The sequence below is a fragment of the Paenibacillus sp. NRS-1781 genome, from assembly GCF_050467745.1.
Taxonomy (GTDB): Bacteria; Bacillota; Bacilli; order Paenibacillales; family Paenibacillaceae; genus Paenibacillus; species Paenibacillus terrae_A.
The window spans coordinates 1-57,671 of the sequence record NZ_JBITPI010000058.1; the positions used below are offsets into that span (position 1 = coordinate 1).

Here is a 57,671-nt window from a genome sequence, read left to right on the forward strand (position 1 = left end):
CACTTCATATTACAATCCGTCTTTTTTAAAATTCACTTACGTAATTCTAATGTTTTCAAGTCAATTATAAAATTTTGTTGTTTCAGAATATCCAATCCAAGGAGTCCTTTATGATCTTTAGGCAATATGCCTACATCTATTTCTATATTTTGAATGCTGTTTGTACCTATTTCAATCCTGTCCGTCATAGTTAATTTTCATTCGTATTACGTCTCACTCTCATTAAGGGATCTCTGCGGAGGTGGATCACAAAGTCTTGATTTGATGTATGGTATACTATGTTCCCAGGCTTTACTTGAAAAAACTCTTTATTCGCATCTTGCTCTGATATTGTGCGAATCGGTGCAACTTCATCTACTATTTTTTTGTTATCTTCCTCATGATAATTAAGTATAGAAACCAGAACAAATTGGTCAGGGAACAGTTCTTTAACTTCTTGCCATTTCATGTGTTTACCTCCTACAAATTTGTCCTAATTCTTCTTTTTATCATTTTAACATATGCCGCCGATTTCCTATAACGTTCCCGTATTCACGACGTCCGACGAAGTCGGATGAGTCTGGCTGCTCTCGCTTCCCTGAAATTCCTCGGCCAAACCAAGGGCATAGCCCGATGCGTGAATATTATGTTAGATGATGTATCGGCCTTCTTTGAGTTGCCTACAAATATCCTCTATTAAACAAAGAACATCAAGCACTTTCTATACTCGATGTTCTTCTATCCATTGTTCAATATTCTCTTCTTTAATTGTTCCTTCTGCCGTTTTTAATCCTAATTCAATTAGTTCTTTCTGTTCATATTTTATTGACAATCCATTTAAACGTAATAAAAATAAAATTGTCGCTACACCTATACGTTTATTCCCGTCAATAAATCCATGATTCTTTATTAACGCGTATCCTATTACAGATATTTTCCTTATCGTACCTTCGTAAAGCTCCTGTCCATCGAAGGTTGCTTCTGCTTTTCGTAATGCACTTTCAATCATTCCATGATCCCTAACCCCGACCGAACCACCTGTTGCCTTTACAATCTTAGTATGGAATTGAATAATTTGTTCTAAACTGATATTCTTCATTTGGCTAATTCCCTAAGTGCTTCAGCGTTTTCATTTATAATATCGTCCATTAGTGACTCCATTTGCTGATTACTTCGGTTCTTTAGAAATTCGATAAAATCAATCACTTCAAGCTTCTTATCTTCTGGTAATGTTAAAAAGTCTTCAATTAGTTTTTCTTCAATTCTCATTACACATACCTCCTGCACTTCTTTGTTTTCATTATACACCAAAGCATGATGGGACTTAACATTCGCCTTTAATGTTTTTATGGGGTTGCCGATATTTCACCTAACATCTTATTTACGAACTTCCGAAAGAATGCTCTCTTCGTCATATTCACGAACTTCGTGAATCCTGCACTTTGCTCCTTATTCCCGCACTCTCTGCGTTTCAATCCTCCAACCCGCCCATCCGATCCAACGGACTTTGAATCCGCCCAATGTCCCGCCTGCTCACATGTGTATAGCGCTCCGTTGTTCGCACACTCTGATGCCCCAGCAGTTCCTGAATATAGCTAAGATCAATCCCATTCTCCAGCAAGTGGGTCGCAAAGGAATGCCTTAGGGAATGGATACTTACCTGTTTGCGAATGTCCGCTTCAGCCAGCGCTTTTTCAAACACTTTCTGCGCTGAACGTTCCGTCAGGTGGCCGCCTTCCCTCTGCCCTGGAAACAGCCAGTCTTCTGGCCGCTCCCCCCTATGTACTCCTCGACCACCGCAAAAGCCGCTTCGGAGAGCAGCGTTTGCCGATCCTTCCTGCCCTTTCCCTGACGGACTTTCAGCACTTTCCGTTCATGGTCGCAGTCTTCAGGACGCAACCTCACCACTTCGCTTACCCGCAGCCCGGATGTATACGTCAGGTACAGAATAGCCTTATGCTTTGGATTTTTCACTACTTTCAACAGACGCATGACCTCATTCAGGGACAGCACATCCGGTAGTTTACTCTCCTTTTTCGGACGAACATAGGCGGAGGATTTGGGCTGCTTTAGCACATGGCGAAAATAAAATTTCAACGCACTGATCGCTTGGTTAACATAAGCGTGCGAAAGACCTTTTTCGAGCAGCACCAGCGCATATTTTTGCACCACCGCATCATTTATGCTTGCTTCGGCCCCTTGCAATCCGGCAAAAAAGCGTTCCGTTTGCGATATGTATGCTTTTATCGTCTTGCTGCTGTACCCCCTTGCTACCAATGCATCGCGCAATTCTTGCCGCTGATCCGGATTCCATTCACCTCGTTCCGAAGAAGAGGGAACCGCATTAGCCTGCGTGTCCCGTCTATCCAGCCATTCCCGGATGTACGGTAGTTCTTTATTCAAGCGCTCGTCGTACTCGAACTTACAACTCCGATACGCTTCCAACAGGCTTTCTACAGCCGAGATACTGTACGGAATCGCCCAGATTTTTTCGTCTGGAACCCATTTCCTGCCTGGTATGGATCGAATCCCTTCCCGCTCCTTGACTCCGTATCGCTCCAAGCGTACGCTGATCGTTTTTTCATCCCGATAAAGTAGGTTTATCTTCATCTCACTTGCCTCCTTAGTATATCAGCCGTTCAAAAAATTGGAAATCTAATTTTGCACAAAAAAAGGGACTTAAGATGGATATTCATCTTAAGTCCCTGATTCTTTCAGAGTAAATTATTGATCCATTAAGTCCAATTTACATTATCATAAAATGTCTTACCTTTATTTGTCCAGTTCCTCCGTCACATCATCCCATAGCACTGCCGCCACCTTCTCCAACAGATACTCCAGCTTCAGGTTCAGTAGCTATCCAATTGGAACTCGCTCTACTCCCCACATAAACAAAAGATGAGCCTGATTATTTGTTTCTCATTTGTTAATACAATAAGGATAAGCCGTTAAAAAGCGCATTTTGTCGCCATTTTTTTCAGATAAACCGCTTGTATTACAATCATATATAAAGAACAACGAATTATATTTGCCATCTATTTTACTCAAATCATGTAATAGTGGAGATAAAAAAGAATCAACATAGGAAACATCTTTTATACCATCATCTGCCCCATCCATCAGAAAGACTCCTTCAGCAAAATCTTCGTCAAAATCATCTATTTCATGATCATTCAAAAAACCGCTAAAAACATCTTCGTTCTCATCTTCCGGGTATTTGATCTCAACATATTCAAACAACTCATCTTCAGAGGCAAAGTGACCGTACCAAACGGACACGACATTTTTTTCAAAGCAATTCATATCTTCACCCCGCTAAAATTTCAGTTAACACGTATGGTCTATCTGTATCCCGCACCAGCTACCATGCCCTCTACCCCACAACAGCTGTTGAAGCTAAAAAGCCCGCACTGATCGCGGGCTTTGCTGTATATTTAGTCAAAATCATGCCTAGTAGCCTTGTTACTCGACCTTAAACTGGCTTAATTCGTCTCGTAGCTTATTGGACAATTGGCTTAACTGTTTGGATAGTTCAGCAACCTGCTCGATGCTATCCAATTGTTCCTGCGTGCTGGCGCTAACCTCTTCGGTTGAAGCGGAATTCTCCTCCGTGGTGGAAGAGATGATCTCCAGCGCCTGCAAAATCTCATCTTTGTGCTTGTGGACTTTGGAGGTGTTGTTGCTAATTTGGATCATTCGCAATTTCAAATCTTCCAAATCCTTGTTAATGCTAAAGAATACTTGCTTGGTGTTCTCCACCGATCTGGCATTTTCTTCAGCAATTTTCAGGCCGTGAACCGTATGCTCAACCGATACACTGGTTTTTTCTTCAATCACACGTACCTTCTTGTAGATTTCCTGTGTCGCCAGTGCAGTCTGCTCAGCCAGCTTGCGAACCTCCCCGGCAACAACAGCAAACCCTTTGCCCTGTTCTCCTGCACGTGCAGCTTCAATGGAAGCATTGAGCGCCAGCAGGTTGGTCTGCGTTGCAATTTGATTGACCGTGTCCACGAAGCTCGAAATCTCGTGACGGCTTAGATCAATCTCCTGAATAATAGACGACATCGCTTGTGTGGAATTGTGGTTCTCTTCCGCCCATTTGGATAACTGATCCACTACAGCAAGCCCCATTCCGCTTTGCTCGACAGAGACTTGCACCATCGTTTCGATGGCTTTGGCATCATTGGCAATTTCGTCAATTTGGCCGGACAATGCTCCGGTTTTTTGTAAAATATTCTCCGTTTCAACGGACTGGTAGTTCGTCGCATTGGCAATCTCATTAATTGCTGTCGCAGTATCGTTCATTGTTATTGCGGTTCTGGAAGAAATGGATTGCAGACCGTCAGAGGACTGATTCAAGACCTGAGCCGAGCTGCCCACCATTTGGAGCATCCCTTGAATTTTTTGAACCATGGTGTAAACGCCTTGAGAAATTTGCCCGATTTCGTTGTTGGAATGCGTATCAAACTGAACGGTTAAATCTCCATTTTCAATCAGCTTGATTTTTGCGAGCAGCTTCGGTATGGATCTCAACAGATAACGGAGCGTTATATAACAAATCACAACCAGCAGGATTGTGGCTGCGGCAAAACCGCCAATGGTAAGCCAGGTAAAGGCTTCTAATTCTGAGAGCGCCTCTCGTTGAGAAATAGTTAAGCCCACGGACCATCCGGTATCTTTACTGGTTGCATACCCGATATAACGACGTTCTCCATTGTCATTAATCAGCTGTACTCCGGACTCGCCGGCAATCATTTTCTTTCCGATCTCCCCAAGATCACCTGTGCTTTCGTTAATCTTTTCTTTCAACACTTTAGTCTGATCGGGGTGATACAAAATATCACCTGTTTTGGATGCAAGAATCGAATAACCTGTGCTTCCGAGCGAATAGCTTTGCATAAGGGCAGGGATGTCTTTGAAAGCAATATCAGCTGCTGCAAATCCAATTAATTGGTTACTGTTATCTTTGATCGGATAGAAAATACCCATGAGCACACTACCCGTAGCGACGTCAATATAGGGATCCGAGTAGTATAAACCGTTTGCTTCAACAGCTGGCTTGAAGAACGGGCGTTTTTGGATATCGTAATCCGGTTTGGAAGCAGCACCATCATTCTGAAAAAAGAAGCCTTTGCCAGATATTCCTGCAATCCAGGCGTCGGCAAAAGAGGGCTCTGCCTTTACAATGGCTGCCAGAGTCGCTTCTGTTTCCGCAGCATATGGAGAAGTTTTCACCATATCTCCCGATGTGGTTGTTTCTATGTACTGCTGAAAAAGGTTGTTCGTTGCCATTTGTTTGACAAGCGATCCCTTTTCCTTAAACAACGCATCGAATTGACTGACAACGGCCTGCGTCTTGGTCTGGAGCATGGCCTCTTGCTGCTTGATAAGTATGCTTTGCGTGCTTGCAAACATGAACGTCCCCAAGGTTGCAAAGACGACAACGATAATGACTAACAACACAATGGCTAATGTGTTCGCAATGCTGGATGATCTGAATACGCGCTTTTTAATATTTTGTGACATGCTGCCATCTCCCCGAGGAATATTGAGCGAAAAGCTCTTAGATAATATGTCGGAAGTTTGCAGTTGTTTGAATAGGTTTTTAGTATACACAATTTAAAGTTTTGAAAGCTGATCACCTTCGGCAATGTCCCTGCCCCAGACTCCAACGCGAATTAGACAGCACCAAACATTTGATTGCATACTCTTATTCTCAATTCTCTGTATGCGCCTTACCCTGCTAATCTCTGCACTCGCCATAACAACAGCGCAGAGAGCCTGCGTCGGACGCAGACTCTCTTATTAATGAATTATAAGAACACACGTTTTCACGTACTTAGAGCGATCCAGCGATCAATACGTAAACTTCCATCCTCAGACATTAACCCAACTGCATCGTTGTGATACAAGTATCATTGTTCTCATATGTAGAGAATTCAGTTTCTGCCCTTTTTCCTTCATGATTCACGCTAATCCGGTATGTTTTATCCCTAGGCAGCCATAGATCAATAAAACCATTGGATTGCGACTGCATGGCCGCATTCTCCATGATGACATTCCCCTCGGAGTCGTGGACCGTTACACTGAACTCTTCATCCTTCATTTCGCCTTGACAACCAGTCAGGCTATGGGTTGCACAAGGGTGGGTCTGTTCCATATATGGCGCTATCGAAACAAAAAACTCGTTATCAGGCAGATCGTAGGTCTTGATTATGGTACCATCCTCCGATACGCTCAACTGACTGGAAGTGATGGAAGCGGACTGAGCCGTTGCCTTTCTTGTACTAAAATCATGCACCAATTGCTTGATATTTTACACTCCTTGGGTGTCGGCTTCTTCTCGCTGGGCATTTCCTGCAATCAGATATGTCCCTATGGCAACCGCAACTAACCCCGTAGCTATCAAGGTTATTTTTTTCATCTTGAGTTCATCTCCTTGTCCCTTTTTTACTATTATAAAGGAGTGCACATCAGGATGGCAGGATGAAACCATTATGTCACCATATGCTCACATTCATCTCTGGTACAGGTCAAAAATTGAGCAATGCGCGGTTTTCTATCCCGAGCCGATGATGCCCAGCGGCTCATTTTTACTCAGTTATTGGTGATCTTCATTTAGGTTCTTTTCGGCCTTCTTCCATAAAGCCTCAGTAAGTTCATCAATCGTTTCCTTCATTGACAGCTTCTCACGCCAATGGCCTGGAATTCCACTGTGCCCGTAAAAAGCCCCGGCAATCTGCCCGTATACCGCTCCCGTTGTATCGGCATCATCCCCAAGGTTTACTGCCAGCAGTGCCCCATTTTCAAAGGAAGTTGAATGATGAAATGCCCACAACGCAGCCTCAAGGGAACGAATGACATAACCGGTTCCCTGTATTTCGGGCGGCTCCTTATGGCGGTAAGATCCCTGAATGTATCTCCGCATTTGGTCTGCCGATCAAATTCATCTTTCGCACCAGACTCTCTGCCAAACAGAGCGCCATGGATGTATCGTCCGTCCATTGTCCCGGCTTTAGTCCGAACACACCGCAGCCAGCCCGACTAGACATCCAAAAAAACGATCCTTAATAACTGATTGCTGGGACAGTCGGATTCCTGTATCCCCTGAGCTTGAGTATTTGTACAGCCATTTTGAAATGATCGATGCCAACCTATCCCTGTGTTAATAAAATCCTTTTGTACAAGAGAGGTGAGCCTTATATGATTTATATTGCATTGCTGCGGGGCATTAATGTGGGTGGCAACAACAAGATTAATATGAAAAAACTCAAGGAAACGTTTGAGAAGGCAGGCATGAGCCATGTGACGACTTACATCAACTCCGGAAACATCATTTTTTCCAGTGACGTTCAATCCAACGAGGAGCTGTCGCTCCAAGTGGAGCATGCGATTCTGGAGGATTTTAGCTTACCTATCCGGGTTATCGTTCGCAATATGGCGGAAATCCAGGCGATTATGAAGGCATTGCCGGAGGAATGGTCTAATGATACACAGATGAAAAGTGATGTATTGTTTCTTTGGAATGAAATTAACGATATTTCCGTTCTGGAGAAGCTTCCTTTGAAGCCGGGAATCGGCCATGTAATGTATACGTCTGGGGCCGTTCTGTTTTCTGTCAGCAGAGAACATATCACAACAAGCGGGATGACGAAACTGGCCGGCTCCAGTCTATATCAGCATATGACGGTGCGGAATGTGAACACGACCCGGCAGATTTATAAGCTGATGCAAACAGCTGAACAGGAAGAGCTACGTGCTTTAGACTCCTGATTGGAAGCCTCCTTCCTAAGCATTTTGTTTTCGTTTTTAGTAGACAAATCCGAGAACAACCGTAGAGGATAAAATCAAAAAGGGAGCCTTTTTGCGGCTCCCCAACTGCATTTTTTGGATGTATTGTTCCCACTAGACTCTGCCTATCGAGCTGATGAAGTCAACCCTTCATATGGAATACCACTCACCAGACTAGCTTCGTCAATTAGTAAAACCGTCGACCAGTTCATTCAATCGGGTGGCGCTTTCCTTCACCTGATCAGACTGTTGTGCCACTTCAAGAGACTTTTCCGTCGATGAAACCATGTTCTCAGCAATGTGCTGAGTAGATACGGCAGACTGTTCGCTGGCTGTTGCAATCTCGTGGATAGCTCTCACCATGGTTTGGATCGTTGCATTTACCTGCTTAGAGGTGGCGTTCAAATCATTAACTGTATTCGTATGCTCAACTACATCATTGTAATATTGTTCTGCCGTATCCTCAAGCAGCTGATAATCCTTGCCCACCTTGGCATGCAGGAAATCCAGTAATTCCTCGGCATTGGTCGTCAGATTGGCTACAGATTGTACAACCTCTTGAGTAACACTCTGAATTTGATCTACCGCCTGCTTGGACCCATCTGCCAACTTGCGAATCTCGTTAGCCACAACTGCAAACCCCCGACCTGACTCACCGGCTCGAGCCGCTTCAATAGATGCATTTAAAGCCAGCAAATTGGTTTGGGCCGTAATTTCCAGAATGGACTGGGAGAGTATACGAATTTGGTCTACCGCCTTGGCTTGTTCCAGCGCTTCCGTCATCTTTTCACTGGCCTTCCGGTAAATCTCTTTGGACGCTTTATTGGACTCACTCGCTTCATACTTCAACGCTTCGGCCTTTAGGCTTGTATCATAGGCAGACTGCGCTTTTTCTTGAGTTTTGAGCGAAATGTACTCTGCCGCCCGCTGCATTTCATCCGCAGAATGATTCATGTTTTCTGTATATGCCGAAGTCTCCTCCATCGCTGCTGATAGCTGTTCGACTGTAGCCGATACGTCTCTAATCCGCTCATTGAGATCGGTCATATTATGATTCGTCTGATCACTTAGCTGATTAATTTGGCGGGATTCATTGATAACCCCCGTAATAACCATTGAGGTTGAATCTGTCATTTGTTGAATGGCACGTGCAATGACAGCGATTTCGTTATTTCCCTTGAGCAGGGTTGGATCAAGTGCTGCCGTTAAATTGCCTTGGGTAATCTCTTCACAGTATTTCGTAATGGTGCTCATCCGAGAACGGATATTCCGAATGGCCGAAAAGGAGATCATACTAAGGACAGCAAGTACTAGGACCAGAATCGCAATCAGAATAATTGTGCGCATTTTAATCTCATTTTGCGTATTTTGATATAAGTTGGCCGATTGTTCATTGTTGTAATCAGAAATATCGGTCAGTATCTTAACAATTGCCGTACTGGATGTATTAATCCGGCCTCTCTCTTCCTTTTCATACGTTCCGGTATTTTTTTTGACTGCCATGATCTGCCCAATATTCTGATAATATGTGTCTATGCTGCTTCTTAGTTCCTCGTACAATTTCTGTTCCTTCGGGTCCAGATTCTTTTGCGAGAATTTACTTAAGCCTGATGTAACGCTGTCTTTTCCCTTCTGTACCTGCTTATATTGTTTATCTGTGTACTCTTCATTATCGAGTACTTTGGTGTAGTTGGCCCGCATGTTATAAAAATCACTTTTCACTTCCAGAATATTCGTTTGGTGTTGAAAGCGATCCATATACAAAATACCTTGGCCCTCTTTAGCTTGATACATGCCGAGAACCCCTACCAACGATACAATGAGCAAACCCACCAAGCTGATCATGATCATGGAGACCATCGTTGTCGTTACCTTTAAATCTCTAAATCCTTTTACTTTTTTAGTGCTGTCTGATAGTTTTGTTCTCATCAAAACTCCTCCAGTCGTCTATGTATAATAGATCACGTTGCTCCCATGGATACCCTCCCCCAAACCATACGAATGAAGAGATTACACCGTGATGATATATATATCGGCAGAAAGCGCTTATTTTCATAAGGGAAATACAGTACTGCTAAAATAAAGAATATTTTTCAAGGAAAGTGAGCTTGAGATTGATCCATCAGGATTTTGCAAAATCCTCAAATGTGACTATTCATTTTAGTTACTCATGTGCTTGGAGAATTTGCTAAACTAGAGGAGTGGTCTTCATACCAAAGTGGGACATATATCATCAACTAATCAAGAACTACTCAGGATAATAGGAGAGACGTAAAGTGACAAACCTACAAAATCAAAAACAAGTGTATATCATCCATGGGTATACGGCTTCGCCAGCCGATCATTGGTTTTCTTGGCTACAAGACAAGCTACAGGAAGATGGCGTTTCTGTAGATATATTGGATATGCCCAACTCACAAGCTCCCCAGCTTCATGAGTGGACCCAACATTTATTATCAAGTATTGAGGTTCAACATAAGGATACCTATTTTGTTGGCCATAGCTTGGGATGTGTTTCCATATTAAGATATTTGCAGCAAGTAAGTATTCCAGAGCAACTCGGTGGTCTTGTCTTCGTCTCCGGTTTTACCGATCCCGTGCCAACCCTGCCGTCATTAGATGAATTTACAAATGATAAGCTGGATTATAAGCAACTCATGGATTCAGTAAAGATGCGTGCAGTTATTGCTTCAAAGGATGACACGATTGTCCCCTTTGCATTCAGCAAGAAACTAGCGAATGACATCCAGGCGGATTTCCACGAAGTAGAACACGGAGGACACTTTTTAGAGCGTGACGGCTTTACTTCCTTACCCATTGCATATCAAGCTTTAATGGATATGATGAAGAGCTGAACCGCTACTTTACCCTAACGCAAAATACCCATCGCTTCTATTAAGCAATGGGATACAAACCTTTTTAACGGTCCCGGTTAACCATATAATTCATTAAATGCTTCAGAAAAGCGATGTTGCGGGGTACCTCTTTCAACGCTTCCATAGCAAGGCAGTAGTGCTCCCACATCTCTTTACTGGCACCTTCCTGACCCAGGATGGATACGAAATTCGAATTGTTGCTCTCAGAATCCTGGCCAACAGATGTTCCGAGTAAGAGCAGTTCTCCTTCCACATCAAGCAAATCATCTTTAATCTGAAAGGCAATCCCCGCGTGTGAAGGTCACTCATCAGGGACCTGAATCCCAAATAGATGGAACCTATGACTCAATCCGTGATAGGGGGATCAGTGCTTCACACTCTTTTGATTTCGAGTATTGGACTGATATTCATTCTCTGGAACAAAAGGGCAGCACGATAGATATTTATATGCCCTGGGAAGCTTAAGGCGATGTAACAAGGGCCGAATGCACCGCTATGCATGTGTTAACTTATATTATTTCGAGGTGTTTTTATGGAGTGGCTGGAAACGATCAGATTATGGAGCCAAACGCCGGTTAAGGTGCTGGACATTCGTCATTTTACGATGAAGCCTGGAGAGAGATTGAGTTCCTATTCCCTGCCTTCAAGCGGATTTCTATTCGCCAATCAAGGAGAAGCCAGATTGATGCTTGATGAAATCGAAACCTCAGCAGCCAAGTTTCAGGTTCTCCACGGCGGAAAAGGAGCAAGTCTGAATATCTGGTGCTTAAACCAGCCGTTTGAATACTACCTCATTTTATACAAACCCGTTCAAGAGCGAGCGGGCCAAAGCTCATTCGAACGAGAAGATCGGATGGCTCTATTTAGACAAAACTATGCGTTTCAGGCCCTCTATCCGCTCCCCCTGATATCGCTCGTCGAACAAATGAATCAGCAGTGGTCTAATAGAAATGAACTGGACAAATTGCAAGTGAATGGATTGTTCTATCAATTCGTGCATGAACACTTTCGTCAACTACAGATGAAGGAAATCAAAATATCCGAGCCGGATCTGGCTACACAAATAGCCCAATATATTCAAGAGCATTTTCAAAAACCAATCGCTATGGAGACGATGGCTAAACGGTTTCATTACAGTACCCACTACCTCGTAAAGGTGTTTAAGCGAAAATATGGATGCAGCCCTATCGAGTATGTCGTTCAGACCCGCATCAACAGGGCCAAATCCCTGTTAGCTGATACAGATGCTTCCATTCGGGAAGTTGCCGAAGACGTTGGATATACCAATTTTTATTACTTTAGTCGACTTTTCAAAAAGCAAACCGGCGAAACCCCAACACAATTTAAATTGCATAGCCTTGTTTCAAAAAGTTCAACAAATACAAATTTTACACTCAAATCCTTCATTGCTCCCCGATCAGGACAACGTTATATTGATAACAATGATAATCATTATCAACATGACGCTTGGAGAGTGAACGATATGAATGTTAGTTTTAAGCCTGCTTTTGCTGTTACCCTTTTGTTCAGCTTAACATTGCTTCTGGCAGCTTGCGGCGGTGCGAGTGACGTTGCGAAACCAATTGAAACAAGATCGTATACCGATGCACTTGGACGGCAAATGAAAATTCCTGTTCAACCCAAAAGGGCTGTTGTTATTACATACGGTGGTTATTTGCTTCCATTAGGCTTAAAACCGGTAGGTGTCAATCAGGAGATACTCGACCTTTATCCTGACAAGATGGCTGATGTCGCTAGCATAGGCAAAGGAACAGGTAATATCGAGGCCATTTCCGCATTGGAGCCGGATTTGATTATACTGTCGGATTTTCACGACAAAGCAACCTTTGAGCAGTACCAAAAAATTGCCCCAACTATTGCAGTAGCATGGGGTGGTGATCCAGACGTGGTGAATACACTACGGACGTTTGGCGACATTATGAACCGGAAAACAGAAGCAGAATCCTGGATTGCTAAGTTCGAGAAAAAATTACAGGGCATTCGGGAACAAACTCGCATCCCCATTAAAGCAGATACTACCGCAATCTCTTTCATTATTCACAAGGGAGAGGTACTGCTTGGAGGTGAGGGCGGTACGCTCGGAAAATTGATTTATCAGGATTTCGGTTTCCAGATGCCTGAGCAATTCAAACCCTACGCCGATGGTGGTACTGCTCTTTCCATGGAAGCTCTGGTCCATCGTCCGGCTGACTATTTCTTTACTCAAATGACAGATCAAGAGCTGAAACACATGAGGGAGCTGTTCAGCGAACCTGTGTATCAGACGATTCCTGCTGTAAAAAATAATCACATTATTAATGTTTCCCGTGATAAATGGAACTATGGTCCCTACCTAGTGGATGAGGCGGTCGATTCGTTGATTGAACAAATATCTCAAATTCAGCCATAGGGACATACGGCACCTTCATTGAGGTTTTTCAGGGGTAAAATGATTAAAATAGCGAGAAGCCCAAAAAAATCGGCATCTCGCTATTTGCTAATCATATAGTTCCCATGTTTCTGTAGATAGCTCAATGAAAGAATTTGCAGCACGCCCCGCCGTTAGAGTATTTCAAAAAATGGATATAGCTGTCCGGAAATTCACCCTGGGGAAAATTCCAGATGATTTATATAGGAGACCTGTATTTGATCCAAAATCACCCACTGATTCGGCTCGTCGTCTGCCAATCTCCTCCTCATCATGTGATAAAGTTCATTCATACGCCATTCCTGCGAGGATCAACTCCTCCTGAATCCAGCTACTTCGGGTAGACAGTTGCAGCAAGTCGGCAGCGATCTGCTTGATTTGCTCTTGTAACACATGTGGCTGATCCGTTCCTTCCAGAAAGCGGCTCAAAAAATGAAGAAATACATCTACCTTCCTGAGCTGCATCAATACAGGTAAAGCATCAATCTCGGTTTGGGACAGATGAACTCGGCGGCTGAAGCCCTGGCAAAAATCCCGAACTGCTCTCGTCTCCTCCGGTTGACCCAACAATCCTGATAAAATAACTGCTGGTTCCATGACCCGAACATCCAGCGTACAAAATTCAAAATCAAGCAGTGCAGCCACTTGGCTATGATCGGTATCCTTTACCAACAAATTGGAAGTATTCAAGTCCCCATGTACAAGCTGATGCGGCAATTCTTCCAATGCATGAAGCGAATCTGTAATCTCATCATATACTTTTCCTATCCAGCCCAGCTCGTCATGCAAAGCTTTTAGAGGCTCTGGCGGATGTAGGCCAATCTCTCGAACTATTTCCTGGTTGCACAATGGATAGGATTGCTGCAAGGCATAATAAGGTCGGTAGACTGGAGCCAGTTCAAGATTGAATGTCGCAAGTACAGCAGATAATTCACCTGTGACCTCGCCAAAAGAATAGGCAAAGCTTGATTCCTGCTCCAGTGGTGATTCGCCTTCTATGTAATCGAACAGACAGACATATTTGCCGCTTTCCTTCTCAAGCTGAGCGAGTGTCTCTCCCGTCACTGTTCGAATTGGCATCGGTACCCTGAATGATAGAGAATGCTTACTCAGTGCCTGCAAAACCGCATGCTCAAATTCAATTTTGTCCCTATCTCTGTGTGTATCGTAGACGCGCAGCACTCCGCTTCGCCTACCACCCTTAACAAAATACGTCGTATTATTCCAACCCCCGGTTCGTTTCTGCAACGTTCCGTTCCACTCCGGCCAGTGCCGTCTTAGTATCGCTTCCAAGGATGTATCCTCCTAGCCTTGCGCTTATGAATTTGCAGCTATTATAACAAATATAGACGCCCATTAGAATTGGACGTCTATTACATCATAAAACAGTCATAGCGGTTATATGATCCTTCTGCATCCTTCAATTTCTCAACTGCTTGTTTCGGATATTTTGCGGGGTAGCGCCATAAGCCATTTTAAATTTTTTATAGAAAAAACTCATGCTGTTATATCCAACTTGCTTAAATATCATTTCGAACGGCAGGTTGGTGTTCACTACCAGAGAATAGGCTGCATTGAGTTTAATGTTGGCAATAAGCTGAGTGTAAGTAAGACCAGTTACTTTTTTTAACTTATTACTTAAATACGTACGATTGTAATTAAAATGATTAGATAGCTGTTGCAGACTTAAATGCTGATAATGCTCTTCCATGTAATTCAGAATAGATGCAATATTATTTTCCTGCTGGTTTAAATGAATATTATGCTCGCTTTCCAATACACGGACCAATTCTCCAAAAATAATTTGCAAATAAGCCTTGACCAATTCCATCGAATCCTCTTGTCTGGAAAAATATTCAATCAAGATTCTACGTAGTATATATTGAAGATTTTCATTATATTGCGACTCGAAAATAATAAAGTGATTATGGTGCTGATGCTGGAGGACAGAGTTGGCGAGAAATTCGCCAATCAGACTTTTTTTCTTGGATAACCGTTGCAGGAACAGGGAAGAAATCGTTTCTCTTTGCAGCAAGATATTAATAAGGATATCGTCTTCTCCCAAAGGAGCGATACTGTGCGGCACATCCTTATCCAGAACACATACTTGGCCTTCACAAAGCTGAATTTCTTTGCCTGCTATGATTTGATTGCACTTACCTGAATAGACATAGTTTAATTCAATAAATTCATGCATATGCTCCAGCATCGGAGCAAATCTATTGTGCTTGCTAATATAAATATCATGTTCTCCAAAGAAAAACAAAGCGGGCATACGATACATGTTCTGATTGATATCATAGTATCGTTCGTCCTCCGATTCTTCGGAGAGATCATTAATAACCTGATGGTTTTGTTGTTGTAAAAGTTCAATTTCCGTTTTGGTTCTTAGCAACTGGTCCAACTCATGAAGGTTCATGATCACCGGCTCCTCCTTCACTATATGATGGAAAAACGGGCGGTTCTCCGCCCGTTGAAAAAACTGCCTGTACCTGATGACTCTCATTAACTGTGAACTGTCGCCTGAGCCTTACTGCCTTTTCCTCTAATAGCGATTCCCAGACAGATGAGTGCAGCAATCGTAAACACAATTGCAGAAACGAGGAAGGAAAATGAGGCGGTTTCATTTCCAAACAGCATGCCAACTAACTTGATGACATAAGGTGAAGCAAACGCTCCCAAATTGGAGCCTACCATTGCAATTGAAATGGAAATCGTCTCACTGCCTTTAGGCACAATTTTAGTTAGTATGGTAAAGATATAAGGAATAAATAGCGCAAAGCTAAAGCCAATGATAAGCATGGCAACGGTAACCATGGTAACATTCTGAGCAAACCACAGCATTACAAAACCTGTTGCTGTTAATAGACTGGAGATAAAGGGTGCGTAATTTCTAAACCATTTATATATTTTACCAAACAAGAAACCTGCAATCATAGTTGCCAAGGAAAACAGCGTTAACGCGGTTCCTAAAAAACCAGGATTAGGCATATTCTTTTCAGCAATCATAATACCTGTCTTGGTATACACAATCATGATAAAGGTCATAAACAGGAAGAGTACAGCTCCTAATCCAAGTACAGGTATGGATACTCCGCCGCTCTTGTGGCCCGTTCCTGTTGAACGCTCCGCTGTAGGCTCCACACGCTCTGGTTCGGGAATGATAAAAAAGAATAACAGCGCAACAGGAATGGTGATCGCATAGCATAAAAAGGCAAACTTCCAATCAATTAAGGCAAGCTGTCCTGCCACAAATGTAGCTAGGCTGCTTCCGAGCCCTTGAACGGCGCTTTGAAAGCCTACTAATTGGGCACGTTCGTCCCCTTCAAAAAAATCACTAATTAAGCTAACGGCCAGCGAATTGAACATCCCGAGACCTGCACCTAATACCAGCCGCAACGCGAGAATCCATGTAATGTTAGTCGTGAGCATAGGAAGGATTCCGCCGATGACCACGAGCAAAAGTCCTAGCATGACTGTATTTTTTTTGCCCAATCGGGAAGAGATCGGACCACTCAACAGCACAAACAGCATCATCGTGAAGGATGGAATCGTAACTACGCTTTCAATCAAGGAACTGGAAACCCCTGATAATTGATTCAGCATCATCGGTATGATAGCCGAAATGGCACTCGCTGATGTCAGGACTAACGAAATGGACAGCAACGCCGTTTTAAACAATACTTTGTTTTTGATATTCATCAAGTTACTCACCTCTAGTCTATGTTATTTAGCCTCTGGTTGCATGTGCAGGAACTTGGGTAGTCTGGCAGTATCTGTACTGGAAAACGTACTTCCCTGAACCGACCGTAAACGTAATTTCATGATCTCCGTTCCTTTGGAAAATCTCCTGTTCACCTGCAATCCCCATTCTCCCAGCCAGCTCCTGTGGTATATAAACAGGCGGATTCTGAATCGACGGATATTGCGTTGCTATGGTCTGTTGTAATGCATCCGGCTCCATAACTCCCGGAAGTGTAATCTCAGCCGTCGTATTATGCGGAACGCGAACCGTCATCTGCATTTCTTCATCCACGATTTCCCAATGAACTTCCAGCGCACCATATGGCGTTTCCAGTTTCCCGTGGGCCGAAGTAAGATTAGCAGGCGGTTTAGGAGCTATCCGTGATTTCTTATAACCCGCTTCAACCACATCTATTCCGGCAATATTTTGGTACATAAAATCTCCAACTGAGCCGTATGAATAGTGATTGAACGAGTTCATATCTGTACTCCAGAACGAGCCATCCACTTTGATGCTGTCCCAATGCTCCCACATGGTCGTTGCGCCCCGTTCAACCTGATAGAGCCATGAAGGATAATCATTTTGGAATAAAATCTTATAAGCTACATCCGTATAGCCATTGTCGGACAAAACCAGGCATAGATAAGGTGTACCCACAAAGCCGGTATCCAGATGCATATCGTTTTTCTCAATAAGCCGTACGAGCTCCTGGATCACTTGCTTTTTATACTTGTCCGGCACCAATCCAAAGTGCAGAGCAACAATCTGTGCAGTCTGAGTATTGGAGGTCAGTTGGCCAGCGTCATCGAAGTAGCGGTTTGCAAAAGCAGTTTGAATCCCCTCATGTAAGCTTTTATATGTGTTGTAATCGGTATAACGATTAAGCAGTTTGGCCGTCTGCGCCAAAATATGAGTCGAATAGGCAAAGTAAGCCGTTGCCACCAGCGTTCCGTCGGTCGCCCCAAAATAACTTCCTTCTTCACTATCCAGCGCCAGCCAGTCTCCAAGCTGCAAGCCGGTATCCCAAAGATATTCTTCGTTCCCCTGGGCGCGGATGTAATCCACCCATGCTTTCATACTGTCATACTGCTGAGCTAAAATTTGCTTATCCCCGTAGCATTGATACATGGTCCACGGACATATAACCGCCGCGTCTCCCCATGCTGCCGTCGTTTTGTCCATATTATCGGCAAAGGTTCCTTTGAGGACATCCGGCACTACAAAAGGCACTGCCCCATTCTCCAACTGGTTATAAGCCAAATCCTTCATCCACTTTCGGAAAAAGGAAACCGCATTCATATTGAAGCTGGCCGTTCTGGCAAAAATCTGTGCATCCCCGGTCCAGCCTAATCGCTCATCGCGCTGCGGACAATCGGTTGGCACATCCAGGAAGTTCCCCTTTTGCCCCCACACAATATTGTGCTGTAATTGATTGAGCTTCGGATCGGATGTCTCAAACACCCCGATATTCTCCATATCCGAATGCAGAACAACACCCGTAAAATCTTCAATTGTAACGTCATCCGGAAAGCCTTCAAGCTTCACATATTGAAAGCCTTGAAAAGTGAAATGTGGCCGAAATATCTCCTTCCCCTTCCCACTGCAAATGTACGTAATCTGCTGCGCTGCATCACGGATGTTATCCCTGTAAAAGTTCCCTTGCTGATCCAGCACTTCACCATGAACCAGCTTCAAAACCGTACCTTCAGGCGCTTCAACTTTAAATTCCAGCCAGCCTACCATATTTTGACCCAAGTTAAGCACAAGCTCACCTTTGGGGGTTCGAATAAGCTCAACTGGCTTCAATCGGTTCATCACACGGACGGGCTCATTCTCCTGAGCAACCAGATGGCTTAATGGGAACGGGACAACCTGCATCATTTTCCGTTCGGTTAAAGAGCTATGTTCGGGTGTCCGCTGCTCAAGTCTGGCATCATAGATTTCACCGTTATAAATATCCGACATTAAAATGGCACAGCTCGTTTCCTCCCAGGAAGAATCAGAGCAAATGACTTCGGAACGGCCATCTTCATAACTAATCTTCATTTGAAATAACAATGCATTCGTGTTCCCGTAGGTGTCCTTGCGCTTCTGCCAGCCCAAATAACCGCTATACCAGCCTTCTCCTACCGTTGCTGTGATTCGGTTATTTTGTTCTTGAATGGCCGAAGTCACGTCATACGCTTGCACCTGGACACGATCGTTATAATCCGTCCAGCCCGGGGTAAAGTAGGCATCTCCCACTCTTTGTCCATTTAACTCCAGTTCATACAGACCCAGACTTGTAGCATAAATGACTGCTTTTTTCACTTTTCCCTCAACTGAAAAACACTTGGAAGTGGCAAAAGGAGCGCGTGTCTGAAACTCTTCATTTATGCTCCGCTCCTTCACCGTGATCCATTGTGCTTTCCAGTCCTGCTCATGGAGCAACCCCATCTCCCAAAAGCCGAACTCACTCCATTCCGATTCTTCTGCTTCTGTGTCCCCTGCTCCCTGAGCCCATACTTTTACCCGATAATAATATCTTTGTCCTGATTCCAGTGGAGGGCCTTCATATGGAAACAGAATGGATTGATCCGAATAAGCAAAATGATTCCAGAGCAGCAGTTCAAAATTGGGATTTATGGATACCTGCAACTGGAACCTTTTTTGGGAAATATATATTTTGTCAGATTCGATCTGCCAGCTTAAGCGCGGCTTTAGACAGCCCAGCCCAACCGGATTATTTAAATGTTCGCATCTAAGCGCTTTCACTCTTAGCATTGTTATTTCCTCCCTGATGTCTTCTTTTGTAGTTCTATACTCAAATTAAAACGCTTCCATAGACTTTGCGCAATGTTGTATCCCTGCATGTTGTATGCTTGATTTACAGGTGTTGAAATTCAACCTCATATATTAAATCTTAAAATGGATCTATTAGAAAAATATGTACGTTTCAAAGCAGCACTCATGAAAAAAGCCTGAATCCGTTGGGTACGGAATTCAGGCTTTTTTTACTATAAAGTATATTTATTCTTTTTTAGCTAGATTACGCCTGTTCGACTATCGCTTGTTCCGGCGTGGAAGTCGGGTACAAGTGGCAGGCTACCTGCCGACCCGGTGCAACTTCAGCAAAGATTGGCTGTACTTTGCTGCAAATGTCCATGGCTGCCGGGCAGCGGTTGTGAAACGCGCAGCCGCTGGGCGGATTTTCCGGGCTCGGCACATCACCTTTGAGTACGATCCGGTCCCGCTCCGCTTCCGGATCAGCTACAGGTACCGCAGACATCAATGCCTTCGTATACGGATGCAGCGGCTCCTTGAACATTTCTTGGGTGGGAGCGAGTTCGACCAGCTTGCCCAGGTACATCACACCAACACGGTCGCTAATAAATTTGACGACCGACAGATCATGGGAAATGAACATATACGTCAGGTCGTACTGCTTTTGCAGGTCCTTCATCAGGTTGAGCACCTGCGCCTGAATGGACACATCGAGCGCTGAGACAGGCTCGTCACACACGATAAATTTAGGATTGAGCGCCAGTGCCCTTGCGATGCCGATCCGCTGACGTTGACCGCCCGAAAACTCATGCGGGTAACGATGAGCGTGATAAGGGGACAACCCGACCACCTCGAGCAGGTTTTCTACACGCTCTTTGAGCTGTGTTTTACTCAACTTTTCATGGGTGATGAGCGGTTCTTCCAGCACCTGCTGCACCGTCCATCTGGGATCAAGTGAAGCAAAGGGGTCCTGAAACACCATCTGCATATCCGTTCTGAATTTGCGTAGTTGCTCGTTATTTAGCTTCCGTATATCCGTACCGTTAAACAGAATCTCTCCATCGGTTGGTTCAATCAATCTGAGGATTGCTCGACCGGTTGTAGATTTTCCACAGCCGGATTCCCCCACGATTGCTAGGGTTTCACCCTGCTGTACAGTCAGGTTAATACCATCCACCGCTTTGACTGCTCCCACTTGTTTGGAAAAAAGTCCTTTTTTGATCGGATAGTGTTTTTTTAGATTACGTATTTCAAGCAGTGTACTCATGATATCCCTCCTGCTGTAGCAAGCAGCGGCTTTTGTGCCCGGGCTCCACTTCCATAAGCTCCGGGTCCTCTGCAAGGCAAATTTCCTTGGCAAACTGACAGCGTGGTGCAAAGCGGCAGCCTGCTGGCATATCGAGCGGATTGGGAACCTGGCCCGGAATGGAAGCCAAACGCTCCTGATCACTGTTTAATTGCGGCAATGAGGCTAACAGACTTTGTGTATATGGATGCTTGGGAGCTTTAAAAAGCGTTTTGACATCCGTTTCTTCCACCACCTGCCCGGCGTACATAATAACCACCCGATCACACATTTCAGCTACAACGCCAAGGTCATGGGTAATCATCAGAATGGAAGTTCCTTCGGACTTTTGCAGGTCACGCATCAAATCCAGAATTTGCGCCTGAATGGTCACGTCGAGTGCCGTGGTCGGCTCATCCGCGATCAGCAGCTTCGGATTGCAGACCATGGCCATTGCAATCATAACCCGCTGGCGCATCCCCCCCGAGAGCTCATGCGGATAAGAAACGGCTACTTTTTCCGGGCGTGGAATACCGACTTTTGTCAGCATCTCCACGGCCATGGCTTTGGCTTTATGTTTACTTACACCATGATGGTATCTGGCAGATTCAGCAATTTGTTTACCGATTTTGAACACGGGATTCAGCGAGGTCATAGGCTCCTGGAAAATCATAGCCATCTCATTGCCTCGAATGGAACGCATTTTCCGTTCTGAGTAATCCAGTATGTTTTCGCCATTAAACCGTACTTCACCAGCAGCTACTTTCCCAAGCCCTTTGGGGAGAAGCTGCATAATGGAAAGGGAAGTGATGCTTTTGCCACACCCGGATTCCCCAACAATCCCGAGTGTTTCCCCTTTGCCAACCGACAGATCAACGCCGTCCACTGCCCGGATCGTACCCGCCGCAGTCTTGAACTCTGTGCGGAGATTGGTTACTTCAAGCAACTGTGCCATGTCCTCTTCCCCCTCCTTGTCCATCATGAATCTTCACGTTTTTATCTAAAAGGAATGAGCTTATTCGGACTTGCCCATCGTTTGCAAATGCTTCATGTTACCGTACAGCTTTGTGATATGTTGAAATTCTTTTTCCGAATGAAAAGAGCATTGTCCGCGTCCATAGGCCTTGGCTGTTTCGACAGCCACTTTGGCAGCCAGCGCAATATCGCCTTCATGGCTTGCACCCGTTGCACTGCCTGGTACGGGGGCGGCTGCGGTAATCGCTACACCCACAACCGGAGCCGAGGTTGCCACCGCTGGCTGCAAAATGCTGTTGATATGATACAGATCGTTGCCATAAGGTGTGATATCCTGTGTGGTCACGGCAAAAGTAACACACGGCTCGCCGGTTACGGTCTGCACAATATCGACAAGGTCTTCGCTGATCCGCAGCACGTAGCCCTCGCGTACGGTTGGGGAAATAGCAATCCCTTTATGGTTGATGACACGATTCCCTTTTGTGGTATCAATCGACAGAATGGCTTCCATCTCGGGCGTCACTTCATACTGGTTCATCGTCAAAATATCTACCGGCGAATCCATAAATGGAACCGGATCATGCGGCTGGGTAGGTGCATCCGGGCAAATGTGCGTACAGATAATCACGTCGCCGTCCAGCACATCACCTTTGGACTGCATAGACAAAAGCTTGGCTGCTGTTGAAATCGCTGCTGCCGCGCCATCGCCATCCGATACAAATCCGATCATTTCCGGACGTGCTCCAAGTCCGCCAAGACGACCAATTACACCCAGAGTTGGGCAATTGCCACCGCGAATACGGCCGTTTTTCCCGGCAATAACCACTTTGATAAAATCCGTAGAGCCTTTTTCACCCTGAACAGTTGTGACGCTGATATCCGCTTGACCCAGTTGCTCCAAATAAGCTTTTACTTCCGTCCCGCTGGCGGACGGGCTGTCCAAAAGATCATATACCTCGTAAACTTGTTTCATCATACGTCCAGTTCCCCTTAAGCTTCAGTTTTTGTAGTGTTCAGATATTTAAGCGCCGTCAAGGCGTACACTTTCGCGGATTGAAGGATCTGCCATACCGGAGCTCTTTCGTTGAAGTTGTGGATGGTTCCCAGGTCGGCAGGTCCATATTGCAATACCGGAATATTATATTTGCGGAATGCACGTGCATCACTGGTTGCCCACTGCAATACGCCATAGGCTTCTTTACCGCTCACCTCAGCGATGGAATCCACAAGATCATGCACAATCGGTTCGGTTGGTGGGGTCCAGTTGGCGTTACCAAAAAACCCAAACTGCTTAGGTTCAGCATCAATGCCTACACTAGCAAGCAATTCTTTCGCTCTAGCCAGTACATCCCGATGGTCTACACCAAAAGGAACGCGGGAATCCACTTGTACCGTACAACGGTCAGCAACCACATTGACCTTGGTGCCCCCCTGGATCGTACCGATGTTCACTGTTACATGGTCAAAGGCTTGCCCATAAGCCGGGTTTTCCCGTTCGCTGACATAACGCTTGGAAATTTCAATAATCTCTTTGACTTCCTCCGGAATGTTAGGTTTGATATCCCACAGTTGCTGCAATGCTTCAATTCCTCTGGCTGCTTTCAAAATAGCACTTTCACCTGCGATCGGTTGCAGACTGCCGTGACCTGGCGTGCCTTCTACGGTAAACTCAAACCAGCAGCTTCCCTTTTGACCGATCGTCGGGTTTTGCGGGCCTGAAGGCTCTGCGATCACAGCAGCCGTTCCTTCAATCAGTTTTCTTTCCAGCACCCAAGGTACCCCAAGATGTCCCCCGGTTTCTTCGTCTGGAACAACCAGCAGCGACAATGCACCTTCCAGCGGTACACCGAGTTTGGATAACAGTGCCACTGTAAAAATCAATCCACCCAAGCCCGCCTTCATGTCCGAAGCGCCACGACCCAGCAAATATCCGTCACGGATTTCGCCACAAAACGGGTCAAAATCCCAGCGAGTGCGATCCCCGGCCGGAACAACATCCGTATGTCCGCAGAAGATCAGTTTTTTTCCATCTACGGATTCAGTTCCATAGTTGGAAATAAGATTCCACATATTGGGCCCGGATTCATGTACAGTTGTTTCAATCCCCGCTTCTTTAAGGTAGTCCATTATAAACTGGCTAATTTCACGCGAATCACCTGGAGGATTTTCCGAGGGAAACTGAATTAACCGCGAGCAAAGCTCAAGCAGTTCATCCTGCCGTTTTTCTATTTCATCAAGAACTAACGCTTTCCAATCTGTCATTTCCATACAACCCCTTCACGTTTTCCATATCGCTAACTGAACCCTGACTTTCCATACAGATCAGCTTCATACTTCAGGTGTAAAATGATAGCCTTCGGCTGTAAGAAACCGAAGGCATCAGGGTAAGATGAGCAACTTACTCTTTATTCAATGAGTAGAATCGGATCACTTCATCCGGGTAGTAAACATATCCAGTGACGTCTTTGCCCATGCCAACAACCCGATTGTATTCATACAGGTACGACCAAGGCGAATCTTGATTGATAAGTTCTTGTGCTTTGCCATACAGTTCTTTTCGTTTATTTCCATCCTGCTCTTTGCCTGCTTGCTCCCACAGCTTATCCACTTCTGGATTAGCGTAATGGATATAGTTCGAGGAACCACCGCTGTACATCAGGAATCCAAGATGGTAACCCGGGTCATTGACAAAGGAGGTCCATTTGGAGATGTATGATGTCAGGTTGCCTTCTCGTTGTTGTTCAAGGAACTGTGCACGAGCAACGTTGACAACATTCATTTTTACGCCAATTTTGGCAAGCTCAGCTTGAATCAATACGGCGTCATCCGCCCAGTCCTGAAAGCCCGAGCCTAGGGTCATATCAAAGCTAAAGCCATTAGGATAACCGGCTTCGGTAAGCAGTTGTTTCGCTTTGTTCAGATCATACTTATAGTTGTAGCCTGCATCGGTGTAGCCCGGTGTGTTGCTCGCTACGGCACTCTTCATTTGCTTCGCTTGACCGTACATGACATCGTCGATTAATTGGTCGTAAGGAATGGCATAAGAGATCGCTTGACGTACTTTTGGATTATTAAAAGGCTTTACTTTGTTGTTCATGGCGAAATACAAAATCCGGTTACTTGCATTGGATTGAACCTTCAGCTCGGTGTTGCTTTCCAGCTTCGCGACGTCCTTGGCAGGAATCTCAACCGCCATGTCGACGTCACCTTTATCCAGCAGCAATACACGGTTAGAAGCTTCTTTGGTAAACTTCATCGTTACTTTGCTCAGGCTTGGCGCACCTTGCCAGTAGCTGGCATTGGCATTAAAGACGGCTTCTGTCGCAGGGTCCCATTTTTCAAGCTTGAACGGACCGGAGCCTGCCGCATGAGTTTTCAAATACTCGCCATCGCCCTTTTCTTTGACAAGCACGTCATCCACGATAGAGAAGTTATACAAGGACAGAATTTGCAGGAACATATGATTAGGCTGGGACAATGTAATGACAACGGTGTGCTCATCCGGCGCTGTAGCGGTTTTGATAGAGCTCATACCATAAAGGAAGCTACCGGAATCGGAATTTTTAAGCCGCTCCAGGGAATACAGCACAGAATTGGCGGTCAGCGGGTTACCGCTTTGGAATTTAACGTCTTTACGCAGATGCATTGTATAGGTCATGTTATCAGCGGAAACATCCCATTTCTCAGCCAGCATGGGCTTGATTGTCTCCGTATCTGCGACTTCACCACTATCCGTAGATTTTTGACCGTAGGTCACAAGCTGATCATAGAGCGCAAGCACAAGGGTGTCCGATGTAAGGTCACTTGCTTCCGCAGGGTCCATGGTTGACCCGCCCTCCGAGTAAGCAAGTGTAATTGCTTTTGGCGGGGCTGAAGCTTCTGCGCCCTTCTCTCCGGATGAAGCGGACGGGCTGTTGGCATTGCTTGCGCAGCCTGCCGTCCAAAGCAACGTAGACAAGACGACAATTAGAGAAAGACCTTTTTTCAACATAGCTTACGTTCTCCCCTTTAGATGATCTATTTATTTTTATTTGCTAGAGCGCAGTCTAGGATCAAGCACATCCCGCAAACCGTCTCCAAGCAAATTGAAGCCCAAAATAGCTGTCGCAATTCCAAGACCTGGGAAGGTCACAATCCACCACTCACCGGAAATGATATACGCTCGCCCTTCTGAAATCATGGCCCCCCATTCGGCAATCGGGGGCTTGACACCGAGTCCCAGAAAGCTGAGACTGGCAGAGGTCAGGATGGCGAAGCCCATTCCAAGGGTTGCATTCACAAGCAGTGGAGCAAGTGCATTCGGCAAAATGTGGCGAAACAGGATCGTTCCGTTCGTTACACCGATGGCCCGGCTGGCCTCAACAAACTCCTTTTCCCGCAGAGAGATGGTTTGTCCGTGAATCAGTCTGGCGAATTCGGGTATGCCTACAATCCCCACGGCGATAAGTGCGCTCATCAGTCCTGGCCCCATGGCTGCGGCAATCGCCATAGCCAGTACCAGCGATGGGAAAGCAAGCAGGATATCCATACACCGCATAATAATGCTGCCCATTCGACCGCCGTAGAAGCCCGCGATGGCTCCAAGCGGTACGCCGATGATAAATGAGATCGACACGGCGATCATCCCGGTCCATATGCTGATTCGCGCTCCATAAATCACACGGCTGAGAATGTCACGTCCGTAATTATCGGTCCCAAACCAGTGTTCTGCACTTGGCGGCAGCAGCTTGTTCGCCGGGTCGGTTACATAAGGATCATGTGGTACGATCCATGATGAGAGGATCGCGATCAGCGTCCATCCCACAATAAAGATGAATCCGATTAAAGCGAGCTTGTTGCCAAACAACAATCGCCAAAAGGTCTTTCTTTTCGGTATAGCGGCTGCATTGGGCTGAGGTACAGCCGCTTTTGCTACCAAATCACTTGCAGTGCTCATCCGAGTACCTCCCCTTACTTTTTTGCTTCGTGTCATTATTCGTACCGGATACGCGGATCAATCAATCCGTAAACCAGGTCGACTCCAAGGTTGATAAAGCTGTAAATCAGCGCACTCACCAAGGTAAAAGCTTGAATGGGCGCGTAATCAGCGGCCAAAATGGAATCCGTCACATAACTGCCGACTCCCGGCCAGGTAAAAATGGTTTCCGTAATAACCGCCCCGCCAATCAGATAGCCAACCTGCAAGCCGAGTACAGTAAGTGTCGGAATAAAAGCGTTAATCAGCGCGTGCTTGTAAATGACTACTCCCTCACGCAGACCTTTGGCTCTGGCCGTACGGACAAAATCCTGCCCAATGACCTCCAACATGCTGGAACGCATCATTCGTGCCACAATCGCCATCGTACCTGTGCTGAGGCATACAGCAGGCAGGACTAAATGGGATAAACTACTTTTTAATGCTACAAAATCGCCGGTCATCAAACTATCGAGTACATAAAGTCCCGTAATGTTTGTTGGTGGATTGATGTCACCGCTGATTCGGCCCATTGGCGCCGGAGCAATCCCCCATTTGGCATAAAAAATATAAATGAACAACAGTCCGATCCAGAAGATGGGCATGCAAGCCCCAATTAGGGAAAACACACGCGAAATGTGGTCAACAATGGATTCTTTTCGGGTTGCGGCCAAAATCCCAATCGGGATTGCCACCAGGATCGCGATAACCAAGCTTGCTAGTGCCAGCTCAATGGTTGCCGGAAAGCGGGTAGCAAAATCACTCGCCACCGATTGCCCAGTGTGGTAAGCCTGTCCTAAATCACCCTGGAACAACCCGCCTACATAATGAAAGAATTGAATGTACTTCGGTTGATCCAGTCCCATGCTGCTGCGAATATTTTCAATCGTCTCAGGTGTAGCCTGTTCCCCCGCAAGCATCACGGCAGGATCACCTGGAAGCACTCTCGAGATAATGAATGTAATGACGATAATACCAAGCAGTGCCGGAATCATTTGAATCAATCGACGTAGTGTGTAAACGGCCACAGCCTGTCCCCCCTTATCCGTAATCCCTCACTTATCTGTTACTTTTCTTTTCATCACTTGTTATTTTGATTAATTGTACTAAGGAACAGGATAAGGTACTACGTCCTGAATAACTAAAAAAAATGACGAATTTTGTCGTTCACGCACTAAAATGACTCATCACGTCATTTAAATGTTATATATTAATGAAAAAAATTAAAAACATGACAATATTACAGTAAAGCAGTATCGCAGTATAGCATTGCCATATTGTTGTATATAAAAGCACAAAGGCCCTTCATCCAACAGGACAAAGGACCTTTATCAAATGACTGGTTACATCTCTGCGGCTCTACTGATCTACGGGCTCTCTAGTACCTTTTCCTTTGCTTACCCCCAACATAATGATAGCCATAACAGCTACCAAAACCGCTATAAGCATAAAGGGAATATACTTGTCTACCCGGTACAAGGTGGTCGTCAAAATAGGAGCAATGATCGCAGAAATGCCCTGAACAGCAGCCACTAAGCCAGCGGCTCCCCCCTGCTGTTCTTTACTGACAGCAAGAGAAGCGCCGGCCATAAATCCAGGCATCAGTAAGCCCGTACCTATACCAAACATAAAGAATGCTACATAGTAGACTACCAAGCTGATTGACATGAGAAATAACAGCAGACCAGCAATAAGGAACAGAGAACCAAGCAAAATCATCGGCTTGGGTTGCCATTTAAGCCATTTCATCTGAACGATCTGTACGATCAACATGGCTGCCCCGGAAAACATGAGCCCAAAGGAAACGACTCTTGCTGTCTCTTCGGATGAAAGACCTAATTGATCTTGAAAATAAAACCCGCCTATAACCTGGATGGTCACAATACTAATCATCGTAACCAAACCTGTAAACAAATACATCCGTAGTCCAGACTGAAACGGGTTAATCCGAGCCGGCTTTTGCTGAATAACGGGTTTTGCACCGGGAATCGCCAGCAGGGCCACTACAAATGCAACTGCGGCAATCACGATCCCAAAATATAAGGGCCATAACAGCCCTATTAAAGTAAAGGCGCCTGCAATAGCGGGTCCAAATACCAGTCCAAGCCCATTGGCTGCGCTAATGATAGCCATCCCAGTACCTCGATCCTCTCCCTCCGTCACATCTCCCATATAGGCTTGGGAAGATGACAATACCGCCGGGATAAACCCGCCTATCAAACCGCGTGTAACAATCAGCAGGACTAATAACAGCCACCCGCTGAGCCATCCATTTAACCCGCCAAAAAGAGTAAGCGTAAACAGCAAGCAACTTACACACATCCCTATGAACCCAATCAGGATTACAGGTTTTCGTCCTTTGGCATCACTCAGATTTCCCCATACTGGAGCCATTAAGGCCATGGTAATGGAGCCCAGCGAAATGATTAACCCGGAATGACTTTCCCTTAATCCTAATTCACGAATGAGGGGCGGCATAATTGGAGCAATGAGCATGAGCCCTAGCATAGCCACAAATACACTAAAAAAGATGCTCCCTTTTATTCTATTCATCCTCGTACACTCCTCTGTTATCGATTCTCTCTATGCAGAAGTATACGAGTCATCGCACAACCCTACTGCCTATATACGGATTATTCTACGGTTAAACGGATTTTTATTTTAAAATACTTTCTTTATGGATGATGGCTTCACTCCGTATTCGCGAAAAAATTGCTCTGAAAATGCACTCACATTACTGTATCCTACAGCCATCGCGGCTTCTGTCACATTACTTTCTTGATTGCGCAGCAGCTTCATTGCATAGTCGAGACGAATTTGTCGCAAATAATCATATACAGTAGTTCCAAAGCAGGCTTTAAACCCCTTTTTTAATTTAAAATCGTTAAGTCCCACTTTTTGGGATAATGTGATCAGTGAGGGAGGATCAACCATGCTGGATTCAAGTACCTGTCGCGCCATATGCAGCTTTCTAACATCTTCTCTGGACAAACCTTCGGGCATAGGTGTTAAATCAAATAGTTGAATCATCAGCCTGTTCAAAATTTCTAATGCGGCTGCTTCCATTAGCAGAGGGGATCTATGCTCATTTTTCAGGTCTTTTATCAAATGCTCAATCATCGCTATAATTCTATGATCCAGATCGAAACCAAAATGATTAAATACGCCCCCTTTAAGAATTTGATTAAAATCAATAGTCAGCTTCCGATGAGCGACCAACTGTGAAGCCGCATAATTAAACAACGAAACAGGAATGCCGAGTGCAAATGATGTATATTGCTCATTAAATGGAGGATGAAACCAGGCTTTGAAATCCTGCAAAAAAATAAGTGCCCCTTGCCCCTTCGGAAGTGTATAGTCCAGACCAGCCACATCCACATGACGTTGACCGGAAAGCGCAAACTGTAGTTCAATCATTTGCCCGTTGAAAGCAAAGCTGGTAGGGTACGGTTCGTGATATTGAATATGCGAATACACAATTTCAATTCCGCTGTAAGTTGTAACGCGGTTAATCTGTCCATGCCCTGCTTCCGGTAAAATTAAATAGGTATGTTCGTTCTGCTGTCTAAATGGATTTTTTTCTAAATAGTGCTGATATATTAATGATAACGAATTTGAATTCACAACTATTCACCTCAAATATATTCCTTCATCCAGATATCTCGATTGAGAACGGTTATCAATAATATTAGCCCAATATGAGAATAAAGGCAAAAAGCCCGCACATAAATGCGAACTCAGCTAGTACCCCATTAGATTCGCTGCATGGGTAACCCGGTTTCTCCCGCCACTCTTCGAAACATAAAGAGTCGTATCTGCTTTACGAATTCTTCCGGCCTTATCATGAATAGCGCGTACCAATAGAGCATCGGCACGCGCTGGCTGTATATATTTTTTTAGACCCGTTTTTGGGTTCTCTCCACTCGCAAATCAGACACTAAGATTTAATCCAGCTGCTCTCCATTCGTTTCAATTACGTTCTTATACCAATAGAAGCTCTTCTTTCTGGATCTGGAAAGTGTACCGTTGGCTTCATTATCCTTATCAACGTAAATGAAGCCATAACGCTTTTTCATTTCACCGGTTCCTGCACTTACCAGATCAATACATCCCCACGGAGTATAGCCTATCAAGGCTACCCCATCAGCAATCGCTTCTTTCATTTGCTCAATGTGCTGCTTCAGATAGTCAATTCGATAATCATCGTTAATTGAACCGTCTGCTTCCATTGTATCTACGGCACCGAGACCATTTTCAACAACCATTAACGGGATTTCATATCGGTTATAAATGTTATTAAGGGACCATCTTAATCCCTGTGGATCAATCTGCCAGTCCCAAGCACTTGCTTTCAAATGAGGATTCTTTAATCCCATGGATAAATTCCCTCCCACCTTCTCCTGGTTGGGATCGGCACTGACACAGGTAGATGAATAATAACTGAAGGTATAGAAATCCACACAGCCTTCTTTAAGGATATTCTCATCATTTTCCTGCATGGCAATATCAATATTATTTTCTTTAAAATATCGCTTAGCAAATCCGGAATAAGCTCCTCTTACTTGAACATCGGAACATAGGAAGTTGCTCAAGTTATCCTTTTGTTGGGCCAGCAGTAAATCATCAGGATGACATGTAAGTGGATACGAACACATATAAGCAATCATACAGCCGATTTTAAAGTCCTTGTTGACTGCATGACCCAGCTTTACTGCCTTCGCGCTGGCAATAAATTGATGGTGCAAAGCCTGATACAGAACCTGCTCATCCTTCACTGTAGCATGGGCAAGCTCTCCATTCCCCTCCGGCATCATAGCTCCAGCCATGAACGCGCCAAAAGACAAGGTTAAGATATTGATTTCATTAAAGGTTAACCAGTATTTCACAACATCCTTGTATCTGTTAAAAAGCACCTCACAATATCTCACATAAAAATCGACGACTCTGCGATCTGACCAACCATTATATTTTTGGGTTAAATGAAATGGTGCTTCATAATGTGAGATTGTAACCAAAGGCTCAATATTGTACTTTTTCAATTCTGCAAATACACGATCATAGAACTGTAAGCCTTGCTCATTCGGCTCTGTATCATCTCCGTTAGGAAATATTCTTGACCACGCAATGGACATTCTAAAGACCTTGAATCCCATTTCCGCAAATAAGCGGATATCCTCTTGATAGCGGTGAAAAAAATCAATAGCCTCGTGACTTGGATAGTTCACTCCTTCCTCCAGTACAGGCGTAATTCTTCGTGAAGTTGTATGTGTCCCGGCTGTAATCACGTCAGCGGTGCTTAGTCCCTTGCCATCTACATTATATCCACCTTCAAATTGGTTGGCAGCCGTAGCCCCTCCCCATAAAAACCCTTGTGGAAATTCCTTAGTTATATTTTTCATTGTTCAGTTCCTCCTCAGCACTTAATCGGGATTAGACTACAACCGTCAATAAATCCTCTTGAAAATCAATCGACTTCTTCTCTGTTTCAATGACATCCAGGTAATTGGCAGTATTGGAAACGATAACAGGTGTGGTCAGAACAAAACCTGCCTCTTTGATCGCTTTCATATCAAACTCCATGAGCAGCTGACCTTTTTTTACAGCATCCCCCTGTTTTACTTTAGGATAAAAATGTTTGCCTTTTAATTTGACTGTATCCTTACCCACATGGATGAGGACTTCAACACCGTGATCACTTGTAATTCCGATCGCATGACCTGACGAAAATAATGATGTTAATACGCCGTCTACAGGTGAAACAACCTTGCCTTCGGAAGGTTCAATAGCAATCCCTTTACCCAAGGCACCTGTCGAAAAGGCTTCGTCTGTTAATTCAGATAAAGGTTTGATTTCACCTTTTAACGGACTAATCACAGTCTCTTGTGTTACTAAAACTTCTCCCTTTTCCGCCCCTGTTGTACTATCTTCCTTTTTACCTTCTTTCACTTCATCATCTTTAAATCCACTAAAGAACATAAGCAAGAACCCTAATACAAAGCTTACCAGGATACCAATAACCGCTCCATAAAATCCGCTGTCTATTCCTGCCGGACTGATATAGCTTGGAATGGCGAAAATACCCAATCCGCCAATGATATATCCTTTCGTTCCCATCATCCCTATAATACCGCCGCCTACTGCAGCCGCTATACAGCTTAAAATAAATGGTTTCTTGCGTGGTAATGTAATCCCATAAATGGCTGGTTCTGTAACACCAAAAATCCCCGAGATGACAGCTGGAATGGAAAGTGATCTCAGTTTTGCATTTTTGGTTTTAAATAAAATGGCCAGCACGACACCCGTCTGAGCAAAGGAAGCTCCAAGCGTTGCAGCAAGGATCGGGTCGAATTTGAGCACTGCCAAATTGTTAAGTGCGATCGGAACAAGTCCCCAGTGTAATCCAAAGATAACAAACACTTGCCAGAAAGCACCCATAAGTATACCTTCAATAATTGGACTTAGGTTATACACAAAGAGAGTTCCTGCTCCAAGCAGTTGACCTGCCCATGTCGAGAGGGGGCCAATTACAATCAATGCCAACGGAACAATGACTAACAAGGTGAAAAACGGAACCAAAAATGTTCTCACTACGCTAGGGATGACCTTTTTAAAGAAGTTTTCTATTTTTGAGCCTACATAGGTGGATACGATAATCGGAAGAACGGTTGAAGCATAGCTCATCAAAATGACCGGAATGCCCAGAAATGTTATATATACCGGAGATTCAAATATGGTCCCGCTAAATAAAGTGTACAGCGGTTTGCCCGTTGATGTTATAGCATTAAATGTTGGATAAACAAGCGATGCTCCTATGGCCATACCTATAAAAATGTTGGCATTGAACTTTTTGGCCGACGTATAACCCAGGAAAATAGGGAAGAAGTAAAATAAACAATCTCCTAAGGCATTGAGAATTTGATAGGTACCAGATGTATTGGTCAGCCAGCCCAAAGCTACAAATAAGGCAGTGAAGCCCTTAATCATACCTGTGGCACTCAGGACACCTAGCGTTGGTGTAAATACACCTGAAATGGTATCAATGAATCTATTGAACAAACTCACTTTTTCATCTGATGCTTCTTCTGAAGACGCTTCCTGGAAACCGCCTACAGCAGTAACTTCAGCGTAAACCTCCGGTACATGGTTACCTATAACAACCTGGTATTGTCCACCACTTTTTACTACTGTAACAACACCATCCATGTTTTTCAAAACCTCTGTATTAGCCTTGCTTTCATCTTTTAGTTTGAAACGCAAACGTGTTACACAATGAGTTAGACTATTCACATTTTCTTTGCCGCCGACATTTTTGATAATGTCTTTTGCTAATGTCTCATACTTCATCGTAACTTCCCCTTTATTTGTATTTGGCATTTTGCATCCATCTCGAGAGCGTTTCAGCAATACTATAGACTGCCTATATATTGTGCCTTCGAGGGAATTGAACTATTCAAAATAATGGTATTTATAAAAAAGGAAAAACCAAATAGATCAAATTCGATCTAGGTTGGTTTCGCCTGCTTTACCAGTAACAATCCAGGATTATTCAATTTTGTCTTTGGGTCAAACGCTGAATATGAATCGTTATATACAGCTTTTCCTCATCTGACAATACCGTGTTCAAGTATTTTTCGATCTTCAGCATACAGCCGTAAGCCTTTTTATACTTGGCCTTCACTTGCCTCCACAAAAAATCGTCTTCCAGTTCTGTTTTTTCTTTTTTATTTAATCGCTGAAAGAAGAATCTTAAATGTGTAATAAAACGTTCATAACTGATGGAGTGTTCATCTAAGGTGTTATTATAAGAGTATTTAATAATATTTAAGATATCCTGTATTTTTTGAGTTTGCTGAGCAACATCTGCTACCTTATTGTAGGAGCTGTTTACTTGAGCATTTATTAAATGAAGGGCTATATTGCCTGCTTCATCTTCCGACAGGCGTTTGCCTGTTTCGTCTTCAATGAACTCCAGTGCTTTTAATCCAACCCCAAATTCTTTGGGATAAAATTTTTTAATTTCCCAAATTAACGGATTTGCATTTTTAAACCCTTCATCGAACATTTTAAATGCATTGTTCATGTGATCCGTAAGCGAAACATATATATAATCGCTCAATTGTGCCTCTAATATGTTTTTTCCATATTCAATGATGTCATAGCATAACGAAACATATTCTGATGGAACATCCTCTAACAATAATTTAAATTTCTCTGAAGCATCCTTCTGTTTAAGCACAAAGACCTTTTCAATTAAATGCTCTTCTACTTGTTCTCCTGCACTCTTTTTGAATGCAATACCACGACCCATAACAACAAACTCATCCCTTTTTGAATCTTTGGCTATTATGGCGTTATTATTAAATATTTTCGTTATGATCATCTAACTGCCCCCTTATCCCACAAAAATTTAAAAAAGGATTTAGTTGCTGGGCGAAATTTCAGATAGGTCACAAGACGGTAATAGCCGATCAAACCTTCGTCATAAATCAAATTAAAATGTATTTGATTTACAACTTCGTGTTGTGAAAACGCATTCATATTAAGAGACAAAAGCCTTACGTTTTCCCTGAATGATCTTGAGTGCTCTCAAACCGATCTGATATTCCGTTTTGCAAATGGATATAGTCGGTTAACCACGTCCATGACATCATTTTCGGATGTCGATTCGTTGGTCGACGTCATCATCTTTGTTGTTCAGCACTTGTAAGGCTTTATATCACTCACCTTTCTGCGTTATGGCTGGGCCAGATATACATTTCTTGCAGGATAAAAAGCTTGTATTTCTAAAAGAAAAGGCAAAACCCAACACATGGAAATATTAATTCCATGCCTCGGGTTTTGCCTTTTCAGTAACAATCCCAACATCATAATAACATCGAATTTAAGATTTGCCAACAAAATGTTTGCGCTTTCTTTTTTAGGGCAGTCACTACAAGTAGACCCTATTTTATTAGTGTAAAATGTCAACCTCCAATGTAGGACATACTAATCTTTTTTCTGTTTTTTGCTGTCTGTTCAGTGCGTTCATCGGAATACCGGTCTGTGCGTTGTTCCCATACTGAAGTAATTACATCGAGTAATTCCTGGTCATTCGCTCCATTACGAAGCCTCTGACGTAGATCGAATCCGCCTGAAGCAAACAAACATGTATAAAACTTGCCATCGCACGATAAGCGGGTACGTGTGCAAGACGAACAAAACGATTCAGAAACCGAAGTAATAAAACCTATCTGTGCGTCGCTGTCTTTATAACGATAACGCTTTGCCACTTCTCCAAAGTAATCCCGATCCATCGGCTCCAGTTCGTACGCATTCTTAAGTCGTTCAACGATTTCTTTTTTGGTTAGTACCTTTTTCAAGCTCCATCCGTTGTCATTACCTACATCCATAAACTCGATAAAGCGAAGGGTTATTCCCTGCTTCTTAAAATAAGCGGCCATCGGCAAAAGCTCCGAGTCATTAACGCCTTTTTGAACTACCATATTGACCTTGATTTCAAAGCCGATTTCTCTTGCATATTCGATCTGCTTCAAAATAACATCAGGCTTAATCCCCCGCCCATTCAACCGCCCAAACAGCTCGGGGTCCAGAGCGTCCAGACTGACATTAAGCCGTCGTAGCCCCGCGTCATAGAGGGGCTTAGTCTGCTGACCTAGCAGTACACCGTTGGTGGTCAAGCCGACATCTTCCACTCCGTCAATGGACAGGATTTGGGAGACTAGGTCAGGTAAATTCCTGCGCATTAATGGTTCGCCGCCCGTGAGTCGGATCTTTTTTACACCCAGGGATACAAAGAGCTTCGTCAGCCGGTGAATCTCTTCAAACGACAGACATTCATTTTGGGGAAGAAAGGCGTAATCGTCACGAAAAATTTCTCTGGGCATGCAGTAGGAACAGCGGAAATTGCAGCGGTCCGTAACCGATATACGCAGGTCACGGATCGGCCGCTGCAACGTGTCTTTCAGTGGATGAAAATTCATACGCCCCCTCCTTTCTAGTTGTTTATCATCGTTATCATTAGCCGCCGCTGACTGGGGGAATGAAGGCTGCAATGTCTCCATCCTGTAATACATCCGTAGACAGCGCGTACTCCTCGTTTATCGCAATTCGCACAGATCTGATCGGCATATCTGGATATTGATCTGTTATCCAATTGGATAAACCGGATTGAACGATCGGATAGTTAAACAGGTTGTCTGCCCCCACATATTGAAAAATAGATGGAATGAAAACGGATTTCCCGGTTTTAAACACGATTCCTGCTATGCCCTTACCGGATTGCAGCACAATCCGCTTAAAGCGATCATTTAAATTACCGGCTGCATTTTTCCATTTAATTACGTATTGATATTCGGCCGGTTCAACAAGAGCAAGCGCCATGAAATCATAACCGAAATGTTCGCGTATTCGCTCAAGCTCCCTTTGATAATCCATCCTAGTATTCATCGCTCTCTCCTAATAGAATTAGGAAAGAAGGCAGAGCCCGCTTTCCTAATTCTATTTATGTCTTCTGTAAAGAATATAACTTCTGCGCACATAATTCAACGGAACACTCCACACATGTACAAGCCGGGTAAACGGCCAGAATGCAAAAATCGCAAAGCCCATAAGTATATGAAGCCTGAAAGACATCGGTACGTCTCTCATCAGTGTCGGGTCGACACGGAATATGAATAAACCGCGGAACCAGATCGAGATCGTCTCCCGATAATCGAATTCCGGCTGTACCGCATTTGTTACGAGAGTCGCGAACATCCCCATGCATACAATGGCCAAAAGCAATACGTTTACAACCAAATCAGACGCTGTACTTAAACGGCGCACACTGCGTATTGTAAAACGACGAGAGGTAAGAACCAACATACCGAGGAATGTCATCACTCCAAATATTCCACCAACATAAACTGCTCCAATATGATACAGATGATCGTTTACACCCAGTGCATGCATCCAGGTTTTTGGTATGCCCAGACCGGATACATGACCCATAATAACCGGGATAATTCCCAGGTGGAATAAAAGGCTTCCGATCATCAATTGTTTTTTTTCAATAAACTCACTTGATTTTGCTGTCCAATTGAACTGGTCGTTTCTATAGCGGAAAATATGCCCTACAATAAAAACGACCACGCACATATAAGGGAAAATGACCCATAAAAACTGCTCTAGCATCATCATTGCGCAGCTGCCTCCTGTTCTACGCAAGCTTTAAGCGTTTCGCGCAGTCCCTTCACCAAATGAAAATACGGGCTTTCCATTTTTTCCAGCGCTTTAAGCAAATGATATGTGCCGTCTTCCAGGATCGCGATTGGCATGCGGAAGTTTTCTGTCGTCTTCGGATCTTGCGCCCATTCGGCGGCATACAGAAATTCACACATGAGCGGAAGGTAATCTGGCAGCTCTCCATCTGGCATTTCAAGTCCGTACATCTCATATAGTACCTTTAACTTGACCAACATTTGTCCCCGTTCTTTTGCATCCTCGAATTTGAAGTAAGTCATATATAGTGCACAATTTTTTTGAAAATCAAAGGTTTCTGTATACATTTCCTGAATCTCTTCCATACTGAACTCTTGCATAAGGGACCAGTAGGTGTTCGCATGCGTATATGCCGGATGGTTTGGATCAAACGATGCTTCCAGAAAAGCCGGATGAAAATCCAGCTTTTCTGGGTACATAAGTTGCTGGGCGAAAAACCCGAATGATGGCTTGCATTCATACAGCTTCGTTACATTAATCACGCCAAATACCCCCGTAGAAATTTTCTTCAACCATTTCTTTTCCAGTTTTCAAAGGCTCTTCCATCCCCATTGAACTTGCCAGACTACAGCCGTCACATCCAGAGCCTGAACCCATGTTCCCCATGATATCGCCGTAACCCGCAGATCCTTGAGCACGGTATGGATTCGAATATCCTTCTTTATGCGATGTCGGAATGACGAAACGATCCTCATACTTGGCAATCGCCAGAAGTCGATACATCTGCTCGGTCTGCCGCGGTGTCATGCCGACGCGCTCAAGACGGCTTTCATCGAAAGATTGTCCTGTGGACTGGGCACGCATATAGGAACGCATCATAGCCATTCGCTGCAAGGATTCCTTCACGGTTTGCGTGTCGCCCGCCGTCAGCATATTGGCAAGGTACTGAATGGGGGTGCGCATCTCTTCGATAGCCGGAAAGATCATATCGGGATTCTCAATCGAGTCTTTCCCTTCAAAGTAATTCATGATCGGACTAAGTGGTGGCACATACCACACCATAGGTAATGTGCGGTATTCCGGATGAAGCGGGAATGCCAGCTTGTGCTCAATGGCAAGCTTGTAGACCGGCGAGTTCTGCGCTGCTTCAACCCAGTCCTCCGAGATACCGTCTTTTCTCGCTTGAGCAATCACTGCCGGATCACTTGGATCCATAAACAGGTCGCACTGTGCTTTATAAAGTTCTTTCTCATCCTGCGTAGAAGCGGCCTCAAGCACTCGATCCGCGTCATACAGCATAACGCCGAGGTAGCGAATTCGTCCTGTACATGTCTCGGAGCAGACTGTCGGCAGGCCAGCTTCCACACGTGGGAAACAGAAGGTACATTTTTCCGCCTTGTTCGTCTGCCAGTTAAAGTACACTTTTTTGTAAGGACAGCCCGTCATGCAATACCGCCATCCGCGGCAGGCTTCCTGATCCACGAGCACGATTCCGTCCTCGTCCCGTTTGTACATGGCGCCCGAAGGACATGACGCGACACAGCTTGGATTTAGGCAATGTTCGCAAAGGCGTGGGAGATAAACCATAAACGATTTCTCAAAGTTAAATTTAATCTCTTCTTCGATTTTCTGAATATTTGGATCAAGCGGACCGGTTACATGCGCACCCGCCAGGTCATCTTCCCAGTTTGGACCCCACTCCAAATCCATTTTTTCACCCGTTACCGCAGAGTGCGCGCGTGCCACAGGTGAATGCTTCTGTTCACCGGCGTTGGTCAGTTGCTCGTAATTGTAAGTCCAGGGCTCATAATAATCTTTCATTTCCGGCATGTCTGGATTGTAAAAAATCTTACCCAGTGCTATCTTGGACAGCATGTTGCCTGACTTCAGTTCCAGTTTCCCTTTGCGGAGCTGCCAGCCCCCTTTGTATAATTCCTGGTCTTCCCAGCGCTTCGGATAACTGATACCGGGTTTGGTTTCCACATTGTTAAACCACATATATTCCGCACCTTTGCGATTCGTCCAGGTTGTTTTGCATGTCACGCTGCACGTATGACAGCCAATACATTTATCCAGGTTCATGACCATAGCAATTTGAGCTTTAATCTTCAAGCCAGTTAACCTCCTTCATTTTACGTACCGCAACGTACACATCACGCTGGTTGCCGATGGGACCATAATAGTTGAATCCATAACTAAGCTGAGCATATCCACCGACCATCTGGGTTGGTTTGAGATGAATTCTTGTCGGTGCGTTATGACTACCGCCGCGTGTATCCGTGATTTCGGAGCCTGGAACTTGAATGTGCTTATCCTGAGCATGGTACATGAACATCGTTCCTCTTGGCATCCGGTGGCTGACAACGGTCCGGGCGGTTACGACGCCGTTACGGTTGTATACCTCTACCCAGTCATTGTCAGCAAGATCATGTGCCTCTGCGTCTTCGTTGTTAATCCACACCGTAGGACCTCCGCGAAACAGTGTAAGCATGTGCTGGTTGTCCTGGTAGGTGGAGTGAATATTCCATTTACCGTGCGGTGTCAGATAACGAAGCACGAGTGAATCTTGCCCGCCTTTTATTTCCCGGTCGCGAGGGCCGAACACCATCGGCGGCAGAGTCGGTTTGTAGATTGGTAATGATTCCCCAAATTGTCGGAAAATCTCATGATCAATATAAAAATGCTGTCTTCCTGTCAAAGTACGAAACGGAACGAGACGTTCAATATTCGTTGTAAATGGTGAATAGCGGCGTCCCTTCTTGTTCGATCCAGTGAATACTGGTGTCGGTATAACTTCACGCGGCTGTGCCGTGATACTTTGGAAAGTTATCTTTTCCGCTGCCCGATCGGCCGAGATGTCTTTGAGTTCCACACCGTGAAGCTCTTCTGCCTGCTCATAAGCCTTTTGCGAGACCCGTCCATTGGTCGCGGATGAAAGGTGAAGAATCGTATTGGCCACTTGGCGAGCTGTCTGGATTTTTGGCAGCCCATCTTTAATGGACTCATCGTAATAAACTCCGTTCAACTTTTTCAATTCCTCATATTCGTCCGCTACGGAGAAGCTGACGCCATGCGCACCTGTTTTCCCAGTAGCCAAATTCGGACCAAGTGAGATAAATTTATCGTGAATCTTAGTATAATCGCGTTCGATGATGCTGAAATTCGGCATGGTTTTACCCGGAGTCGCTTCAATCTCGCCCTTCGTCCAATCCTTTACAAGACCCATCGGCTGTGAAATTTCGCCTATACTATCGTGTGCGAGCGGTGCAGTCACAAGGTCTTTATATATTCCTGGTAGGTACTCTTTTGCCATATCCGAAAAGACTTCGGAAAGCTGGCGGTAAATATCCCAGTCCGCGCGAGATTCCCACAGTGGATTAACAGCCGGATTAAACGGGTGCACGAAAGGATGCATGTCTGTTGACGACAAGTCTGTTTTTTCGTGCCAGGTTGCCGCCGGAAGCACGATGTCCGCGTACAATGGAGTTGTTGTCATCCGAAAATCAAGTGCAACCATCAGATCAAGCTTTCCTTCTACATCTTCTCTCCAGACGATTTCCTCAGGTTTCTGTTCTTCGTTCGGCCGGGCAAGCAGGGCATCAGATGCTCCAAGTAAATGTTTCATGAAATACTCTTGTCCCTTCGCCGAACTGGAAATCAGATTTGACCGCCAAACAAAGAGTGAACGCGGGAAGTTCTCGACTGCCCCAGGATCTTCTACAGCGAAGCGTGTCTTACGTGATTTAATCTCTTCTACAGAATGATTAATGATGTCCTCGTTGGACTTCTTGCCTAATTGCGCAGCCTCTTCGGCGAACAGCAGACTGTTTTTATTAAACTGTGGATAAGAAGGCAGCCAACCCAGACGCGCTGCGAGCACGTTGTAGTCTGCTGGATGTGTGTAACTGACATCCCCGCCAATCGGTGACTTCAAGGTGTCTGTTCCACTTTCTTCGTAACGCCACTGCTCTGTTGCAAAGTAGAAAAACGATGTAGCATTTTGCTGTCGAGCCGCCCCTTGCCAGTCTTTTGCAAAGGCAATCGATGACCAGCCTTCGATGGGACGGAGCTTTTCTTGACCAACATAATGCGCCCAGCCTCCACCGTTTACACCTTGGGAAGCAGTCAACACGACCAGATTCAAGATGGACCGATAGATCGTGTCACTATTGAACCAGTGGTTGATACCCGCACCCATAATAATCATGGAACGCCCTTTAGTATCGATAGCATTTTGAGCAAATTCCCGAGCAATCTGTACCACAACTGACGCCTTCACGCCTGTGATCTTCTCCTGCCAGGCAGGGGTATAATGCGAAGCTTCGTCGTAATAATTCTTGGCGTTATGAGGGCTGTCATTGCGTGCGACACCGTACTGGCTCATCATCAAATCGTACACGGTTGCTACGTAACGTTCCGAGCCATCTGCCAAGCGTACTTTTTTGGCCGGAATTACACGTTTGAACGTTCCATTACCGGCGTTATCAAAGTAAGGGAATACGACTTCTTCCCATTGCTCGCCATGACCTTCCACAGTGAGCGCGGGCTCAACCTTTGTTCCATCTCCCCGTTCCAGAATCAGGTTCCACTTCTTATCCTGCTCCCAGCGCTGTCCCATCGTACCGTTCGGGACCAGCATTTCCCCCGCCGCTTCGTCATATATGACTGGCTTCCAGTCTGCATGCGGCGATACATCCCCAAGGTCACTCGCCCGTAGAAAACGTCCACCTTTCCAGACTCCTTCGTGTGGATCAAGCAGAATCATAAACGGCATATCCGTATATTGTTTGGCATAGTTAATGAACATCGGTTCTTGGCGCTCTTTGTAGAACTCATCCAAAATAACATGCGTCATAGCCTGAGCTACGGCAGCATCTGTACCCGGATGTGGTGCAAGCCAGTTGTCAGCGAACTTCACATTCTCCGCCAAGTCGGGAGCCACTGATACGACTTTTGTTCCCTTATATCGTACTTCCGTCATAAAATGAGCGTCTGGCGTCCGGGTAAGTGGTACGTTCGATCCCCACATGATCAGGTAACCCGCATTGTACCAATCAGAAGATTCCGGTACATCCGTCTGCTCACCCCAAATTTGAGGAGATGAAGGCGGAAGGTCGGCATACCAGTCATAAAAACTCAACATCTGCCCACCGAGTAGCGAAATGAACCGGGCTCCCGAAGCGTAGCTTATCATTGACATCGCCGGGATTGGCGTAAAGCCCGCGATGCGGTCGGGACCATACTTACGAATGGTATAGATGAGCTGCGCCGAGATCAGACGCAGGACATCGTCCCATCCGACGCGGACATGCCCGCCTTTTCCGCGAGCCGATTTGTAGAGCTTGGCTTTCTTAGGGTCTTCTACGATGCTTGCCCATGCGTCTACTGGATTCGTATGCTCCTTAATGGCGGCTAACCAAAGCCGCAATAACTTACCGCGCATATAGGGGTATTTCACGCGTAATGGACTGTATTCATACCAGGAAAATGTAGCGCCACGCGGGCATCCACGCGGCTCAAATTCCGGCATGTCAACACCGCAGGAAGGATAATCGATCTGCTGATTCTCCCAAGTAATGATGCCGTTTTTCACAAAAACCTTCCAACTACAGGAGCCGGTGCAGTTGACTCCGTGCGTCGTCCGAATCACTTTGTCGTGAGACCAACGCTGACGGTACACGTTTTCCCATTCTCTATTTTTTTCCTCAAGGATTGACCAATTTCCCGAATAGCTTTCGATCGGTTTAAAAAAGTTGAGGTTGTATTTTTTTTTCATCGATGACCAACACTCCTTTTTAGAATGAATCATCCCAACGCAAGTTCCATGGAAAGGTTCATTCGCTTACTCTCATTATGTAATTCATTCATCTCTGTTCCCATTAGGGAATGTCCTATAGCGCTACAGGAAATCCCTCGTTCTATGGAAAGATACAAAAAAGCCTCCCTCTGCTAAAGGGAAGCTTATAAAAGAAATGAGTATGATAGAGCATGTCCAGGCCCAGGCCATAGGAAGATGACCACAATCCACTGCAATATAAATGGCCGTTGGAATCGTTTGTGTTTTACCCGGAATATTTCCGGCAATCATCAGCGTAGCACCAAATTCGCCCAGACCGCGGGCAAAACCGAGTATAAAGGCAGCTTTAAAAGAAGGGAAAATTAAAGGGAAGGTGATATATCGGAAAACCTAACAGTCACTTGCACCCATCGAACGTCCCACGTTTTCCAAGTCCTGGTCAACAGAAGACAATCCCATTCTCAGCGTCCGATAGACAAGAGGAAAAGTCGTTTACGAGGCGTGTCCTGTGGGACCAGCAGTCCGGCATATCCCCACACCTCCATGATTACATCACGCTCGTTTTTGCTGGATGGAAACACATCCTTCCAGCGCTTTTCCAATTGACGTGCACTGCTCTGAGCATCACAGTTCTGAACAGCTTCGAGCATGTTATGAAGTATAACCAGATCCTCACAGCTCGATAAAGCGCTTCGTAAATGAACCTTTTTCGTGGAAAGACTGTGTAAAAACGCTGCTGCCACTCGCTCTTTTGCACCCTTTTGCTGGTGCAGCTCATGTAACCTATTTATAATCTCGTTATGTGTAATGGTGATCGGATCGAACATCAAGCCCTTACTTTTGGCATATTCAAAATCCTCACCCGAAAAAGATTCCCGCTCCTGCTTCCAGCCGCTGGAGGACCAGAATGTGTTCATAAGTATTTTTTTTCCTTTTTATCCACAACACATCTCCCTTACTCATCCAACATTCCCACCTCCAACACCAAGCACAGGGCTGTAGTTCATTTTATGTAAGATCGCTCAGACCAATTATCCCACGAAGTTGGAAATTCATCGCCCTGGAGCGAAATCTCCACGACAATTAGGCTTGTATCCTTAAAGCATACCGTCACGAAAAAATGCCGACGCAGCAAAGGAACCTGATCAAAGCGATACCAGATATAGTCATTACTTAGCTCCCTCACCGAATGAAAATATTTCGAATAAAAAGCGGTCTTTAGCATCTGATCTTCCGTTAAAGAAGAATAAATCGCATGTTCATCATCGACCTGAATGATTCCCGATTCCCAATTATTCATCACTGCCTCTCCTTCAACCATGTACAAATCTCCTAAAACGAACTCTCTCCGTCCTTAATGGCTCATATGAGTGAAAATGGCACAACTTCCTCACCCGGTGTAAAGCCAAACTGGCTTAATCTATCTTCCAATTCTTGAATCTGCTGGAGATAATGCTCCGGCACAGAAGGTAGATCATTTTCATTCACTAACGTTCCTCCAAGTCTGGTACGTGATATTCAGCACTTTTCCACATCGCCTCAAAAACAGTTAGCGGCTGCACAGTTCGTACCACATCCATACTGAAAATCAAATCTGCAATCCGATCCTCCGCGAGTGTATCCAGCCAGAAAAATCCTGGTTCCCGTTCCGGTATGCACATGCAAAATCTCTTCAGCCGACATCGTAAACCCACTGAATTCAACGTCAATCAGCCAATACGTATGTGAATCAGACTCCACTTTATGGATACCGTTTATAGATTGGACAGGCTCCTGTTCTAACTCCAATGCAAGAATGCTCGATACATCCTTACTCCCATGTTCAGGTAAGTTCATGTATGCTCCTCCTCATTACCTGTTATTCTCTTTGTGATTTCCTATAATTCTCAAGCTCTTTTACGTCCCTATTCCTACGCCAGCTAGCCATGTTGTACTTTTGGAAGCTGTATACGCTCGATTGCAGGAACTATCGCTTTAAAAGTAACGCCATTTATAGACAAAGGAATCTCGGATGATTCATCTACAGCTTGATCTTCTTTAGACTCGACAATGGGCTGCAATTGTTATTGTTTTGTTTACGTAATCAACTGTGTAGTCAGAGGACGACATGTGCAAATTGTCAATAATTAAGGTTTCTTTCCATCTCTTAGTACCATAGAATTGTCTGCATGTGCTCTTTCTGTTTCTACAGCAAACAAACCCATGAGCATCGTAGAAAACATAAATAAAAATATAATCCTTCTGAACTTCGTCCTTATTTCCCCTTTTTGAATCTTTCTTTTTGGTAAATCATAGCATAGGGTTAAATGAAGTTCATTCCATCTGATGATAATTATGGATATGAAACCTTACTTTTTTTCAAGCCGTTGTTCCATATTCTTATGTAGTTCCCTGAATTGATTCTCATGCCGGAGTAGCCATTCCTTTCTCCATAAGCCCCCCGCATAACCCGTTAATTTCTGGTTGGAACCAATAATTCGGTGGCATGGAATCACGATACTCAGCTTGTTTTTCCCATTGGCGCTGCCTACAGCTCTAATGGCTTTTTCATTTCCAATCGAAAGGGCAATGTCTTTATAGGCCGCCGTCTCACCGTAGCTTACTTTTACCAAAGCATCCCATACACTTTTTTGAAAGTCTGTAGCCTCAAAAGCATAAGGAAACGTAAACTCATAGCGCGTACCTTTAAAATACTCATCAAGCTGACTAGCGCATGCCTCTAAAACGGGGTGTGAAGTCTCGTCCAGCATCGTGGTAGTTGATGTATCCCGATCAGAAAACATGATAGAACGGACAGCTTCATCTGTACCCCCTATTTCTATCTCTCCAATCGGGGACGCATAATTCAATACATATTGCCTGCTCATAAAAAGATAACAACCTCCTGTGTCTATATATCTAAAGCATCTATTCACCTGTTCAGCTTCCTGTATTCACTGGGGGAACACTGCTTCAAACAGCGAAATGCCTTATAAAAATTCGAAGGACTTTGAAAGCCCGTCTCATAGCAAATTTCAAGATTGGTACAATCCGTGCTTTTAAGCAGATATGCTGCTTTATCTACTCTTATTTTTTCCAGATAGGTACGCGGGGTTTCTGAGGTTTCCTGTTTAAAGATTCGATCCAGATAAAAGGGACTTACTCCAGCATCATCCGCAATATCCTGCAATACCAGTCTTTCCTTATAATGATTGATCAGAAAGGTAACCACAGTCTGGACAAGCCTGATATACGGTGAATGTTCAATATGAGGCTGACATCTTTTACAGGCCCGAAACCCCGCCTTTTCCACAGTGTCGATGTCATCATAAAACTCAACATTAATTTTTTTCGGCTTTTTGGATCGACAGGAAGGTCGGCAGTATATTCGGGTTGTTTTCACTGCGGTAAAAAACACCCCGTCATATTTACGATCACACGCCATAATTTTCTCCCACATTTCTTCAAAAAAAAGATTGATTTCAGCCATGATCGAATATTCTGTCCTTTCTATAGTTCATCCTCACGCATATAAATGTGAAGTATCTTGTAGCTCTATTAGCTGCTCGGCGTTCTTTTACAAAGCAACCATGATATGACCCCGGAACAAAAATTCCGCTCGCTCCACTCTCCACATACGCATTTGCTCGTTCTATCGTTTCCAAAAGCGGGGTATCCTTTTGCAAATATGTATCTGTTCTTGCATTTATAAAAAAATCGTTAAATCCATGAGTATCCAGTGCTGCTCTAATCTTGGACAGAAGGTTACTATGCAGAACCACTTCTCGAAGTCCCTTTTGCTGTTTTAATGAATCTTCAATATTAATCCCTGCGACTCCCACATCTGCTGTCCTTAAAACATGCTCGACAATCGTTGCTGTGTCCTCCCCATACCAAAGCCACGGCAGATAACAAGTCCCACGCATTCCCCAAAAAACAGTTCCTCTGAAGTATGAAGTGCTTTAAATTACTGTATTCTATTCATAAATATAGCCTCCTGATATGTGATGTAACTCATTTTATCAAGAGACCAGCTTGGTTTCGTCCTCATTCTTGCGCTTATGCTCTCGGGACATCTTATTTGTTTCGAATCCACTAGGCAAATTGAAATTATTTTCGGCATTCTGTCTTCGGAGGATGCGGAGAATCTAATGAGAATTTCTCAAAAAATGCTGGCTTAGAGCGGAAAATACTGCCCGGGAAGTCCAAAACTTGCAAACTCCTGAAACAGTCTTGTAAAATGTTCCTTAAGTCGAAAGAGAGGTCGTTAGACCAAACGATAGCTGGGTGGAAGTCTGCCACTACTTCGGATATTATGTATTTGCTGCAACGTCAAACGTTGATTGGTTTGGGCCGGGAACTACCATTTCACAAAATCGTTCTATGATTTCATAAACACGGAATAGACTTGAAAAAGGAACATACGTTCTGTATAATCTAGCTTAGCACATTGTATAATCCTGAACTAACGGAGATGCGGACATGGACACTAAATTTATTGAGGAACTGCGCGAGATTAGCAGAAATGACAAGCGCAGATCCGAATTTCTCATTAAGGGTATGAAGGAAACACTTCAGGAACGAAAAGAAAAAAACTTTATCGAAAGATGGATTTGGCGTCAAAAAAACAAGAAGCGTATAGCGCGGAAGTTCAAATCCCGATAGATCAAAAGGCTTTCTCTCTAACGATAGCAGCCTTCATCCAATTAAGTTTATATGGATTTATCGAGGGTGGTAAAATTACTGCTAAGTCAAAGAGGGCCTCCAAACCTTCTCCACGGCCGGGTCCCCTCTTTTCTATTTACCAATAAACCTTATTCTGTAGCACTCACTTACGTTTGAACTGAGGATCTCCGTGAAAGCAAATACGTAGCCACAATGGCGATAGCGAGACCTGACCTACAACCACACCACCAATTCCGGCTCCAGCCGCAATTGCAAGCTACAGAAACGGACACAGAAAAAACTAAAATCCCCTCTACTCAGTCTCGTCCAACCGTAGGCTTGCGAATCACGGACACGCTCGATTCCCTGACGATCAGACGAGGCTCGAATTGCACACGCTCGTAATCGCCCGGTGTCTGCTCCTGAATCCGCTTGAGCAGCAGCTCCGCAGCCAATCGAGCCACCTCTTCTCCCATAATGGAAACAGAGCTGATCTGCGGCGTCGTTACTGTAGCCCACAAATTGTTATCAATGCCGACCACAGCAACTTCCTCCGGCACCTTTACACCCAAAGCCTTAAACCGATTCACAATTCCTATCGCTACCATATCGTTAACCGCATAAATGGCATCTGGCATGTGCTTTAAGCTATAAAAATAATCGGCTGCACGCAGCCCTGTCTCAAAAGAGAAATCATCGCCAAAATAAACAAGTGAAGGGTCCACATGCTGGAGAGACTGTTCATAAGCGAAGTACCTTTCCTCGATTTTATCCTTCGCAGCGCCTGCGTAAGCAATTCTCGTTCTCCCGATTTTAAGCAAATGCTCCATCACAAGGCGCCCCTCATGTCGGGCCAGACTGACGATATCGGCTTTGACGTCTTCGCCCAGCTTTTTGCCATAGTTAATGATGGACACCGGAACGCTGGCTTTGTTGATCAGATCGACCAGCATTTTGGGATACGCCAGCGGCATAATAATTAGCCCGTCCACATGCAGCTTCTTGACCTCACGCACCGTTTCAAGCTCCATCCTCGCGTTCCCGGCGGTATTAATTTGTACAACACGGTAACCATGCTGCTTGGCGGCCTGCTCCACAGACCAAGCGATCTCGGGAATAATCGCATTACGAATATCCGGCACAGCCAGCGCAATTTGGAATGTCTGACGCACCTTCAGGCTCTGAGCCGAGGTGTTGGGCGTAAAGCCCATTTCTTCAATCACTTGCAAAATCAATGCTTTCGTTCTTGGGCTAATGCCCTCACTATCATTAATAGCCCTCGATACAGTCGCAATACCGACCCCTGCTCGCTTGGCTACATCCTCTATGGTTACTTTTTTTTGATCTGGCACGCCCAAAATCCTTTCACGGTCGGAATCGTTTTCTGACTTTCATAATTAAAGTCTCTATATTGATATTATACCATAGAATGAGTAACTAAAAATTGAAGTAGTTTTCTCCTACATCGCTGCCCCACTAAAAATTATAAAATCTCTTTGTACAAAGCGGTAAGCCAAATATAGCACTGTAGTAACAAGTGATTATATTCACACAAAAATCAAGTGCTTTTTGTATGAATTTGGTTTGACAATGTGTAAAAATTGTGACATATTATCTTTCGGAAACGTTTCCTAATTCATCCGATTTTATAGCAATTAAAGATCATATATTCGTCAAGGAGATGACAGACATGCAAGCATTGAGATGGCATGGAGTAAAGGATTTACGTTTGGAAAACATTGAGCAGCCTGCCGCTCTGGCAGGAAAAGTAAAAATCAAGATAGAATGGTGCGGTATTTGCGGAAGTGATCTTCATGAATATGTAGCAGGACCTATTTTCATTTCCCAAGATGCTACTCATCCTTTGACTGGAGAAAAAGCGCCGATCGTAATGGGACATGAATTCTCTGGACAAGTCGTCGAAATCGGCGAAGGTGTAACCAAGATTCAGGTTGGCGACCGTGTTGTCGTAGAGCCGGTTTTTGCGTGTGGAAAATGTAATGCATGTAGACAGGGTAGCTATAATCTTTGCGATAAAATGGGCTTCCTCGGTCTGGCAGGCGGCGGCGGTGGATTTTCTGAATATGTCGCAGCTGATGAGCATATGGTACACAAAATTCCAGAAAGCGTGTCTTTCGAGCAAGGAGCTTTGGTAGAGCCTTCGGCCGTTGCTTTGTATGCTGTTCGTCAAAGCCAGCTGAAAGTCGGCGACAAAGCCGTAGTATTTGGGGCTGGTCCTATCGGATTGCTAGTTATTGAAGCTTTGAAGGCTTCAGGCGCATCTGAGATTTATGCAGTAGAGCTTTCCGAGGAACGTAAAGCTAAAGCTGAAGAGCTGGGTGCTATCGTGATTGATCCTAAGACTTATGATGTTGTGCAAGAACTGCACAAACGGACTAACGGCGGCGTAGATGTAGCTTATGAAGTCACTGGAGTTCCTCCTGTGCTGACTCAAGCTATTGAATCCACTAAAATTAGTGGACAAATCATGATCGTCAGCATTTTTGAAAAAGAAGCTCCGATCAAACCGAATAATATTGTCATGAAGGAACGTAATATGACCGGCATTATCGGCTACCGTGATGTATTCCCGGCTGTCATCAGCTTGATGGAAAAAGGATATTTCCCTGCTGACAAGCTCGTTACCAAACGTATTAAGCTTGAAGAAGTGATTGAGCAAGGTTTTGAAGGTCTGCTGAAAGAAAAAAATCAGGTTAAAATCCTGGTATCTCCAAAAGCTTAATTTAGAATGAAAAATCAGATGTCTGCCATATGCAGGCATCTTTTTTTATAAAACGAGGCAGCAATTCAAGAGTACATATCATCTTCTACTATGTCTACCATGAACAAAAATTCCTGCTCGAAATAAGGCGAATAAACGATTTCCATGGTACAATTTGTATAAATATAATGATTTTGAAATACATAGGGGGTAGACAGCATGAGTGGTTCAAAAATGGTATTAAGTACAGGAGCTAATGCTCCTTTGGGCTCAGAAGAAATAGTGCGGGTAAAAATTACATGGGAGCATGCGCCAGCCGAGCTGGATGTTAGCTGTTTTATGGTAGGAACCAACGGAAAGGTTTCCTCAGATGACTATTTCATTTTTTACAATCAACCAGCTGATCCGCATGACCATGTACGGTTACAGCGTCCGAATGACAAAACCGCTGAATTCACTGTAGCCTTAAGGGATTTGCAAGGAACTGGGGTTGATAAATGTGTATTTGCCGCCACTCTGGATGGTCCAGGCACTTTTGCCGATGTGATTGGCTGCACATTGACCGTTCAGGGAAGGCAGGTACATATCGCCTATAGCATTACCGAGGCCACCAAAGAAACGTCACTCGTATTCGCTGAAATATACCGCCATACGTCAGGCTTCAAGCTCCGCGCAGTTGGGCGTGGCTTCAACGGAGGCCTGAAACCGCTTGCCGAGGCGCATGGTGTCACCGTGGAGGAAACGGAATCGCCAGCAGCACCGACGAATACTGTGAATGTCAAAGCGGAGGCGGCGGCTTCCTTTCCCGGTAGCGGAAAAATCAATTTACTGAAACAGAGTGTGCAAATTTCACTGAAAAAGAAACAGATAGACCATGAAAAAGCACGAGTAGCGGTTGTATTAGACGCTTCTGGTTCCATGGGGAAGCTGTACTCACTGGGAACCGTGCAAAAAGCCTTCGAACGTGTATTGGCTGTAGCCGCCTGCATGGATGATGACGGTGAAATGGACGTATGGTTTTTTGCAGACAAAGCCCAACGCGCTCCAAGCGTCACGGTACGGGATTACGAGAATTACGTAAAACGAACTTTCCCAGAACCTGGATATGGGAGAATAGGAGTAGGTAACAATGAGCCTGAAGTGATGACGGATATTATTTTAAAATATACAAAAGAAGTACCTAATGAAACAATCCCAACCTACATTATCTTTTTCAGTGATGGCGGCGTGTATGAAACGAAAAAAATATCAAAGTTGCTGATCAAGTACTCGAAAACTCCGATTTTCTGGCAATTCGTCGGACTCGGTAATGCCGATTTTGGAGTCCTTCAAAAGTTGGATAATCTGCGCGGTCGTGCAGTGGATAATGCAGATTTTTTCGCCTTGGATGACATCGACTCCGTGACAGACGCAGAATTGTACGACCGTCTACTAAACGAATTTCCTGGTTGGCTTAAGCAAGTGCGGGCCAAAGGAATATTGCGGAGCTAATCCTTCACTACAATGCGAAACTTCATTATTCCTCTCCATTTTGTCATAGTAGAATGATGTAAGATTAACTCCTTGCCAAATCCTATTTCTTTCATTTCCTAATTGGATATTTTCATGTAGTATAAATCTAATTAAAGCAACCCTGTTTGGCTTGCTGAAGATCGACTTGATGAAGGAGGATTTCGGATTGAAATCAAATGAAGCCACTTTGCACAAAAAGCTGCTCCCTAGGCATATTACCTTTATGGCTATGGGTGGAGTTATCGGGACCGGTATCTTTAAAGGAAGTACCGAAACGATCAGCTTGGCGGGGCCTGGAGTTATTTTATCCTATGTCTTCGCGGGACTTCTGCTCTTGGTCGTCATGGGCGCGATTGCCGAGATGGCTACCGTCTATCCCAACATGAATATGAAGGATTTTATTCGCAAAGCTTTTGGAGAACGGCTTTCCTTCATCATCGGCTGGTTGTATTGCTTCATGTGGCTGGCCGTCTGCATCATTGAGGTTATCGCAGCGGGAAGTTTCCTTCAATACTGGTTACCGGGTGTTCCCTTATGGGTACTCAGTTTAGCAAGTGCAGCCTTCATTATTGTGGTCAACATGCTAAGTGTCGGTGGTTTCGGGGAACTGGAATTTTGGCTTGCGGGTATTAAAATTACCATGATTATCATCTTTATTGCATTGGGCGGCTGTATCCTGTTCGGCATTATCCCAACTGAAACTCCGCCTTATCTTAGCAATTACATACAGCATGGCGGATTTCTCCCCAATGGCTGGCTGGCTATTTTCTCAGCGCTGCTGGTGGTTACTTTTTCCTACGGAGGGTCTGAGCTGATTGGCCTGACGTTAACAGAAACAGAGAATCCGGAAAAGGTACTTCCCAAGGTGGTTAAAAGCTTTATTTTTCGCGTAGTGTTGTTCTATACGCTGCCGATTCTCATCATTTGCGGCTTGATTCCCTGGAATAAACTGGATGCGAATACCAGCCCGTTCGTACAGGTGCTGTCTTCGGCAGGACTTCAAGGCTCGGCCCATGTCATGAACTTCATTTTGATTACCGCCGTACTGTCTGCCGCCAATTCGGGGATTTACGGGGCTACACGTATGCTGCATTCGCTGGCAGTCAACGGAGAAGGTCCTAAATCACTCGCCCGGGTATCCTCGAATGGGGTTCCGGTGAATAGTCTCAAATGGTGTGCCGTGATCCTGATTGTCGGTTCGATGGTCGCTTATATTGCTCAAGACGGACTGTTCCGTATTCTGATGGCCGTACCGGGCTTTGTCGTATTGCTCGTCTGGAGCTGTATTTGCTTGTCGCAGCTAAAGCTGCGCAAATCTTACCCGGTAGAGCCAAGCTTCAAAATATGGGGATTTCCTTATGTCACAGCGATAACCGTCGGATGCCTGTGGGTGATTGCGTTCCTGTTCTTGCTTGATCCGCAAAACCGGATCAGTATCAGCGTATGCGTAGCTTTCATGGCGTTCCTGATTATCTGGTCTTTGGTGAAGTTCCGGGGAAAGCAGGCGTAAGCAGCTCATGATTAAATCGTATCTGTTTCCTGTTTCTTACGCCTTTCTCGCCTTTCCTTTTGCCGCGTTGCTGTTTACGCTGCCTTTTCTAATCGTACAGTACCGCAGACATGGTTATATCCATAAAACGAGGGCATTGATACTTTATCTGTTGCTTTTATACTTAATGAATGCTTTCTTTCTGGTCATTTTGCCGCTTCCGGCATCGCGTCATAATACGGCGTTAACTGGAGGCGCATTGCAGCTCATGCCCTTACAGTTTATTCACGACATTATAAGGGAGACATCCGTTACTCCCTCCCAACCCTCCAGCTATCTGCATTTGCTGAAGGAACGCGCTTTTCTCCAGGTCGTTTTTAACGTTCTTATGACTGCTCCTTTCGGTATGTTCTTACGTTATTATTTTCGTGCGCGGTGGGGATGGTGTCTGATCCTGTCCTTTGGCCTTTCCCTCTTCTTTGAGGTGACACAGCTAACCGGACTATACGGATTTTTTGACCATGCGTATCGTGTGTTCGATGTGGACGATCTGATGGCAAATACATTGGGCGGTATGCTGGGCTTTCTTGTGGGCGAGTGGTTTTCGCGTTTCCTCCCGCGTCTGGAGCATCTGGACAAGCATTTGGACATCACAACCAAGCGGGTATCCTATACCAGACGGGGCGTAGCCTTTTTCATGGATTCCATGATCTGGACAGGTCTGCTCGGTGTTATGGATTACCTCCGTGTACCTGCCGCCTTCTGGGTATCCAGTGGAGTATACTTCATGCTGATTCCTTACTTGACGAATGGACGAACCCCAGGTAAATGGCTGGTGCGGATACATCTTGCGGGGACAGGAAAACGTATTTCCCTGTGGGAGCTCATGAAGCGCTACAGCCTCTTGTATTGGTTGTATTTTGGCATGAATTACGTACTGGGTGGACCCGTGCTTTGGCCTCAAGTCCCTCCATGGGCGGGTGTTCTGATCAGCCTGATGCTGTTGGTCATCGACGGATCGTTCTTTTTGCATCTGGTTATACGCCTGTTCAGAAAGGGGCCTTTATTTTATGAGGAGCTTAGCCATACTACCCACCGAATTACATGGCCCAAGCGACTTCGCCCCCATCAGTCTGACACCACTGACCCTACTGATGGGTCGGAAAGTTAATACACCCAAGCAGCACAAAAACAGGCGAAGCAAAGGATTCTTCCTTTGTTCGCCTGTTTTTTCTATATTGCGTATAGATGATAACTCGTTTCTTTTATTTCCATTGAGCAACTTGGTCAATCGGCAGACGAGTGGATGGATGGCCATCATTGGTTCCTTTACCTATGGAAATGAGCATCACAGGTACATAACGATCTTTCTCAAGACCAAAAGCTTCAGCGATTCTGCTCTTGTCATATCCACCGATTGGATTCGTATCGTAACCATGAGCACGTGCCACCAGCATCAACTGCATAGATACCAGACCACCGTCGATCAGAACGGTTTCTTTGTTTATAGCAGGATCAAGCGCTGCAAAATGAGCTCCTACTTTCTCCTGTTGCATTTCCTTAATATCTTTTGGCATATAGCCCAGTTCTACAGCTTCTCCGAAAATTTGATCAAAATTATCAAAGTTGTTCAAATCCCCGAACACGGCAATCACTGCCGAAGATGTCTCGACTTGACGTTGATTAAAGCTGGCGAGCGGTGCCAAGGTTGCTTTACCTTCCGGGCTGTCAATCACAAGAAAACGCCAAGGTTGCAGGTTAATGGACGATGGAGCGCGTGTCGCTTCAGTCAGAATCTCTGTCATTTCTTCGCGGCTAATTTTCACAGACGGATCGTATACTTTGACAGAACGGCGGCCCAGGGCAATTTCTTTAAAATCATTTGTTTTGACAATATTGGATGTGTTCGTATTACTCATTCAAATCTCTCCCACTATAATTAATATTTTCTCATGTTTTCTCACTCGTTCTTCGGTTTTCAGCCATTGACATATCGAACACTGGAAAAGTCATATAAGTATGTCATTATTTTCTTGTAGAGCCGATGACAGGAATAGAGTTGGGACATTTTTCCCAATCTATGGATCGACTTCTATGATCGAACCTGGGATATCCACTCCTGACTCTTGACGGCTTACCCTCCCATGTCACGCGGGGTCTTTGCCCTTATGGAAATGGTAAAGTATTGGTGCAGTGCTTTAAACTCCGCATTCTTCGCCACCATGGGCATCACGGCCCGAAACAGTAGCGCTCTTAGCCTTGCGCGTCCTCGTTTGGTATACTGGATTTTCCATTTTTCTTCCCAGGGCTGTTCTCTTTGAGATTCAGTCCGGCCAGCCGTATAATCTTCTTCTGACATTAGCGATCAGATAATAATTTTCCTCCGAAACCAATGTTTTCTCTTTCGCTTTCCTTAATCAAAACAATAAAAGCCGATTCGGGTACATTCATTATGGTTGAAGCTGATGTGGTAAGTTCAGTGACCAACGATCTTTTTTGTTCTTTATTTAATTTGCCTGCTTCAATAGTAATTACTGGCATGTAAATTCCTCCTTATTTCCCCTAGGGGTGTAATATAATTGGGGTCAGTCCATCTCGGACATATGACCATTCATAACTTGCAGCATATCGGCTAACTGGTGCCGTTGGGTCTCGTCGAAGCTTTGGAGCAGCCGATCCACAAACTGTGAGCGTTCCTGTTTAAGAGTAACAATACGTTCACGCCCATAATCGGTCAGGCTTACCAGTGTAACCCTGTTATCCTCTGGCTTGGTGCGCCGCGTGACCATGGATGTCGCTTCAAGCTGCTTCAAATGGCGGGTTACGGCTGCACCGTCGATGCCAACCTCTTTTTGCAGCAAGGTCTGACTGATCTCATCCACCTGATACAGCTTGCACAACAGCTGTAATCTGGATGCGCTAATTCCTGCACATCGCTCAAACTTGGAGCTAATCTGCTTGTTCAACAGCCACAGCGCTTCAAAAATATAGTTAGCCTCGGGTGATGTTTGGGTGATAGCAATCTCTCCTCCCTCAAGCATGTCACTCGGCTTAACAATCCAACCTTTGATCCATCAATAATTGATCTATCATGTAATATACATCCTCTTGGAGAACAAATCAAGTCCCTGTGAAAAAATAAAGTGACTCTTATCAAATAAAAGCTGAGCAACCCCGCAAGGGACTACTCAGCTTCCTCTTGTATAACTTACTTATGTGATAGCTCATACAACGCTATTCAGCTTCTCTTACCCTCTTCCAGCCGCAGCAGCCTAGCCTGTATCCCATCCATTAAATGATCCCGTGAGACAGCATAGCGTCTGCCACACGGACAAATCCGGCGATGTTCGCCCCTACAACCAGATTCCCAGGCACGCCGTATTCCTCAGCCGCCTTCACGCTGTTCGCATAAATATTCTTCATAATATCATTCAGCTTGGTGTCCACTTCCTCGAAGGTCCATGACAGGCGCATGCTGTTCTGTGACATTTCGAGCGCAGAAACTGCAACCC

At 44.8% G+C, this 57,671-nt stretch carries 49 protein-coding genes and 6 pseudogenes (1 of these 55 running past the window's edge); 8 read left to right on the forward strand and 47 right to left on the reverse strand.

Going from position 1 to position 57,671, the window contains the following annotated elements:
• Positions 1–190: 190 nt before the first annotated feature.
• From ACIFO6_RS20515 to ACIFO6_RS20555, 9 genes and pseudogenes are all read right to left on the reverse strand, one after another.
• The gene (locus ACIFO6_RS20515; protein ID WP_430043372.1) at positions 191–448 is read right to left on the reverse strand and encodes a hypothetical protein; all 258 of its coding nucleotides are present in this window, start codon (positions 446–448) and stop codon (positions 191–193) included.
• A 252-nt stretch (positions 449–700) separates the two neighbouring features.
• Positions 701–1,078 carry a type II toxin-antitoxin system death-on-curing family toxin gene (locus ACIFO6_RS20520; protein ID WP_430043374.1) on the reverse strand — a complete coding sequence of 126 codons (378 nt, stop codon included), beginning with the start codon at positions 1,076–1,078 and terminating at the stop codon, positions 701–703.
• Complete coding sequence (locus ACIFO6_RS20525; RefSeq protein WP_430043376.1) at positions 1,075–1,248, reverse strand: DUF2281 domain-containing protein; 174 nt, start codon at positions 1,246–1,248, stop codon at positions 1,075–1,077. Before ACIFO6_RS20525 ends, ACIFO6_RS20520 begins: the two co-directional genes overlap by 4 nt.
• Positions 1,249–1,450: 202 nt before the next feature.
• Positions 1,451–2,589 (reverse strand): annotated as a pseudogene (locus ACIFO6_RS20530) (tyrosine-type recombinase/integrase).
• Positions 2,590–2,898: 309 nt separating this feature from the next.
• The gene (locus tag ACIFO6_RS20535) at positions 2,899–3,282 is read right to left on the reverse strand and encodes an immunity 22 family protein (protein ID WP_430043378.1); all 384 of its coding nucleotides are present in this window, start codon (positions 3,280–3,282) and stop codon (positions 2,899–2,901) included.
• Between the two features lie 159 nt (positions 3,283–3,441).
• The gene (locus tag ACIFO6_RS20540) at positions 3,442–5,505 is read right to left on the reverse strand and encodes a methyl-accepting chemotaxis protein (RefSeq protein WP_430043379.1); all 2,064 of its coding nucleotides are present in this window, start codon (positions 5,503–5,505) and stop codon (positions 3,442–3,444) included.
• A 358-nt stretch (positions 5,506–5,863) separates the two neighbouring features.
• A pseudogene (locus ACIFO6_RS20545) lies at positions 5,864–6,403 on the reverse strand (CueP family metal-binding protein).
• A gap of 177 nt (positions 6,404–6,580) precedes the next feature.
• The gene (locus tag ACIFO6_RS20550; protein ID WP_430043381.1) at positions 6,581–6,907 is read right to left on the reverse strand and encodes an ADP-ribosylglycohydrolase family protein; all 327 of its coding nucleotides are present in this window, start codon (positions 6,905–6,907) and stop codon (positions 6,581–6,583) included.
• Entirely contained in the window at positions 6,873–7,031 is a 159-nt protein-coding gene (locus ACIFO6_RS20555) for an ADP-ribosylglycohydrolase family protein (RefSeq protein WP_430043382.1), read from the reverse strand. Before ACIFO6_RS20555 ends, ACIFO6_RS20550 begins: the two co-directional genes overlap by 35 nt.
• 151 nt (positions 7,032–7,182) lie before the next feature.
• Here ACIFO6_RS20555 and ACIFO6_RS20560 point away from each other — a divergent pair, with 151 nt between their 5' ends.
• Complete coding sequence (locus ACIFO6_RS20560) at positions 7,183–7,752, forward strand: DUF1697 domain-containing protein (protein ID WP_430043385.1); 570 nt, start codon at positions 7,183–7,185, stop codon at positions 7,750–7,752.
• A gap of 201 nt (positions 7,753–7,953) precedes the next feature.
• Here the strand turns inward: ACIFO6_RS20560 and ACIFO6_RS20565 are convergent, their stop codons facing one another.
• Positions 7,954–9,699 (reverse strand): methyl-accepting chemotaxis protein, encoded by a 1,746-nt coding sequence (locus ACIFO6_RS20565; RefSeq protein WP_430043387.1) that lies wholly within the window; start codon positions 9,697–9,699, stop codon positions 7,954–7,956.
• 347 nt (positions 9,700–10,046) lie between these two features.
• On the opposite strand from ACIFO6_RS20565, the gene ACIFO6_RS20570 reads away from it, so the two are divergent.
• Positions 10,047–10,625, forward strand: a complete 579-nt coding sequence (locus ACIFO6_RS20570; protein ID WP_430043389.1) for an RBBP9/YdeN family alpha/beta hydrolase — start codon at positions 10,047–10,049, stop codon at positions 10,623–10,625.
• Positions 10,626–10,689: 64 nt separating this feature from the next.
• Here the strand turns inward: ACIFO6_RS20570 and ACIFO6_RS20575 are convergent.
• Positions 10,690–10,941 (reverse strand): annotated as a pseudogene (locus ACIFO6_RS20575) (polyprenyl synthetase family protein); the annotation flags it as partial.
• Positions 10,942–11,250: 309 nt separating this feature from the next.
• Here ACIFO6_RS20575 and ACIFO6_RS20580 point away from each other — a divergent pair.
• A complete protein-coding gene (locus ACIFO6_RS20580; RefSeq protein ID WP_430043390.1) occupies positions 11,251–13,056 on the forward strand; it encodes a helix-turn-helix domain-containing protein in 1,806 nt (601 codons plus the stop codon).
• A 303-nt stretch (positions 13,057–13,359) separates the two neighbouring features.
• On the opposite strand, the gene ACIFO6_RS20585 is transcribed toward ACIFO6_RS20580, so the two are convergent.
• The 30 genes and pseudogenes from ACIFO6_RS20585 to ACIFO6_RS20730 form a co-directional block, all read right to left on the reverse strand.
• A complete protein-coding gene (locus ACIFO6_RS20585; protein ID WP_430043392.1) occupies positions 13,360–14,367 on the reverse strand; it encodes a phosphotransferase in 1,008 nt (335 codons plus the stop codon).
• A gap of 127 nt (positions 14,368–14,494) precedes the next feature.
• Positions 14,495–15,493, reverse strand: coding sequence for an AraC family transcriptional regulator (locus ACIFO6_RS20590; RefSeq protein WP_430043394.1), 999 nt, complete (start codon positions 15,491–15,493; stop codon positions 14,495–14,497).
• A gap of 86 nt (positions 15,494–15,579) precedes the next feature.
• The gene (locus ACIFO6_RS20595) at positions 15,580–16,776 is read right to left on the reverse strand and encodes an MFS transporter (protein WP_430043396.1); all 1,197 of its coding nucleotides are present in this window, start codon (positions 16,774–16,776) and stop codon (positions 15,580–15,582) included.
• A gap of 28 nt (positions 16,777–16,804) precedes the next feature.
• Complete coding sequence (locus ACIFO6_RS20600) at positions 16,805–19,582, reverse strand: family 78 glycoside hydrolase catalytic domain (protein WP_430043398.1); 2,778 nt, start codon at positions 19,580–19,582, stop codon at positions 16,805–16,807.
• Positions 19,583–19,847: 265 nt separating this feature from the next.
• A complete protein-coding gene (locus ACIFO6_RS20605) occupies positions 19,848–20,849 on the reverse strand; it encodes an ABC transporter ATP-binding protein (protein ID WP_430043399.1) in 1,002 nt (333 codons plus the stop codon).
• Positions 20,833–21,822, reverse strand: coding sequence for an ABC transporter ATP-binding protein (locus ACIFO6_RS20610; protein ID WP_430043401.1), 990 nt, complete (start codon positions 21,820–21,822; stop codon positions 20,833–20,835). Before ACIFO6_RS20610 ends, ACIFO6_RS20605 begins: the two co-directional genes overlap by 17 nt.
• A 60-nt stretch (positions 21,823–21,882) precedes the next feature.
• Positions 21,883–22,818, reverse strand: coding sequence for a DUF1177 domain-containing protein (locus ACIFO6_RS20615; RefSeq protein WP_430043403.1), 936 nt, complete (start codon positions 22,816–22,818; stop codon positions 21,883–21,885).
• Between the two features lie 14 nt (positions 22,819–22,832).
• On the reverse strand, positions 22,833–24,104 hold the full coding sequence (locus ACIFO6_RS20620) for a M20 family metallopeptidase (RefSeq protein ID WP_430043406.1): 1,272 nt from the start codon (positions 24,102–24,104) through the stop codon (positions 22,833–22,835).
• 136 nt (positions 24,105–24,240) lie between these two features.
• Positions 24,241–25,833, reverse strand: coding sequence for an ABC transporter substrate-binding protein (locus ACIFO6_RS20625; RefSeq protein ID WP_430043407.1), 1,593 nt, complete (start codon positions 25,831–25,833; stop codon positions 24,241–24,243).
• Between the two features lie 36 nt (positions 25,834–25,869).
• Entirely contained in the window at positions 25,870–26,778 is a 909-nt protein-coding gene (locus ACIFO6_RS20630; protein WP_028542289.1) for an ABC transporter permease, read from the reverse strand.
• A gap of 35 nt (positions 26,779–26,813) precedes the next feature.
• The gene (locus ACIFO6_RS20635) at positions 26,814–27,824 is read right to left on the reverse strand and encodes an ABC transporter permease (protein WP_430043410.1); all 1,011 of its coding nucleotides are present in this window, start codon (positions 27,822–27,824) and stop codon (positions 26,814–26,816) included.
• Positions 27,825–28,155: 331 nt separating this feature from the next.
• Positions 28,156–29,349, reverse strand: a complete 1,194-nt coding sequence (locus ACIFO6_RS20640) for an MFS transporter (RefSeq protein ID WP_430043412.1) — start codon at positions 29,347–29,349, stop codon at positions 28,156–28,158.
• A 108-nt stretch (positions 29,350–29,457) separates the two neighbouring features.
• Positions 29,458–30,420 carry a helix-turn-helix domain-containing protein gene (locus ACIFO6_RS20645; protein WP_430043414.1) on the reverse strand — a complete coding sequence of 321 codons (963 nt, stop codon included), beginning with the start codon at positions 30,418–30,420 and terminating at the stop codon, positions 29,458–29,460.
• A gap of 320 nt (positions 30,421–30,740) precedes the next feature.
• On the reverse strand, positions 30,741–32,195 hold the full coding sequence (locus tag ACIFO6_RS20650) for a glycoside hydrolase family 1 protein (protein ID WP_430043416.1): 1,455 nt from the start codon (positions 32,193–32,195) through the stop codon (positions 30,741–30,743).
• Positions 32,196–32,226: 31 nt separating this feature from the next.
• Positions 32,227–34,140: a beta-glucoside-specific PTS transporter subunit IIABC gene (locus tag ACIFO6_RS20655; RefSeq protein WP_430043418.1), complete on the reverse strand. Its 1,914-nt coding sequence runs from the start codon at positions 34,138–34,140 to the stop codon at positions 32,227–32,229.
• Between the two features lie 202 nt (positions 34,141–34,342).
• A complete protein-coding gene (licT, locus tag ACIFO6_RS20660; protein WP_430043421.1) occupies positions 34,343–35,176 on the reverse strand; it encodes a BglG family transcription antiterminator LicT in 834 nt (277 codons plus the stop codon).
• A 583-nt stretch (positions 35,177–35,759) separates the two neighbouring features.
• Complete coding sequence (gene moaA / locus ACIFO6_RS20665; RefSeq protein WP_430043423.1) at positions 35,760–36,776, reverse strand: GTP 3',8-cyclase MoaA; 1,017 nt, start codon at positions 36,774–36,776, stop codon at positions 35,760–35,762.
• A 37-nt stretch (positions 36,777–36,813) separates the two neighbouring features.
• Complete coding sequence (locus ACIFO6_RS20670; RefSeq protein ID WP_430043424.1) at positions 36,814–37,242, reverse strand: MoaD/ThiS family protein; 429 nt, start codon at positions 37,240–37,242, stop codon at positions 36,814–36,816.
• Between the two features lie 51 nt (positions 37,243–37,293).
• On the reverse strand, positions 37,294–37,971 hold the full coding sequence (narI, locus tag ACIFO6_RS20675; protein ID WP_430043484.1) for a respiratory nitrate reductase subunit gamma: 678 nt from the start codon (positions 37,969–37,971) through the stop codon (positions 37,294–37,296).
• Positions 37,971–38,537: a nitrate reductase molybdenum cofactor assembly chaperone gene (narJ, locus tag ACIFO6_RS20680; protein WP_430043427.1), complete on the reverse strand. Its 567-nt coding sequence runs from the start codon at positions 38,535–38,537 to the stop codon at positions 37,971–37,973. The genes narI and narJ overlap by 1 nt, the downstream gene beginning before the upstream one ends.
• Complete coding sequence (narH, locus tag ACIFO6_RS20685) at positions 38,530–40,107, reverse strand: nitrate reductase subunit beta (RefSeq protein ID WP_430043429.1); 1,578 nt, start codon at positions 40,105–40,107, stop codon at positions 38,530–38,532. The genes narJ and narH overlap by 8 nt, the downstream gene beginning before the upstream one ends.
• Entirely contained in the window at positions 40,097–43,771 is a 3,675-nt protein-coding gene (locus tag ACIFO6_RS20690) for a nitrate reductase subunit alpha (RefSeq protein WP_430043431.1), read from the reverse strand. Before ACIFO6_RS20690 ends, narH begins: the two co-directional genes overlap by 11 nt.
• Positions 43,772–43,894: 123 nt before the next feature.
• Positions 43,895–44,278 (reverse strand): annotated as a pseudogene (locus ACIFO6_RS20695) (molybdate ABC transporter permease subunit); the annotation flags it as partial.
• Positions 44,254–44,709 (reverse strand): hypothetical protein, encoded by a 456-nt coding sequence (locus ACIFO6_RS20700; protein WP_430043432.1) that lies wholly within the window; start codon positions 44,707–44,709, stop codon positions 44,254–44,256. The pseudogene ACIFO6_RS20695 and the gene ACIFO6_RS20700, both read right to left, overlap by 25 nt.
• Before the next feature lie 86 nt (positions 44,710–44,795).
• Complete coding sequence (locus ACIFO6_RS20705) at positions 44,796–45,113, reverse strand: hypothetical protein (protein ID WP_430043434.1); 318 nt, start codon at positions 45,111–45,113, stop codon at positions 44,796–44,798.
• A gap of 41 nt (positions 45,114–45,154) precedes the next feature.
• Complete coding sequence (locus ACIFO6_RS20710; RefSeq protein WP_430043436.1) at positions 45,155–45,280, reverse strand: hypothetical protein; 126 nt, start codon at positions 45,278–45,280, stop codon at positions 45,155–45,157.
• A gap of 51 nt (positions 45,281–45,331) precedes the next feature.
• Positions 45,332–45,628, reverse strand: a complete 297-nt coding sequence (locus ACIFO6_RS20715) for a hypothetical protein (RefSeq protein ID WP_430043438.1) — start codon at positions 45,626–45,628, stop codon at positions 45,332–45,334.
• Positions 45,629–46,140: 512 nt separating this feature from the next.
• Positions 46,141–46,659 (reverse strand): methylated-DNA--[protein]-cysteine S-methyltransferase, encoded by a 519-nt coding sequence (locus ACIFO6_RS20720; RefSeq protein ID WP_430043439.1) that lies wholly within the window; start codon positions 46,657–46,659, stop codon positions 46,141–46,143.
• Positions 46,660–46,703: 44 nt separating this feature from the next.
• Positions 46,704–47,261, reverse strand: a complete 558-nt coding sequence (locus ACIFO6_RS20725) for a bifunctional transcriptional activator/DNA repair enzyme AdaA (protein ID WP_430043441.1) — start codon at positions 47,259–47,261, stop codon at positions 46,704–46,706.
• Positions 47,262–47,370: 109 nt separating this feature from the next.
• Positions 47,371–47,664: pseudogene (locus ACIFO6_RS20730) on the reverse strand (isocitrate lyase/phosphoenolpyruvate mutase family protein); the annotation flags it as partial.
• Between the two features lie 589 nt (positions 47,665–48,253).
• Here ACIFO6_RS20730 and ACIFO6_RS20735 point away from each other — a divergent pair.
• A complete protein-coding gene (locus ACIFO6_RS20735; protein WP_430043443.1) occupies positions 48,254–48,436 on the forward strand; it encodes a hypothetical protein in 183 nt (60 codons plus the stop codon).
• Positions 48,437–48,753: 317 nt separating this feature from the next.
• Here the strand turns inward: ACIFO6_RS20735 and ACIFO6_RS20740 are convergent, their stop codons facing one another.
• Positions 48,754–49,788: a LacI family DNA-binding transcriptional regulator gene (locus tag ACIFO6_RS20740; protein WP_430043445.1), complete on the reverse strand. Its 1,035-nt coding sequence runs from the start codon at positions 49,786–49,788 to the stop codon at positions 48,754–48,756.
• A gap of 338 nt (positions 49,789–50,126) precedes the next feature.
• Between ACIFO6_RS20740 and ACIFO6_RS20745 the strand changes: the two genes are divergently transcribed.
• The 4 genes from ACIFO6_RS20745 (at position 50,127) to ACIFO6_RS20760 (ending at position 55,330) form a co-directional block, all read left to right on the forward strand.
• Complete coding sequence (locus tag ACIFO6_RS20745) at positions 50,127–51,179, forward strand: 2,3-butanediol dehydrogenase (protein WP_430043446.1); 1,053 nt, start codon at positions 50,127–50,129, stop codon at positions 51,177–51,179.
• A 198-nt stretch (positions 51,180–51,377) separates the two neighbouring features.
• A complete protein-coding gene (locus ACIFO6_RS20750) occupies positions 51,378–52,649 on the forward strand; it encodes a VWA domain-containing protein (RefSeq protein WP_430043447.1) in 1,272 nt (423 codons plus the stop codon).
• 187 nt (positions 52,650–52,836) lie between these two features.
• Entirely contained in the window at positions 52,837–54,180 is a 1,344-nt protein-coding gene (locus ACIFO6_RS20755) for an amino acid permease (protein ID WP_430043448.1), read from the forward strand.
• A gap of 7 nt (positions 54,181–54,187) precedes the next feature.
• Positions 54,188–55,330: a VanZ family protein gene (locus ACIFO6_RS20760; protein ID WP_430043451.1), complete on the forward strand. Its 1,143-nt coding sequence runs from the start codon at positions 54,188–54,190 to the stop codon at positions 55,328–55,330.
• A gap of 94 nt (positions 55,331–55,424) precedes the next feature.
• Here the strand turns inward: ACIFO6_RS20760 and ACIFO6_RS20765 are convergent, their stop codons facing one another.
• From ACIFO6_RS20765 to gdhA, 5 genes and pseudogenes are all read right to left on the reverse strand, one after another.
• Positions 55,425–56,078, reverse strand: a complete 654-nt coding sequence (locus ACIFO6_RS20765) for a nitroreductase family protein (protein ID WP_430043452.1) — start codon at positions 56,076–56,078, stop codon at positions 55,425–55,427.
• 257 nt (positions 56,079–56,335) lie between these two features.
• Positions 56,336–56,511: pseudogene (locus ACIFO6_RS20770) on the reverse strand (transposase); the annotation flags it as partial.
• A 6-nt stretch (positions 56,512–56,517) separates the two neighbouring features.
• Entirely contained in the window at positions 56,518–56,700 is a 183-nt protein-coding gene (gene dmpI, locus ACIFO6_RS20775) for a 4-oxalocrotonate tautomerase DmpI (RefSeq protein ID WP_354454040.1), read from the reverse strand.
• Positions 56,701–56,744: 44 nt separating this feature from the next.
• A complete protein-coding gene (locus ACIFO6_RS20780) occupies positions 56,745–57,200 on the reverse strand; it encodes a MarR family winged helix-turn-helix transcriptional regulator (protein ID WP_430043455.1) in 456 nt (151 codons plus the stop codon).
• Positions 57,201–57,450: 250 nt separating this feature from the next.
• Positions 57,451–57,671: the 3' end of an NADP-specific glutamate dehydrogenase gene (gdhA, locus tag ACIFO6_RS20785; protein WP_430043458.1), read on the reverse strand. 1,156 nt of this gene lie beyond the right edge of the window; the window shows 221 of its 1,377 coding nt (coding positions 1,157–1,377); its start codon lies beyond the right edge, outside the window — the gene reads right to left on this strand; the stop codon is at positions 57,451–57,453.

What these genes read in the sequence shown, in the direction of transcription:
- ACIFO6_RS20515 (WP_430043372.1), bottom strand. Translation starts at nt 448, where the DNA reads ATGAAATGGCAAGAAGTTAAAGAACTGTTCCCTGACCAATTTGTTCTG.
- ACIFO6_RS20520 (WP_430043374.1), bottom strand. Translation starts at nt 1,078, where the DNA reads ATGAAGAATATCAGTTTAGAACAAATTATTCAATTCCATACTAAGATT.
- ACIFO6_RS20525 (WP_430043376.1), bottom strand. Translation starts at nt 1,248, where the DNA reads ATGAGAATTGAAGAAAAACTAATTGAAGACTTTTTAACATTACCAGAA.
- ACIFO6_RS20535 (WP_430043378.1), bottom strand. Translation starts at nt 3,282, where the DNA reads ATGAATTGCTTTGAAAAAAATGTCGTGTCCGTTTGGTACGGTCACTTT.
- ACIFO6_RS20540 (WP_430043379.1), bottom strand. Translation starts at nt 5,505, where the DNA reads ATGTCACAAAATATTAAAAAGCGCGTATTCAGATCATCCAGCATTGCG.
- ACIFO6_RS20550 (WP_430043381.1), bottom strand. Translation starts at nt 6,907, where the DNA reads ATGCGGAGATACATTCAGGGATCTTACCGCCATAAGGAGCCGCCCGAA.
- ACIFO6_RS20555 (WP_430043382.1), bottom strand. Translation starts at nt 7,031, where the DNA reads ATGTCTAGTCGGGCTGGCTGCGGTGTGTTCGGACTAAAGCCGGGACAA.
- ACIFO6_RS20560 (WP_430043385.1), top strand. Translation starts at nt 7,183, where the DNA reads ATGATTTATATTGCATTGCTGCGGGGCATTAATGTGGGTGGCAACAAC.
- ACIFO6_RS20565 (WP_430043387.1), bottom strand. Translation starts at nt 9,699, where the DNA reads ATGAGAACAAAACTATCAGACAGCACTAAAAAAGTAAAAGGATTTAGA.
- ACIFO6_RS20580 (WP_430043390.1), top strand. Translation starts at nt 11,251, where the DNA reads ATGAAGCCTGGAGAGAGATTGAGTTCCTATTCCCTGCCTTCAAGCGGA.
- ACIFO6_RS20590 (WP_430043394.1), bottom strand. Translation starts at nt 15,493, where the DNA reads ATGAACCTTCATGAGTTGGACCAGTTGCTAAGAACCAAAACGGAAATT.
- ACIFO6_RS20595 (WP_430043396.1), bottom strand. Translation starts at nt 16,776, where the DNA reads ATGAATATCAAAAACAAAGTATTGTTTAAAACGGCGTTGCTGTCCATT.
- ACIFO6_RS20600 (WP_430043398.1), bottom strand. Translation starts at nt 19,582, where the DNA reads ATGCTAAGAGTGAAAGCGCTTAGATGCGAACATTTAAATAATCCGGTT.
- ACIFO6_RS20605 (WP_430043399.1), bottom strand. Translation starts at nt 20,849, where the DNA reads ATGAGTACACTGCTTGAAATACGTAATCTAAAAAAACACTATCCGATC.
- ACIFO6_RS20610 (WP_430043401.1), bottom strand. Translation starts at nt 21,822, where the DNA reads ATGGCACAGTTGCTTGAAGTAACCAATCTCCGCACAGAGTTCAAGACT.
- ACIFO6_RS20615 (WP_430043403.1), bottom strand. Translation starts at nt 22,818, where the DNA reads ATGATGAAACAAGTTTACGAGGTATATGATCTTTTGGACAGCCCGTCC.
- ACIFO6_RS20620 (WP_430043406.1), bottom strand. Translation starts at nt 24,104, where the DNA reads ATGACAGATTGGAAAGCGTTAGTTCTTGATGAAATAGAAAAACGGCAG.
- ACIFO6_RS20625 (WP_430043407.1), bottom strand. Translation starts at nt 25,833, where the DNA reads ATGTTGAAAAAAGGTCTTTCTCTAATTGTCGTCTTGTCTACGTTGCTT.
- ACIFO6_RS20630 (WP_028542289.1), bottom strand. Translation starts at nt 26,778, where the DNA reads ATGAGCACTGCAAGTGATTTGGTAGCAAAAGCGGCTGTACCTCAGCCC.
- ACIFO6_RS20640 (WP_430043412.1), bottom strand. Translation starts at nt 29,349, where the DNA reads ATGAATAGAATAAAAGGGAGCATCTTTTTTAGTGTATTTGTGGCTATG.
- ACIFO6_RS20650 (WP_430043416.1), bottom strand. Translation starts at nt 32,195, where the DNA reads ATGAAAAATATAACTAAGGAATTTCCACAAGGGTTTTTATGGGGAGGG.
- ACIFO6_RS20655 (WP_430043418.1), bottom strand. Translation starts at nt 34,140, where the DNA reads ATGAAGTATGAGACATTAGCAAAAGACATTATCAAAAATGTCGGCGGC.
- licT (WP_430043421.1), bottom strand. Translation starts at nt 35,176, where the DNA reads ATGATCATAACGAAAATATTTAATAATAACGCCATAATAGCCAAAGAT.
- moaA (WP_430043423.1), bottom strand. Translation starts at nt 36,776, where the DNA reads ATGAATTTTCATCCACTGAAAGACACGTTGCAGCGGCCGATCCGTGAC.
- ACIFO6_RS20670 (WP_430043424.1), bottom strand. Translation starts at nt 37,242, where the DNA reads ATGAATACTAGGATGGATTATCAAAGGGAGCTTGAGCGAATACGCGAA.
- narI (WP_430043484.1), bottom strand. Translation starts at nt 37,971, where the DNA reads ATGATGCTAGAGCAGTTTTTATGGGTCATTTTCCCTTATATGTGCGTG.
- ACIFO6_RS20690 (WP_430043431.1), bottom strand. Translation starts at nt 43,771, where the DNA reads ATGAAAAAAAAATACAACCTCAACTTTTTTAAACCGATCGAAAGCTAT.
- ACIFO6_RS20700 (WP_430043432.1), bottom strand. Translation starts at nt 44,709, where the DNA reads ATGAACACATTCTGGTCCTCCAGCGGCTGGAAGCAGGAGCGGGAATCT.
- ACIFO6_RS20705 (WP_430043434.1), bottom strand. Translation starts at nt 45,113, where the DNA reads ATGGTTGAAGGAGAGGCAGTGATGAATAATTGGGAATCGGGAATCATT.
- ACIFO6_RS20715 (WP_430043438.1), bottom strand. Translation starts at nt 45,628, where the DNA reads ATGAACTTACCTGAACATGGGAGTAAGGATGTATCGAGCATTCTTGCA.
- ACIFO6_RS20720 (WP_430043439.1), bottom strand. Translation starts at nt 46,659, where the DNA reads ATGAGCAGGCAATATGTATTGAATTATGCGTCCCCGATTGGAGAGATA.
- ACIFO6_RS20725 (WP_430043441.1), bottom strand. Translation starts at nt 47,261, where the DNA reads ATGGCTGAAATCAATCTTTTTTTTGAAGAAATGTGGGAGAAAATTATG.
- ACIFO6_RS20735 (WP_430043443.1), top strand. Translation starts at nt 48,254, where the DNA reads ATGGACACTAAATTTATTGAGGAACTGCGCGAGATTAGCAGAAATGAC.
- ACIFO6_RS20745 (WP_430043446.1), top strand. Translation starts at nt 50,127, where the DNA reads ATGCAAGCATTGAGATGGCATGGAGTAAAGGATTTACGTTTGGAAAAC.
- ACIFO6_RS20750 (WP_430043447.1), top strand. Translation starts at nt 51,378, where the DNA reads ATGAGTGGTTCAAAAATGGTATTAAGTACAGGAGCTAATGCTCCTTTG.
- ACIFO6_RS20760 (WP_430043451.1), top strand. Translation starts at nt 54,188, where the DNA reads ATGATTAAATCGTATCTGTTTCCTGTTTCTTACGCCTTTCTCGCCTTT.
- ACIFO6_RS20765 (WP_430043452.1), bottom strand. Translation starts at nt 56,078, where the DNA reads ATGAGTAATACGAACACATCCAATATTGTCAAAACAAATGATTTTAAA.
- dmpI (WP_354454040.1), bottom strand. Translation starts at nt 56,700, where the DNA reads ATGCCAGTAATTACTATTGAAGCAGGCAAATTAAATAAAGAACAAAAA.
- ACIFO6_RS20780 (WP_430043455.1), bottom strand. Translation starts at nt 57,200, where the DNA reads ATGCTTGAGGGAGGAGAGATTGCTATCACCCAAACATCACCCGAGGCT.